Below are 56,040 nucleotides of genomic sequence, written 5' to 3'. Positions count from 1 at the left end.
CACCCTTGTCTTCAGCTTGCGGAGTCTGCTGCTTTTCCTCGGGCCGGGTCTGCTTCTCGGCTTCCGCCTTCGCCGTCTCTTCGGCCGCGGCCTTGCGGTGCGCGTCTTCCGCGGCCTTCGTCTCGCTCTGGCGGGCGGCCTCCTCGGCCGAGTCCTGCTGGTGCTCGGCCTGCTGGAGGATGCGGGCGCGCAGCGCTTCGCCGGCGTCCGCGGCGTTCTGCGCCAATGCGGAGCCGGAACCGTTCGCGGATTCGGACGCTTCCTGCGACGCGGCGGGGGCCGGGGATTCCTCTTCGACCACTCCGAGCAGTTTTCCGGCCATCTCCGGCAGTTCCTTCAGATCCGGTACGTCCGGCACGGATATCGGCGGCGCCGGGCGATCCTGGGCAGTCGCCATACCGCCCGCGCCGACCGCTGCGATGACGCCCACGCCGAGTACGGCGCCACTGCGGGCCATCGAACCGCCGCGCTGTTTCGCGACCCGGTGCCGGCCGCGCGCGGCAGGCGCCGAGTCCTCGCCGGGGTTCCATTCCCCGGGGCCGGCGGCGGGCGCACGTTCGTACGAAGCGTACGGGTCATGAGGGTCGTGCGGAGCATACGGAGGGTGCGAACTGCCGTCCGGGAACGGGCTGTTGGACGCCACCGGGGCGCACTCCTTTCCTTCCTGCTCGCCTACCGGGTTAGCTGACGGGTTCGGAGGAGGAAGGTCCCCTACGGGCCGGCTGCCGCCGGCCCGATTCACCCCAAGGGTTGTGGTTCCCCGGTTCCCTGAAGTTGCTGGTCGCGCAGGGTGTAGCCAGACGTGCGGGATTCGGCGAAGGCGCACGGTGCCGCCTCTTGCGGCGGTTTGACGACCGCGCTGCGTTATCGAACGTTAATAGACACGGCAGCCGATTTCCAAGCCGAAAGCGTGAATTCACGGGGCTCTTGGGCAGGTTTTGCCATGTGGTGGGCGTGCCGCTCAGAACAAGATCGATTACGCACGGTGCGGATGCCCGCGGCGGATCGCCAACAGGGCCATGTCGTCCGCCGTCTCACCGCCCGTGTGGCACGCGACGTCCTCGGTCAGGGCGTCCAGGAGCGCGTCCGGGCTGCGGAACTGGCGGCCGCTCAGGCGGCGCCCGGCGTCGTAGAAGGTGCCGTCCGCGTCACGCGCCTCCGTCACTCCGTCCGTGAAGAGCAGGAGCGTCGTCCCCTGCGGGAACTCCCACTCCTGGACGTGGTCCGGCCAGGCGCCGACGTCCCCCAGGCCGAGGGGCAGCGCCGCCGGGCCGCGGTGCGCCTCGGTGATGCGGCCCGCGGAGTGGAGCAGGAGCGGGGGCGGGTGACCGCGGTTGACCAGGCGGAGGAACGGGGCGCCGGGCGGCACTTCGGCCAGGACGGCGGTCGTGAAGCCCTCGCTCTGGTCGAGGTTGGCGCGCCGTGCGCCCTCTCTCTGCAACGCACGCTCCAGGCGCGCCGCGAGCCCTTCGAGCGTGCGCTCCTGCTCGGCCGCCTCGCGGAAGGCGCCGATGAGGACGGCGACGGCCTCGACCGCGCCGAGGCCCTTGCCGCGGACGTCGCCGACGATCAGGCGGACGCCGTGCGGGGTGTCCTGCACCGCGTAGAGGTCGCCGCCGATGCGGGCGTCGGCGTGCGCGGCCACGTAGCGCGCGGCGACGCGCAGGCCGCCGATGCGGGCCGGGGGCGTGGGAAGGACGGCGCGCTGGGCCGCCTCCGCGATGCCGCGCGCGGAGGCGAGGCGGCGGTCGCTGCGGCGGACGACGTGGTTGATGCCGAGGGCGAGGACGCAGACCGTCACGACGGTGACGACCTCGGTGATGCGCTCGCCGACGCCGATGGTGGTGCGGACCACGGCCAGGCCGAGGGTGGCGGCGCTCGCCACGGCGGCCGTGACGAGCGTGAGGCGGCGGGAGAGGAGGGCCGCTGCGACGAGCGGGGCTGCGGCGAAGAAGGGAGCGGAGGTGTAGTTGGGGGGTGTGAGGTAGTCGAAGACGAGGCCGCCCACGATGAGGACGGCGGGGAGGCTGCGGGCCGCGCGGCGGGTGCCGGTGCCGTCCCGGCGGGTTTCGCCGTTTGTGGCGGGTGCCGTCCCTCGGATCACGTGCCCAGCGTTGCGCCGGGCACGGGGCCTGGCGAGTCGGGGTGCGCCGAGTGGGGTCCCCGCCGGGCCCGCTGCGCGGGGCGCTCCGCGGGGCGGTGGGGTGCGGGCGATTCGGCACCGCCGGACCGCGCCGCAGGGGCTCGGCGCCGTTGCGGCAGGGATGAGGAGGCATGCTGCCTCTTCGCTGCGCGGCGTTGAGCGCGGGGCGGAAGGGCGCCCGCGCCTCTGCCCGCCGCCGCGGCGGGAGCCGGGCGCGCAGCGCCCCTCGTCAGGATGCCGACGGGCGGCGGTTCGTACCGCCATTGCCGCCATTGCCGGCGGCGCCGCCGCGACGCGGGCGGCGGGAGCGCTCAGGGTTGCCACCCTCCGTCCGCGTGCGCGTACTCGGCTGGCCGCCGCCCGAGCGCTCGGCACCACCGGTGCCGGCACCGGCACCGCCGCGCCCGCGGCCTCGCGAACCGCGCCCGCTGCGCGAACCGCCGGAGGCGGCCCGCGGCGGAGTCGCGGCGACCGGCGGCGCAATGACGACCGGCACCCCGCTCGGCTCACGGGCCCCCGTGATGCGGGCCAGCTCCGGGTCCTCCGCGTGGACGCGTGCCACGTTCGGCGTGATCTTCGCCGTCGCCATCATCCGGGTCATCTCGCGCCGCTGCTCAGGCAGCACCAGCGTGACAACCGTCCCCGACTCGCCCGCGCGGGCGGTACGGCCACCGCGGTGCAGGTAGTCCTTGTGGTCGACCGGCGGATCGATGTTGACGACCAGGTCCAGGCCGTCGATGTGGATGCCCCGCGCCGCGACGTTGGTCGCGACAAGCGCCGTCACCTGGTCCGTACGGAACTGCTCCAGCACCCGGTTCCGCTGCGGCTGGCTCTTGCCGCCGTGCAGGGCAGCGGCCCGGACGCCCTCCGAGAGCAGCCGCTTGACCAGGCGGTCCGCGCCGCGCTTGGTGTCCACGAACATGATCACGCGGCCCTCGCGCGCCGCGATCCGGGTGACCGCCGCCTTCTTGGAGCTGTCGTCCATGAGGTGGAACAGGTGGTGGTCCATCGTGACGACCGCGCCGACGGATGCGTCCACGGAGTGCGTCACCGGGTCCGTCAGGAAGCGGCGCACGAGGCGGTCGACGTTGCGGTCGAGGGTCGCGGAGAACAGCATGCGCTGGCCCTGCGGGTCCACCTGGTCGAGCAGCCGGGTGACCTGGGGAAGGAAGCCCATGTCGGCCATCTGGTCGGCCTCGTCCAGGACCGTGATCGTCACGTCGCCGAGCGCGCAGTCGCCGCGCTGGATGAGGTCCGCGAGCCGGCCCGGCGTCGCGACCAGCACCTCCGCACCGCGCGCGAGGGCCTGGGCCTGGCGGCCGATCGACATGCCGCCGACGACCGTGGTCATCCGCAGGTTGACGGCGGTCGCGTACGGGGTGAGCGAGTCGGTGACCTGCTGCGCCAGCTCACGGGTGGGGACGAGGACCAGCGCCAGGGGGCGCCCGGCCACGGCGCGGCGGCCGGCGGTGCGGGCGAGCAGGGCCAGGCCGAAGGCGAGGGTCTTGCCGGAGCCCGTACGTCCGCGGCCAAGGACGTCACGGCCGCTCAGCGAGTTGGGCAGGGTCGCGGCCTGGATGGGGAAGGGCTCGGTGACGCCTTCCCGGGTGAGCGTGCTGAGCAGGGCCTTCGGCATGTCGAGCGCGGCGAAGGAGTCGACGGCGGGGAGCGCCGGCGTGGTGCTGACCGGGGTCTCGAACTCGCCCTGGAGCGGCGCAGCGGGCTTGCGGCGCGCAGGGCGGCCGCCCTGCTGATCACCGCTGCCGCTGCCCTGACGGGACGAGCGGGACGGGCGGGAATCACGCGACGGACGGGACGACGACGGGCGTGCGGAACGAGTCATTCGGGGACCTTCCCTGAAGAGGGGTGGCACGCCCGAAACGGAGACGAAACGGAGACTCTCATGCATCGCGACGATCGCGCATCGCGTGAGCCTGGGCGCGCTGATACTGGGCGACAAAAGGGCCCGCACCCAGTGGTGCAGGCCCTTTTGCGTTGTGCTTCATGCGTGCTGCGATGTCGCCTCACGCAGTGCCGGAGTGAACCGGCAGAGGTCGTCAGATGTTGACGATGTTCTCCGCCTGCAGGCCCTTCTGGCCCTGCGCGACGTCGAAGGAAACCTTCTGACCCTCGAGCAGCTCACGGAAGCCGGAGGAGGCGATGTTCGAGTAGTGGGCGAAGACGTCCGGGCCGCCGCCGTCCTGCTCGATGAAGCCGAAGCCCTTTTCCGAGTTGAACCACTTCACGGTGCCAGTAGCCATGTCTATCTCCTTTAATGGGGTGGGCCCCACACCGGAATAGACCGGCAGAAACAAAAATGCGCCATCGGCTACAGAACCGAGGCGCACACGAGTTCATGGGTACCACAATTGCAACTAGACCGATCGTAGCACAGGCGTGCAGGGCGGCGACTCCCCCCTTTCAGGCCACGCCGCCCCCGGCCTCCCCTCGCTCCCCCTATAACTCGACGCCCTGCGCGCGGGCGTGCCGGTCCGCGGCCACCTCCGCCTCGGCCTCGTCGAGATACACCTCACACACCAGGCGTCCGTCCGCGGTCATGTTGTGCTCCAGCTCCCACAGGCTGACCTCGCCCCCGCCCTCCAGCAGGAACGCGTGCTCGTAGAAGCGGCACCAGGGGGTGTCGCGGCCCGCGCCGCGCCGCCGCGGCTTGGTGATCAGCGCGATGTGATGGCCGAGCGCCCCCTGGAGCAGCTCGCGCACCACCTCGCCGGGGCCGTCCGCGTTCTCCGCGCGGCGCAGCAGGCGCCGGGCGTGGTCGGGCGAGGCCTCGGAGACGTACTCCTTGCGCGGCCGCGTCGGGCCCATCGCCATCAGAAGCTCCTCCGCCAGCCAGGCCGGCAGCTCCTCGTCCTCGCTGCCCGGGCCGATGCCGCCGCCGATGCGCTCGTGCACCCGGCACTCGGCGCGGTCCAGCGCGTCCTCGCGCGCGTACAGCTCGTAGAGGAAGCGCTCCTGCGGCCCGGTGTCGTGCTCCAACTCGTACAGCAGCAGGCTGCTGCCGTCCGCGAGCAGGAAGATGTGCCGGTAGGTGTTGCAACGCAGCGGACGGCGCTCGTCGTTGCGCTGGCGGTAGGAGCGCAGTTCGGCCTGGTGCATCAGGGCGGTGCGCAGCCGCTCCAGCACCGGCTCGCCGATCTCGAAGCCGTTCTGGGCCCGCCGCAGCAGCTCCGCGACCTGCTGGGCGGGCGTCCGCTCGCCCGCCTCCGCCCCGCCGGGGCACACGGCCTCGTCCCGGTGCTCCCCCTCGCCCCCGCCCGCTCGTGTCGTCGCCATGCCTCTCGACCTCCCGGCCTTCGTCCGGCCCGCCTCACCCCACCCCGCGCACTTACCGTAGCGGCGCGAACACGGCCCGGGGGCCGGGTTTTCAGCAACTGGCGCCACGGCGGCGGCCGGACGGGCCCGCCGGGCCGTTCAACTGCGGTGTGCCGCCCGCCACTCCGTGGCCCCCTCCGGTGGCCGCTGGTACAACCGGCACATGACGACGACCACGAACAGCGGTGGCCCCGCCGGCACCGAGGGCTTCGGCTTCGGCGGCCTGCACCATGTCCAGATCTCGATACCGCCGGGCGCCGAGGCGCTGTGCCGGGCGTTCTGGGGCGACGTGCTGGGGATGACCGAGCTGCAGAAGCCCGAGGTGCTGGCGGCCCGGGGCGGCTGCTGGTTCCGGGGCGGCGGCGTGGAGGTGCACCTGGGCGTGGAACAGGACTTCCACCCGGCGCAGAAGGCCCACCCCGGCATCCTCGTCCACGCGCTGCACCGGCTGGCCGAGCGTCTGGAGGAGCACGGGCACGAGGTGACGTGGGACGAGAACTTCCCCGGGTTCGACCGCTTCCACGCCTTCGACAAGCTCGGCAACAGGCTGGAGTTCATGGAGCGGCGCCCCGCCGCCTGAGCGGCCGGCAGGGCGCCGGTGGAAACGGTGACAGGGGCTTCAGGCGTGAAGCCGTTCGACGGGTTTGTGCGTGTGCGCCTCGATGTCCATCGCGGCGCTGTGCAGCAGCTGGTGGCAGAGAGCGGACAGCGCGCGGGCGGAGGCCAGTTCGTCGCCGATGGCGGGGACGTTCTCGTCGCCCGGATTGCAGCGGGCCGTCCCCTCGCCGACCAACGGCTCGGAGCCACGGCCCTCGAGCCGCGCCTCGGCGTTCACCATGCTGTCGTGCTCATGGATGCTGATCTGAACGTTCCAGGTCTTCGTGCCGGTCATGGGAGAGCCCTCCTTCACGCAGCACAGACACACTGTTCCACTCACCACGCTGCCACGCTCCGGCGCCACCCGCACCCCGGGCGCGGGCTGCGGCCGCCGGGGCCCAGGAACGCCACGAGGCCCAGGCCGGATGTACTCCGACCTGGGCCTCAGCGGTAGGCCGTGTGGGACTCGAACCCACAACCAATGGATTAAAAGTCCCGAGGAGATCGTCCAGGAGGACGAGCCGTAATCCAGCTCAGCGACTCCGGCGCAGGTCAGCACGGGTGTGGCGTCCGGCTGAGACAGGCTCGTCCGAGCCTGTCCAAGGGCGTCCGTGCACGCACCGCTCACGCATTGCTCACGCACTTTGTGAGGGCTGACCTGCGCCTTTGCGCCAGTCGGACCCGCCCGCAACGGGACTGGGAGCCACGTTGCTCCTTCTGTGAAGGAGATGGACAACGACACAGGTCCATGATCGGCAGCGCGCGCATGGGAGGCCGCTATTCCGTAGTGCCGCGACAGAGGCCCTCGACGCGGAACCACAGGCCCGGGGCGTAGACCGCGTGGATGACGGCTTCCTCTCCTCTTGCGACCCGCAGGATTCTCAGGATGCCGCCGGGAAGTACGTCGTACTGGTAACTGATCTCGGCGTTGCCCTCGACGGTGTCGTCGTAGGAGATGTCCGCCGTCCGATCGTTCGCGTATTCCTTCGGTGGGCGATTTTCCACCAGTTTGATGAAGACGCTCATGGGCCAACGGTACGGTCCTTTCGCGAGCTTCGCCCTCCGGGATGAGAAGGTCGCGGCACCCACCGTGTGGGACTCTCCTCATGTGCGGGGCAGCCCGGCCGGGTGCGGAGCTTCCTCCACGCGGAGCCCACGCCGATCAGGTCGAGTCGGCGATTCACTGGTGCCCTCAGGTCGCTGACCTGGGGGCATGTGCGGGGGCGTGCACGGACTGTCAGGCTTCGTCGTCCTGCGGGTGGTCGGCCGCCACGCTCCGGCTGGTCGCCAGCCAGGATCGCGCGGGCTCAGCTGGACGCGTGGTGTCGACGGTGAGGTGGAGCCGGGTACCGCCTTCGTGGCCGGCCGGATAGCTGCGTTGCTCAGTGGAATCGAAGCAGCGCCGGAGGACTTCCACGACGCGGCGGGCGGTCTCGGGGGACGCGGCGGTGATGCGAATGTCGGCGCGCCCTGCCGGCGGCACCGGCTCCGCTGGCATGGGGGTGGTGCGTGCGGACGTCATGGTCACTTCCTCCGGCCGGAGAAAAGGCGGAGTCGCCTGCGGTCCCCGTGCGGTTGCTCGTGGCGGTTTCGGGCGCAAAGAGGCCCGGCGGGGCCGATGGCCGACCGCGGGCGGTTCCGGCTCCCGCTGTCGTGCCACGGCAGGGCGCCGCCGCAGCGGAAGTCCGCGATCCTTTCGTCGTGCTGGGCGTTGAGCCGGTGGATCAGGAGAGCTCCCACCGCGATCACGATGAGGACCACGGCCGGAGTGACAGTGGTCTCCACGGTCCCCATATCCCTTGGGCGGAGCGCGGAGGCCCGGTCGGGTGCCCGGCCGGTGGCGGCGCGGTCCCGCCCTCCGTCTCCCACTCCTCTTCGCGGTCCCGTGACTGCGTCGCGTCGTCGGCCGCTCGTTCGTCCTCCATCAGCCGGCTCGCGGTGAGGAGGCTTCCGGGGGTGGTCGCGGCGGACATCAGCCGGGCGGCCGCGGCCGGCCCGGTCTCCGGCGGGATGATCAGCAGGTCCAGGCGGTCCGCGGAGTAGGAGAACAGCAGGAGCTTGTGCGGGTCCTGCTCATTGGTGAACCAGCCCACGTGCACCGTGTGCCCCTTGACGGAAACCTTGCGCGGGATCACGGGCCAGAAGGCCGGATTCACCGTGACGCGGGTGACCCGCCCCCAGGAATGGTCCAGCCTCTCCGCCAGTGCGGGGAGCTCACGGGCCAGGTCGCGAGAGCGGGGCCACCAGGCCCCATCCAGCAGGCCCGACGCCGTCCCCGGCGTCAGGGACAGGCGAGCGGGCGGCGAAGGGGCACGCTCAGCAGCGGTCGCAGAGCCGGTGGTCACGATCATGATGCGGACCTGTCCCCGGGCTCGTCGTCGACTGCCCGGCGTTGTGACTCGCCGGGAACGACACCCGCGTGGAGGCCGGTGTACGAAGTGTTCCCAGTCTCTCCACCCTACTCCGGTAGGCGACCTGCAGACCTTGCGCGACCAGGCAATTTTCGGGAGCGCAGGCGCGCGCGGGTCGAGTGGGCGAGCCCGCCACCAGCCTGCGGAGTACGGTGGGACTACTGCGAGCGGCTCGCCCGGTGACTGCGACGCACCCCGGACGACGAACGAAGACGCCGAACCCTCGGAGGCAGGCGAGCAGGCCATGGCCGATTCCGACACTCCACGCCTCCCCGGACTTCTGCCGGACGCGATCCACCATGCCGTGAAACCCGGGACGGCCCTCCTGCGGCTGGAGACGACACGGGAGCGCGGGGGAATCCTGGACGGCGCGTGGTGGCCGCGCTCCCGTGACATCGGTGCCGAGCTTCCCAGCCTGATCACCGCCCTGACCGAGCACGTCGGCCCCATCACGCGCGTCGGCCTGGACGCGAGCGCCTGGGAAGAGCTCCCGACCCGGCTGATCATCGAGGACCGGGTCGTGCGCATCGATTCCTTCCCGGTCGGTGACGACACGGTCCTCATCACCCGGGGCGAGAACGACCACTTCGCTCTGCTGGTGGTCCCGCCCGACGCCACGCCCGACGCGGCACGCGCCGCGATGGCCAGAGCCGTGCGGGCCGACAACGTCACCCGGGCCGAACAGATCCTCATCGACACCGGCAGCACCCCGCGGACCTGAACGTCGAGGCGACGGCTCGGGTCAGCCGAGGAAGGACAGCCGGACCTGGCGGTCGGGGCCGCCCTGGTCGGTGGTCACCACAACGACGGACTGCGAGGTCCCCAGCTCCAGCTCACCACCGATCACGGGCAGCGTGGCGTGCGGCGGCACCAGAGCCGGGAGCATGTGATCACGGCCGGGGCCCGAACCGCCGTGACGGTCCCGCCAACGGTCGTCCGCGGGAAGAACCTCGCGGAGGGCCGCCAACAGGTCGTTGTCGCTACCCGCGCCGGTCTCGATGACCGCCAGACCAGACGTCGCGTGCGGGGTGAAGACGTTCAGCAGCCCATCTCGCCCGTGAGCGACCTCCCGGAGGAACGCGGTGCACGCGTTCGTCAGGTCGTGCATGGTCTCGGCGGAGCCTGTTGTCACGTCGACAATGCGGGTGGTGAAGGTGCCGGTCATGGTTCACCAGTACCCGCTGTTCGGGAGCAGCGTTGACGGCTGGACGGGTTGTTCCGCGGGGACTCCGGCCGCCCGAACAGCCCCACTGCCCGACAAACCTCAAAAGCAGCCCGATCAGCCCTGTGCGTGACGTGGGGCCGGAACGGGTTGCGCGGTGAGGCCCATCCCTCGCAGGTACACCGTGCCGCCAGCTGACGGCTCGTAGCTCTCCAGCTTCTGCGCCTGCCACGGCCCGGAGCGGGCCGCCACAGTTCTGGAGAAGGGTCCTGGGGCGGCCGTGCCCCCTACCGTTGGACGCCCGACGAGTGGTGGGCCGATCCCCGGCGGTCGCTCGATGTACTCGCCGGAGTCCCCGGCGGGCGGACGACGGTCCGCGACCGCTGGGCGGCGGCTGCCTCAGCCCAATGCCCGGAACTGCTGGCTGCTAGGAGGGATGATGTCCAGGCTCGGGGTTGACGCGGCCACCAGCAGGCACGCGGCAGCCGGGGAGAGGCCGGGCCGGATGAGCTCCACCAGCTCGGGGGGCATCAGATCGATCAGTTCGCCGCCGTGCAGCGGTGACGAGGCGAACGTGGTCAGCCCGGCGGCGCGGGCCTGGACGAGCGGGCCCCAGCCGCCGAGGGACTGGCGGATCGGGCGGTCCATGATCAGGCTGACCGTCCAGGACGGCAACGCCCCCTCCACCGCGTACATGGGAACCCTCTCCGCCGACGGGCAGTGCCTGACCTTCTCCGACGTCGACCTGGCCATCCCCACTGGTGGCGCGCACCCGGCCAGGTGTGTCTGCGTGAGCACCGGCGATGACACCCCCTGGGCCCCACCAGCGGGGAGTTCTCCGTCGGCGGCCAGACCTCGCCGTCCACGACCATCGAGGTCATCTGAAGAACGAGCGGCCTCGCGTCTCCTGGTGACCGGGGACGCGAGCCCGGTGAAGGACCGCAACAGGTGGCTGCGCGCCCACGTGCGGGAATGTCGTTCAGCTCGTCAGTGCGTACCCGAGTCCCTGGTAGACCCATCCGGCGTCGGTCCAGCGGCGGGCGTCGAGGGTGCCGCGTGCGTCCACCAGTCGGTACTGGGCTGGCTTGGCGATGAGGAGTTCGGGGTCGGCGTCGGCGTACTGCGGCCAGTGGGTCAGGTGCAGCAGAACGTCAGCGCCGTCCAGAACCCGCTCGAAGTCGTCGACGCATTCCAGCTCGGGGGCTTGGCGGCGGACTGTGGGCAGGGCCCTGGGGTCGTGGATGGCGACCGAGGCCCCAGCGGCGTGAAGGTCAGCGGCCACGGCGAGGGCGGGCGAGTCGCGGACGTCGTCGGTGCCGGGCTTGAAGGCGGCTCCCCACAGGGCGACCCGGCGACCGGCGAGGCTGCCGTCGCACGCCTGACGGGCGAGGGCGACGACACGGCGCCGGCGCCGGATGTTGATGGCGTCGATCTGGTGCAGGAAGCCGACTTCGGGCACCCCGAGTTGCCTGCCACGCGCGATGAGGGCCCGGATGTCCTTGGGGATGCAGGAGCCGCCGAACCCGAGGCCGGAGTCGAGCATCGCGCTGCCGATGCGGGGGTCGTGGGCGAGGGACTCGGCGAGGGTGTGGATGTCAGCGCCGGATGCCTCGCACAGGGCCGCCATCGCGTTGATGAAGGAGACCTTCGTGGCGAGGAAGGCGTTCGCAGCCGACTTGGCCAGTTCCGCAGTAGCCAGGTCCGCGACGACCAGGGGCACCCCGGCCTCGGTCCACGGTGCCCAGACCCTCCGAAGCGTCGCTTCTGCCTGCCCCGCGCACGTGGGGAGGCCGACGATAATCCGGGTGGGGCGGGCGGCGTCTTCGAGCGAGGTGGACTCGCGCAGGAAGTCCGGCGACCACGCCACCGTCACCTGGGCGCCGTCGGGGGCGTGGTCGGCGGCTAGCCGACCCATGCGGGCTGCGGTGCCGACGGGGACGGAGGACTTGCCGACGATCAGACAGCGGCCCGAGGCGCGGGAGGCAAGCGAGGTGATGGCGGACTCGATCGCCGAGAGGTCTGCGCCGAGCCCGCCGTCCTGCTGCGGGGTAGGCACGCACACGAAGTGCACGTCCGCGAACGCGGCGGCCTCCTCGTACGAGCCGGTGAACCTGAGCAGGCCCGAGGCGTGATGCTCGGCGACCGCTTCCCCGAGCCCTCGTTCGTCGAACGGCGCGAGGCCCTGGCTCAGGCGTCCGAGAACTGCGGGTGAGACTTCGACGCCGAGCACCTCGTGCCCGATGGCCGCGAGGGAGCAGGCGTAGGGGGCGCCGAGGCGCCCACAGCCGATCACAGTGACTTTCACGGGCTTGACCTCCGTCTTTGTGTGGCTGTGCTCGTTGGTGGTTGTGTGGCGGGCCACGACATCGCCGAGAGAAAGGCGCTTGCAGTGCGGATGACCGTCATTGGGTGCGGGCACCTGGGAGCCACGCACGCCGCCGCTATGGCCGAGATCGGACACGACGTCATCGGGGTCGATATCGACCCGGACAAGATCGAGACCCTCAACTCGGGCCGGGCCTGGTTCCGTGAACCCGAACTCGATGACCTGCTCGCCCGGCACGTCGGCGGGCGACTGCGGTTCACCACCGACATCCGGGCTGCGGCCGAGCACGATGAGGTGCACTTCATCGGTGTCGGGACGCCGGACCTTCCCGACGGCAGCGGCTACGACCTCTCGCAGGTCTTCGCCGCCGTCGAAGCCCTCGCCCCACACCTGACCGGCCGGTGCCTGATCGTCGGCAAATCCACCGTGTCGGTTGGCACCACGGCGGCCGTCCGGAAGCTGGTGCACCGTCTGGCTCCGGCCGGTGAGGCCGTCGAAGTCGCTTGGTCGCCGGAGTTCTTGCGCGAGGGTCACGCGGTCGCCGACACGCTCCGGCCGGACCGGATCGTGGCCGGTGTCTCCTCCCCCTGGGCGGAGAAAACCATCCGGGAGGCGTTCGCCCCGATCGTGGACGCCGGTTCCCCGCTGATCGTCACGGACCCGGAGACGTGCGAACTCGTCAAGGGGGCCGCCAACGCCTACCTCGCCACCCGCATCTCGTTCATCAACGCGATGGCGAACCTGTGCGAGGCCACCGGGGCGGATGCGGCCGTGGTCGCCCAGGCCATCGGCTACGACACCCGCATCGGACACCGGGCCATGAGCCCTGGTCTCGGATACGGGGGCGGCTGCCTGCCGAAGGACGTGCGGGCCTTCACCGCCCGTGCCGAAGAACTCGGCGTGGGCGACTCGTTCGCGTTCCTGCGGGGCGTGGACGCCATCAACCGCGACCGCCGGTCGCGCACCGTCGAACGGGTACGGGCGGTGGTCGGCGGGGAGCTGACGGGCAAGAGGGTCACCGTGTGGGGAGCGGCGTTCAAGCCGGGAACCGACGACATCCGCGACTCCCCGGCCCTCGATGTCGCCGACCGCTTGCACGATGCCGGAGCGGTCGTGACGGTCTTCGACCCGATGGCCAACGCCAACGCCCGTGCCGGACACCCCGACCTGGCGTATGCGGGGAGCGCCATCGAGGCCGCCCGGGACGCGGCCGTGGTGCTGCTGGCCACCGAGTGGCCACAGTTCGCCGACGCCGACCCCGAAGCCGTCGGCCAGGCCGTGGCCGACCGCGTCCTGATCGACGCGCGCAGCACCATCGACACCGACCGGTGGGCGATGGCCGGCTGGACCGTTCACCGCCTGGGCAAGGGCTGACCGGTGCCGGGTGTCCCGCGCCTCGTGGGCACGGGACACCCCTGCTTCAGCCACGGCGGCCGGTGATCAGCGCGGCTGTCGCCGTGTACTCGAACCGGCCAGACGGCTCGGCCGCGATCAGCACTTCGCGTAACGCGTCCTCGAAGGCGCGCCGCTGGTCGCCGAGCACTACCGGGGAGGAGTAGGCGTAGGTCAGCTGGGCGCCGATCAGTTCCTCGGTGCTGTACGACACCAGGTGCTCGGCCCGTGTGACGGTGATCTGGTGGAAGGCCGAGCGCCTCAGCACGCTCTCGTGGTCTCCCTCGGGTACCCGGTAGGACTCACGTGGGCCGGCTGCCGGGGCGGTGCCGACGAACCGGGCTCGCACCTGGCCGATGAGCTCGTGCCACCACGGCCGTGGGGCACCGGCGGCGTGCGAGCACAGCAGGGCGACGAACCCGCCCGGTGCCGTCACCTCGTCCAGTTGCCGCAGGACCTGTTCGCGGTCCATCCAGTGGAAGGCATCGGCGGCCACCGCCCCGGAGACCCCACGTACTCCGGGGAGGCAGGCCACGTTCTCCGCGGTGGCCTGGCGCCAGTCGGTGCCGGACAGCCCGCGTTCCTTCTCCTCCGCGCGGGCGGCGTCCAGCATCTCCGGGCTCGGGTCGAGGGCGATGACGTCGACGCCGCGTACGGCCAGGTCCAAGGAGACGGGGCCGGGGCCGCACCCCAGGTCGAGCATCCGGGGGGCCGCCGTGTGCTCGTGGGCCATGGACGCGATCAGGTCCAGCAGGACCGGCGGGTGCGGGCGCCGGTAGCGGACGTACCAGGACGCCGTGGTGGAGAAGATCTCCGAGGGCTTTCGGTACGGGGTGGGGTGGTCGGTCGTTTCGGTCATGGGAAGTGCACCTCCGATGGTCGGTGGTGTGCTGAGCGGCAAGGGCGCCGACAGCGTGGCCGTCGGCGGGCCGCGGTGGTCACTCCTGCGTGAGGTCCAGGAGCGAGATCCCGGAAGGCAGATGCGGGGCCTTGCCGGCGTGCTCCTGGCAGGTCATCAGGCCCAGGCACGCGACGGTGGCGGCGATGCCGAGGCCGTAGACCCAGGCCGCGATGGTCCCGACGAGATCGACGGGCTTGCGGAGCCGTCGACGGGGGTGGTGCTGTGCGTGGTGGCTCACAGGCGCGAGTCCTTCCAGGCATGCGTGATCGGCCCGACACTGAACGTGTGGCCTAGGCCGTAAGGATGCTCGGCCTAGGCCACTCAACGCAAGACCAAGGAGTGGCCTAGTACACTCAACTGACCTAGGCCACACCACACTTGGGAGCCGCCACCGTGAACAACGTTCCGGAATCCGCAAACCCGACCGAGGCCCAGCACCCCTACATGCGCCTCGCGGCCGAGTTCCGCCGCCGTATCCTCGACGGCGAACTCCCCGAAGGCACCAAGCTCCCCAACCACCGCGCCCTCGCTGCCGAACACGACGTTGCCGTCGCCACGCTGCAAAAAGCCCTCGGACAGCTCCAGGTCGAGGGCTACATCCGCACCAGTCAGCGCGGCACCTACATCGCCAACGCGCCCAAGGCCGGGTCCTCCGGCTACGACCGGATCACGCGCGTCCTGCGGACCGGCAGCGTCCTGGGCGACGGCGAGACCGTCATTGTCACCGAAGCCCACCTCATCGTCCCGCCCCTGTACGTCGCCGACATCTTCGACCTCGACGAAGGCGACCAGGTCGTACGCCGCCAGTGGCACACCGGCCGGGGCCAGCAGCGGCTCATGCTCGCGGTCACCTGGTACCCGGCCGAGTTCGCCGTCCTGGTGCCCGACCTGCTGTCCACCGCCGCGGGCAAGGCCCCGGGCCTGCTGCCGCGCATCATCGAAGCCACCGGCCGGCGCCCCGTCGAAGGCCGTGACGACATGCACGCCCGGGACGCCGAGCCCCGCGAGGCCGATTTCCTCGGTCTGAAGACCGGCACGCCGATACTCGCCGGAGCCCACCGCCTGTGGGACGACCAAGGGATCATCGAGTACGGCGAATGGTGCCTGCCGTACCGCCACGTCATCGGCTACGAGTACCGGTTCGACGCCGCCCCCGACCAGAGGTGAGCGATGGTCCGAGCGCCGGTGATGTGTTGAAGCCGATGCACGGATGAAGGCGCATACAGCGAGGCAGCAGCACGGACGGCATGTGGGTTCGCTCACACCACACGGGTGACGAAGTTGGCCCAGGCCGACGGGTGGCGGGCCGAAAACTGTCGCATATAGGAAAACTGTCAGACGGACCTTTATTTTGCCGTTTGGGAGGGCAGCCCACCGGTTCTGCGGCACTGATTCGGACCCAACAATGTCAGTGGTCCGTGCTATTCGCGCGCGTGCGCGCGCAGTCGCGACCGGTCGCGAAGCGATGCACTGGCTGGGGGGACGTGGGGGGACGCTGCTCTTCCATGTCTCCTCTCCCTTTCTTTCCCCACCTTTTTCAGAACAGAGAAGACAGGGGGATAGAGCGTCCCCGCGTACCCCTCCAACGGAGCCGAGCGGGCCAGAGCCTCCACATTCCCTGCTCCCCCGCCTTCTGGGGCGTCTCGTGCCAGCGGGTGACTGTCCCCTGAGCGTCCCCCTCTTGACCGTGATCGTCCCCCGGGTACACCTGCGCCCCGGGAGCCGTTCGCTTCCCGGGGCGGGGGTCGACCGCTACGCCGCCTACGTCTCAGCGGTGATCGTGTACTTCCTGCCGTTCTTGTTGCTCTTGGAGCGTGTGATGTAGATGCCGCGCTGTCGCAGCGACGGCGCCGCGGTGTTGAGGCACGCGCTCAGCGATGCTGCTGTGCGCGGGAAGGGTTCTCCTGGGCGCACACGCTCGGAGAGGAAACCGTGCAAGTCGGTCATGGTTCCAGACCAGCCTTCGCGCGGAAACGACGGTCCGAGGGCCCAGGTACACAGCGCGACGATGGCCGGATCGCCGTCGAGGACCGCGTCCACGAGGTCCCTTTGGGCTCCGTCGTACGTGCTGGTGCCCGACCAGCCGGTCACCCTGTCGAGTGCGTACAAGATCTCGTAGAAGTCGGCCATGCGGGGGCGGTGGGTGAGATCGGCAGCGGCCTGGGGCAGCTCGGCCCAGACGAGGGCGGCCAGGTCCAGCATCGCCCCGAGGATCTCGGGGTGCGCCCGCTCGTACCCGCCCCACAGGTCCGTGATGGTCCGCCGCTTGGTGATGGGCCTGAGTTCGAGCGGCATCATGCGCTCGGAGAGGTCCGATTTCAGTGCGCCCACGTCGATGCCGGTGAGCAGGATGGGGCGCTCGAAGGCCAGCACGCTGACGTCGTTGTCGCTGTAGAGCGCGCGGCTGACGTCCGCGCTGCCGGTGACCACCCGGCTCAGGAATTCGGAGAGCTTGAGCGGGATGCTCAAAAGGTTGTCGAACGGCAGGGTCCAGCCGGCCGTTGCCGTGACGCTGAGGTCCCTGTCGTTCGTCGGTGCCTGGCGCAGCGGGGTGCGGGGGCCGTCGAGCAGACCGACGAGCATGCGGCCGGAAGTGGTCTTGCCAGTGCCTTGCTCGCCCGTGAGGTAGGCGATCGGCCGGGGAATGCTCGGCCGCAGGGCGGCGAGCAGCCAAGCGACGGCCAGGGGCAGGGTCTTCTCGGTGAACGGCAGCAGTTCGGCGAAAGCCTCCATACCCGCTCGCCATCCGCCCGTAGGGCTTACTGGGAGAGGCAGTCGGCCCACGAGCTTGGTGCGTCGCCACACAGGACCGGTCGAGGGGTCGGGGTAGGTGAGGGTCCACTCGCCGGGGGCAATGCGGACCGACTGACCGTCGGCCCGGCCGAGGTCGAGCCAGGTCACGTTGGGATCGTCGGGGTCGGGCGCGACGCGCAGCCAGAGCTGGGATTCGGGTGCGTCACAGGCCAGCGCGTCGAGTGCGGCGATGGCGTCAGCCAGGGCGCTCTGCGACGGAGGGTGGTTGTAGGTGGTGAGGTAATCACGGATCAGGTGCTGGCGCAGGCTGCCGGAGGCGCTGTGGGCCTTGGCACGCAGCGGGACGGCGATGGCGGGACCGTTCTCCGGGACGGCGTAGGGTTCGCCGTCGCTTTCGTTGCGGAAGTAGCGGAATCCGTTCTCGCCGATGAGGCGGAGCAGTTCGGCCTGCGGCGGCTGCCTGTGCCGACCCTGCGGCGCCCGGCTTTCCGCCTCGGCGTACGCGTCTCGTCCGCCGGGGATGGCAACGAGAGCCCGCGCTATGGCTGCCGCGTCGTACGGCTGGGACATCGTCATGCGGCGGCCCCCAGTGTGCGCGGCTGGCGGGCCCCGGCGGAGAGGCCGGAGCGGATGGCCGCCTGGGCTTCCTTCTCGGGCAGGCCCGCATGGTGGGCAGCGTCGAGCAGCGCATCGGTGACCTGGGCTCGGTCGAGGCCGGCCGGGGTGATCAGGGTGCCCAGGCTGAACGCGGCCCGGTTCAGGGTGTCGTTGCGCGTGCCGGAGGCCGCCTCTGCGACTGCGCGCAGCTCGTCACGTACGGCAGCAGCCACATAGCCGCTGCCCACGCTGCGGCGCGTACGCCAGGGCAGCACGACGCGCGGCCGCTCCGGGCGCACACGGTGTCCGGTGCGGTCGAGGTCTCGGGCGAGCCACACGGGCAGTTCGGCGACCGTCCGGCAGTCGCCTTGCAGCGTGTACCGGCCCGCTCGGGTGGCGGTGCCCGGTGCCACGGCGTACGACGAGCCGGCACGGACGTCGAGCTGCCAGCCGAGCGCGCCGACGAGCGGGCGCCACGTCGTGCCAGCGGGGGCGCGGAACCAGAGGTGCACGCCTCCCGAGGGGGTCCGCACCGTGAAGGTGGGTGTTCCCTCGGGATAGCGGGCGCGGCGCGCTTCGCAGAGCAGGGCGAGGACGTCGCGGCCGTCGTGGATGCTGCCGGGGGCGAGGTCGTCGGGCAGGTCGACTCCGGGGAGCAGTTCGGCGGGATTCTCGGGCGGCTGTCCGTCGTGGCAGTCGATGTCGAGGATGACCAGGCCGGAGGGTCCGGCCGCGATACCGACTCCGGCGGCAGGCATGCGGGCCCACCAGGCGGTGATGCGTTCGGGGTCGGCTGTGGCGGCCAGGACGCCATGGCAGGGGCGGCCGACCTCGATGCATTCGCATCCGTGGCCGTCGTGCTGGACGTAGCGCGGGTTGGGGCGCTCCTTGGTTCCCGAGGAGCATCGGGCGCAGCCGCGCATCGGCACCTTCGTGCCCGGCGAGAGAGGGATCACATGCCAGCCCTGTGCCGCTGCCCACAGGGCGACGCGGCGCGGGTCGGGGGCGGTCGTCGTGCTCAAGCGGCTGCCTCCCCGTCGGCGGGCGACTGCCCGGGGAAGCAGGCGATGGTGGGCGTACCGGAGCGGTGGGTACGCTCGGTCACAGAGGTCTCCTTACCGGCGGCACGGGGCGGGCTTGGTCGTTCGCACCCCGTGCCGCCGCGTTGTTCATGCAGCAGCGGGGACGGAGGCTTCGAGGGCCCCAGCGGATGCGCCAACATCCGCGCGGGGCCCGCCCTCGTCTTCGGGGGCGACACCGAGCACCTCCAGCAGCTCGGCGGTCACGACGCGCAGAGTCCGCCCCAGGCGCAGAGTGCGCACCGGCAGTTCATCGCGCTTGGCCAGGGCGTACGTGGTGCTGCGTCTCAGGCCGAGGGCACGGCCGGCCGTCTCAAGATCAATGGCCGCGGGCAGTGCCAGCAGCTCAGCACGGGTCAGTCCGGGGCTCGTCATGCAGCCGGCTCCCTGCTGTCCCGAGACGCGAGGGCGCGAAGGACCCGCGCGTACCGAAGGGCTGCTTCTCCGCGTGGGGCTCGCTTGCCCTGCTCCCAGCGCCACACGGTCGAGGGGTCGACCTCGCAGAGTTCGGCGATCTCGGAAAGGGTCAGGCGGGCTTCGGTGCGGGCCTGGCGCGCCGAGCCGGACATGGCGGCGTCGCGGACCCACACGAGTTGAAGGACATCGGTTCGGACCATGGTCAGACTGTAGTCGAAAGCTTGCCGGATGGCGATGTTTCACGCTTGATAGGCAATGTTTAGGACCACCTCCCCGAGGGCTCACTCACCCCTTAGCAAACGGTTGGTCCTGACCTTTCACGCTTGATATTCCATACCTTTCACGCTTGATACCTCCACCGCGATCACCGACACCTCCACACTCGCTTGCAGTCGCGACGCATTTCACGACCCGCCACTCCACGCCGTAACCTTGCCGCTTCTTTGCCGATGAGGCAGGATGTAGCCATGCATCCATACGACACCCCCGAGGGGTGGGACTATCTAGCCGTGCCGGGCTGGCCGTACGACCGGTTCCAGGGCAATCCACCGATCGTGGACATCGGCGACAACTTCAAGGTGCCCAGCCACTTCACGGGGATCGCGACCGAGAAGCGCAGCGGCATGACCATCGCTCTGTGCTTTCATGCGGCCCCCGGACGGGGCATGAACCTGGTCGCTGTCATGGGCGCGGATGAGCTCACGTTCCCGCTGGAACTCGCCGTGAAGACCGGGTCGGTCCTCAAGTGGAAGTACGTCGCGGCCATGCAACTGGTCGACGATGAGGCTGCGGTCGATGCCGCCGGGGGATGGAAGCGGTCCGAGGAGCAGCAGGCTCTGACGACGGCACAACGCAAGGAACGGGCACGGGAGCTGCTGGCGCCGTTGCTGGACCAGATGCCCGGGCCGCCCCCGGCGCAGGGTCCGGGAGGACGGCGCAATCTGACTCCGGAGCATCTGGCGACGGTGGCCGAGGTCTACCGCACGGCACATGAACAGGGCCAGCCGCCCACGAAGACCGTCGCCGACCACTTCGACATCTCGCACTCCACGGCCGCCAAGTGGGTCGGCGCAGCGCGCAAGCAGGGGCTACTGGGGCAGGTCCGGAAGGGCTCCAGAGGATCGAACGAGGGGGATGAAGGGTGAAGGGTTCGACGTACCGGCGGTGCCACTGCCGCGACCCGGAGACGGGGAAGTCGCTCGGTGCCTCTTGCCCGAAGCTGAAGCAGAAGCGGCACGGTACGTACTCCCTCCGGCAGGAACTGCCGGCGCGGCCGGACGGCAAGAGACGCTCGTTCGCCCGGGGCGGCTACGACACCAAGACCGAGGCCCAGGCCGACCTCGACAAGGTGCGCGCCCTCCTCGCCCTCCCCGACACCGACGACGCCGAGGGGCAGCACCGAATAGCCGAGTTGCTGGAGAAGGTGGCGGCCGACAAGGCGCCGCTGCCCGACCTCGAAGAGACCCGGCGCAAGTTCCGCACCGGGCAGTCCCTCACCGCACACATCACCGTCGGCGAGTGGCTTGACGAGTGGCTGGCCTCGAAGAAGATCCGGAAGACGACAGCCAACGGGTACACGTCGCACATCCGTGTGCACCTCAAGCCGCGCATCGGGCATCTCAGGCTCGACCGGCTGAACGTCGGCCACCTGGTGGAGATGTTCGACGGGATCACAGACGACAACGAGGTGATCGCCGCAGAGAACCGGGCCCGGCGTGAGCAGGTCGCGCGCTGCAAGCACGGCCGGCCGGGCGCCCCGAAGGCAGCCGACCGCGCGAGATTGACCGAGGAGCGCGCCAAGCTGGCCGAGATGAAGCCGTTCCGGAAGCTGACAGGAGCGGCCACCCGGCAGCGCATCCGGTCAACGCTGCGGGCCGCCCTGAACGCTGCTATCGCGCAGCAACTCATCACCTTCAACCCGGCCGAGCATGTCGAACTGGAGTCCGGCAAGCGGCCCAAGGCGCTGCTGTGGACCGAGGAGCGGGTACAGCGGTGGCTTGCGACGGGCGAGAAGCCGAGTCCCGTCATGGTGTGGACCCCGGCACAGGTCGGCGCCTTCCTGGACGAAGCCGAGAAGGACCGGCTGTACGCCTTCTTCCACCTGGTCGCCCACCGCGGTCTGCGACGCGGCGAAGGCGTCGGGCAGGACTGGGAGAACGTGGACCTCGACGGTGCCAGTCTGACGGTGGCCAAGGAGCTCGTACAGGACGGCTGGACGCCCTACGAGTCCGATCCGAAGACGGACGGCAGCGCGGGCACGATCGCCCTCTCCAGCGGCGTTGTGGCCGTTCTGAGGGCCCATCGGGTGCAGCAGGCGAAAGAACGTCTCAAGTGGGGCGCGGCATGGGTCGACACGGGCAAGGTCTTCACGGAGGAGGACGGTTCCTGGCTGCACCCCGAGAAGGTGTCCGAGGCGTTCCGGCGCATCTCCAAGGCGGCCGGACTGCCACCGATCAACCTTCGTGATCTGCGCCATGTAGCCGCGACTCTGATCCATGGAGGTGGCGGAGACATCCACACCATCAAGGAGACCCTGCGGCAGTCCTCGATCAAGCTCACCTCGGACACGTACACGAGCCTGCTCCCCGAGGTCGATCGGGAGGTGGCCGAGGCTGCCGAGCGGCTGGTCCCCCGGGCACGCCCGGCAACGGCTGGAGACACCGCCGCTCACGCATCGCTCACGCAGAAGCCGGAGAATACGGCTTCGCCCCGGCTGGAGAAGCCCAGCCGGGGCGAAAAGATGCAGGTCACAGGTGGTGCTGTGACCTCATCGGGTAGTAGGCCGTGTGGGACTCGAACCCACAACCAATGGATTAAAAGTCCACTGCTCTGCCAATTGAGCTAACGGCCCGCACCCGCAGCATAGCCCGGCCGACCGCCGGAGCCCGAGTCGTTATGGCCCATGCAGTTGCGCGGACGGCCGAAAGACGAGGGCCCGTACGGCATCGGCGTGCCGTACGGGCCCTCAGATCAGTTGCGGGGATCAGCCGTTGCGCTTCCAGCGCGGCTTGTCGGCGCGGCGGTCGAAGCCGGCACCGCGGTGGTCGTCACGACGGCCGTAGGGGCGGTCGCCGCCACCGGAACGGTGGCCGCCGGAGGGGCGGTCGTCGCGACGGTCGCGGTTGAACGGACGGTCGCTGCCGCCGGAGCGGAAGCCACCGGACGGACGGTCGTCACGGCGGAAGCCACCGGAGGGACGGTCGTCGCGACGGAAGCCGCCACGGTCGTCACGGCGGTCGTCACGGCGGTCGTCACGACGCTCCTCGCGGCGGAAGCCGCCCGAGGGACGGTCGTCACGGCGGAAGCCACCGGAGGGACGGTCGTCGCGACGGAAGCCGCCACGGTCGTCACGGCGGTCGTCACGACGCTCCTCGCGGCGGAAGCCACCGGAGGGACGGTCGTCACGGCGGAAGCCACCGCGGTCGTCACGGCGGTCGTCACGACGCTCGTCACGGCGGAAGCCGCCCGAGGGACGGTCGTCACGGCGGTCGTCGCGACGGAAGCCGCCGCGGTCCTCGCGACGGTCGTCACGACGCTCGTCACGACGCTCGTCGCGGCGGAAACCGCCCGACCGGCGCTCGAAGTTGCCCCGCTCGTCGCGGCGCTCGAAGGACGACTGCTGGCGCGGCTCCGGGACGGCAGCGGCGGCCTCCTCCTTGGCGGCCTCGGCTGCGGCCTCCTCGGCCGCGGCGGCGACAGCGGCCTCCGGGTCCTCGCCACGCTCGCGGGCGGCGCGGGCCAGCAGGCGGTCGGCCTCCTCGCGGAGCTCCGTGGCGCGGCGCTGGGCGCGCTCCAGCTCGCGGTTGAGGTTGGCGAGCTCGCGCTCGGCCTGCTTGGCGGCGTTGGCCGCGGAGTCGGCCTGGACCTCGGTGAGGGAACGGGCGCCGGTGATCTCGGCGACCTCCGGGTCGAAGACGCCGGCACCGCCGACGATGTGGCGCGAGGCGTCGACGCCCGCGTCCTCCATCAGGCGGAAGATCTGGCGGCGCTGGTGCGGCAGGGACAGCGAGACGACCGTGCCGGACTGGCCGGCGCGGGCCGTACGGCCGGAGCGGTGCAGGTAGTCCTTGTGGTCGCCCGCGGGGTCGACGTTGAGGACCAGGTCGATGCCGTCGACGTGGATGCCGCGGGCGGCGACGTCGGTGGCGACCAGGCAGTTGACGCGGCCGCCCTTGAAGTCCTCCAGGACGCGGGTACGCGCACCCTGGGTCATACCGCCGTGCAGCGCGTCCGCGCGCACACCGGCGTCGAGCAGCTGCTCGGCGACGCGGTCGGCGCCCATCTGGGTGCGGACGAAGATGATGGTGCGGCCCTTGCGGGCGGCGATGGCGGCGGTGACCGGCGCCTTGTCCTTCGGCTTCACGACGAGGACGTGGTGGGTCATGGTGGTGACGGCACCGGCCGACGGGTCGACCTCGTGCGTGACCGGGTCGACCAGGTAGCGCTTGACCAGCGTGTCGATCTCGTTCTCCAGCGTCGCGGAGAACAGCAGGCGCTGGCCGCCGCTCGGCACCTGGTCGAGGATCTCGGTGACCTCGGGCAGGAAGCCCATGTCGGCCATCTGGTCGGCCTCGTCGAGGACGGCGACCTGGACCTTGTCGAGCGAGGCGGCGCCGCGGTCGATGATGTCGCGCAGGCGGCCCGGGGTGGCGACGAGGATGTCGACGCCGCGCTCCAGGGCGTAGATCTGGTTGCCCATGGACGTACCGCCGCAGACGACCTTCATCTTCAGGCCGAGCACGTCGCCGTACGGCTGGAGGGCGTCGGCGACCTGCATCGCCAGCTCACGGGTCGGAGTGAGGATCAGGCCGCGCGGGCGCTTCTTCTCGGTGCGGCCGTCGGCCAGGGTCGACAGCAGCGGCAGGCCGAAGGAGAGCGTCTTGCCGGAGCCGGTGCGGCCGCGGCCCAGGATGTCCTTGCCGGCCAGGGCGTCCGGGATGGTCGCGGCCTGGATCGGGAAGGGCGTGGTGACACCGTTCTGCGCGAGCTTGCGGACGACGGCGTCGTCCAGGCCCAGGTCGGCGAAGGTGATGGTGGGCTCAGCGGCCTCGGTGGCCTCGTCGGCCTCGGCAGCAACCTCGAGCTCGTCGAGAACGATCTCGTCCTCGGCGGCGGGCATGATGGTCTGGTCAGTGGAAATGGACATGCGAAATGCGAAACCTTCCGGAGTTTCGGCACGCGCCCAAGCTCCGTGTCGGCTTTCGCAAACGACCGCCTCAATGCGGTCAGCCACGGCAAGGTAAGGAACGCGCCACACGGCGCGCTTCTGTGCAGGCGCCGGGCAAATGGGATCAAACGATCTACCACCATACGCACCTCATGCCGTCCTGCGCAAGCCGCCTGCTCATGGCCTGCGCCACAGTCCCGCCCGCCGGCCGCTACGAGGCCGGCCCGGCCTGCGGGCCCGGCTGCGGGGACGGCGGGGCCGACGACTGCGGCGGCGGGGACACCGGCGAGGACGGCGAGCCGGCCGGCGGCGTGGGCGGCCGGTCCGGCGGCGGGGTCGGGCGGCCGGGAGCCGTCTGACCGCCGGCCGGCTTCGACGGCGCGGGCTTGCCCGGGCGCACGGCGGGCGGCGACACGCCGGGGGTCGCGGACGCCTCGGCCGACGGCGAGGCGGACCGGCCGCCCTTGGCCGAGGGGCTGCCGCTCGCGCCCCTGAGCGCCTTGGCGTCCGTACGGCCCGGCCGGTCGCCCGGCAGCCGCACCGCGCCGTCCGCCTGCGGACCCGACTCGCGCTGCTTGTCCGTGCCCGAGGGCGCGGGGCGGCCCGGGTCGCTCACACTCATGCAACCGCCGAGCGCCATGGCCGTGACGGCCACGGCCGCGATGCGGGTGAGTGCCGAGTGCGCTGAAGGTACGCGCATGGGGGACCGCCTTAGGGTCGCGGGGGACAGGCGACCTGCCCAACTGGCCCCGCCCCGCCCAGGACACGCGCGGCCCACCGCGGCACGATCCGAACAAGCCGGCGACCGGCGCCCCTCGCCCGGGCCCGTCACCCGGACCCCTCACCCGTAGCCGAGTGCGTGCAGCCGTTCGTCGTCGATCCCGAAGTGGTGGGCGATCTCGTGAACGACCGTCACCTCCGCCTCGTGGACCACCTCTTCCCGCGTGGCGCACATCCGCAGGGTCGGGCCCCGGTAGATCGTGATGCGGTCCGGGAGCACGCCCGCGTACCACTCGCCGCGCTCGGTCAGCGGCGTCCCCTCGTAGAGCCCGAGGAGTTCCGGGTCCGCGGCGGGGGGCTCGTCCTCGACGAACACCGCGACGTTGTCCATGAGCCGCGTCAGCTCCTGCGGGATCCGGTCCAGGGCCTCGGCGACCAGTTCCTCGAAGTCCTCGCGCGTCATCTCCAGCACGCCCGCCATTGTCCGGCACGAAGGCCCCCGATGCCCGGACCCGGCGGCTGCCGGAGGCCGCCGGAGCTCGTCCCGGGAGCCCGGAGGCAAACCGTTTTGGCGTTAGGTCCCTGCATCCCATATGCTTCTCACGTCCCCGAGGCGCTGCGAAGCGACAAGGTGGGCCGACCGCCCTCATCGTCTAGTGGCCCAGGACGCCGCCCTTTCAAGGCGGTAGCACGGGTTCGAATCCCGTTGGGGGCACGCAAGATCCTGTGCGAGACTTGTTCTCGCACACGCTTGGTCCTGTGGAGCAGTTTGGAGTGCTCGCCACCCTGTCAAGGTGGAGGCCGCGGGTTCAAATCCCGTCAGGACCGCTGTGATCCCTCGTGGATCGCGTGGCTGGGTAGCTCAGTTGGTACGAGCGTCCGCCTGAAAAGCGGAAGGTCGCCGGTTCGACCCCGGCCCCAGCCACCAGCAGCCCCCCATCTCCGGATGGGGGGCTGAGTTGTTTTCCGGCCCGCAGTCGGTCGACTGCGGGCCGTCCGTAGCTGGTCGCGCAGTTCCCCGCGCCCCTTCGGGGCGCACCCCAGGGAAATCGGTTCGCCCCTGCGCGGCGCACGGTGCGATCCTGGATCCCGTATGTCTACGCAGCCTGCCCTCGCCCCCTTCGCCGACCTCTCCGGCCGCCTGCCCGAGCTGACGCTCCGCGATCAGCAGCGGCTCGGGCGCCGGCTCGACGGTGCGCGCCGTATCCGCAAGCCCGAGGCCCGTGCGGCCGTGCTGGCCGAGATCGCCGAGGGCATCGCGGAGGCCGAACTGCGCGTCGAGGGCCGCCGCGCGGCCGTCCCGGCCATCACGTATCCCGAGCAGCTTCCGGTCAGCCAGAAGAAGGACGAGATCCTGGCGGCCGTCCGCGACCACCAGGTGGTGATCGTCGCGGGCGAGACGGGCTCCGGCAAGACCACCCAGATCCCCAAGATCTGTCTGGAGCTGGGCCGCGGCGTCAAGGGCCTCATCGGGCACACCCAGCCGCGCCGGATCGCGGCCCGCACGGTCGCCGAGCGGGTGGCCGAGGAGCTGCGCACCCCGCTGGGCGAGGCGGTCGGCTGGAAGGTCCGCTTCACGGACCAGGTCGGCGACGACACGCTCGTCAAGCTGATGACGGACGGCATCCTGCTCGCCGAGATCCAGACGGACCGCGAGCTGCGCCAGTACGACACGATCATCATCGACGAGGCGCACGAGCGCAGCCTCAACATCGACTTCCTGATGGGCTACCTCGCCCAGCTGCTGCCGCGCCGCCCCGACCTCAAGGTCGTCATCACCTCGGCCACCATCGACCCCGAGCGCTTCTCCCGGCACTTCGGCGACGCGCCGATCGTCGAGGTCAGCGGCCGCACGTATCCAGTGGAGGTGCGCTACCGGCCGCTGCTGGAGCAGGGCTCGGAGGACGCCGACCGCGATCAGATCACCGCGATCTGCGAGGCCGTGGACGAGCTGCAGGCCGAGGGCGACGGTGACATCCTGGTCTTCCTCTCCGGCGAGCGGGAGATCCGGGACACGGCGGACGCGCTGGAGAAGAAGAAGCTCCGCTTCACCGAGATCCTTCCGCTCTACGCGCGGCTGTCCCACGCCGAGCAGCACCGGGTCTTCCAGCGGCACACCGGGCGCAGGATCGTTCTCGCCACGAACGTCGCGGAGACGTCCCTGACCGTCCCGGGCATCCGTTACGTCATCGACCCCGGCTTCGCCCGCATCTCCCGCTACAGCCACCGCACCAAGGTCCAGCGCCTGCCGATCGAGCCGGTCAGCCAGGCCAGCGCCAACCAGCGCAAGGGCCGCTGCGGCCGGACGAGCGACGGCATCTGCATCCGGCTGTACGCGGAGGACGACTTCCTCTCCCGGCCGGAGTTCACGGACGCGGAGATCCTGCGGACGAACCTGGCGTCCGTCATCCTGCAGATGACCGCGGCGGGCCTGGGCGACATCGAGAAGTTCCCCTTCATCGACGCGCCGGACCGCCGCAACATCAAGGACGGCGTGGCCCTGCTGCAGGAGCTGGGCGCGGTCGACCCGGAGCAGAAGGAGCCGAAGAAACGGCTCACCCCGCTCGGGCGCAAGCTCGCGCAGCTCCCGGTGGACCCCAGGCTGGCCCGGATGGTCCTGGAGGCCGACCGCAACGGCTGTGTGCGCGAGGTCATGGTGATCGCGGCCGCGCTGTCCATCCAGGACCCGCGCGAACGGCCCTCGGACAAGCAGCAGCAGGCCGACCAGCAGCACGCACGCTTCAAGGACGAGACGAGCGACTTCCTCGCCTTCCTCAACCTCTGGCGCTACGTGCGCGAGCAGCAGAAGGCCCTGTCGTCCTCGGCCTTCCGCCGCATGTGCAAGTCGGAGTACCTGAACTACCTGCGGATACGCGAGTGGCAGGACATCTACTCGCAGCTGCGCACGGTCGCCAAGCAGATGGGGATCCACCTCGCCGAGGAGGACGCGGCGCCGGAACGCATCCACCAGTCGCTGCTGGCCGGTCTGCTGTCGCATCTTGGCCTGAAGGACACCGAGAAGAACGAGTATCTGGGCGCCCGCAGCGCCAAGTTCGCCGTGTTCCCCGGCTCGGCGCTCTTCCGGAAGCCGCCGCGCTGGATCATGTCGGCGGAACTGGTGGAGACCTCCCGCCTCTGGGCGCGCGTCAATGCCCGTATCGAGCCGGACTGGATCGAGCCGCTCGCCCAGCACCTCGTCAAGCGCACCTACAGCGAGCCGCACTGGGAGCAGAAGCAGGCCGCCGTGATGGCCTACGAGCGCGTGACGCTCTACGGCGTGCCGATCGTGACCGAGCGGAAGGTCAATTACGGGCGGATCGACCCGGAGACCAGCCGGGATCTGTTCATCCGCAATGCGCTCGTCGAGGGCGACTGGCGGACGCACCATCAGTTCTTCCACGACAACCGGAAACTCCTCGGCGAGGTCGAGGAGTTGGAGCACCGGGCACGGCGTCGCGACATCCTCGTGGACGACGAGACGCTTTTCGACTTCTACGACCAGCGGCTGCCCGAACACGTCGTCTCCGGCGCGCACTTCGACTCCTGGTGGAAGCACAAGCACCGCGAGGAACCGGAGTTGCTCAATTTCGAGCACTCCATGCTCATCAACGAGAACGCCGAAGCGGTCACCAAGGACGACTATCCGGACTCGTGGCGCCAGGGCGCCCTGAAGTTCCGGGTGACCTATCAGTTCGAGCCCGGGGCGGACGCGGACGGCGTGACCGTCCACATTCCGCTCCAGGTGCTCAACCAGGTCTCGGCCGAGGGCTTCGACTGGCAGATCCCCGGACTGCGCGAGGACCTGGTGACGGAGCTGATCCGCTCGCTGCCCAAGCCGATCCGGCGGAACTGCGTCCCGGCGCCGAACTTCGCCGCCCGGTTCCTCGACGGCGCCGTCCCGCTGCAGGGGCCGCTGACGACCGCCCTGGCACGCGACCTGCACCGGATGACGGGCGTGCGGATGGAGGCCGAGGACTTCGACCCGGCCCGGGTCCCGGACCACCTGAAGATCACGTTCCGGGTCGTGGACGAGCGGCGCCGGAAGATCGCCGAGGACAAGGACCTGGAAGCCCTGCGGCTCCGGCTCAAGCCGAAGACGCAGGCCGCGATCAACAAGGCCTTCGAGCAGTCCACCGGCAAGCGCACCGCCGGGCCGGCCGGCGGCACGGGCACCGCGGGGCCGGAGCAGCGGTCGGGGCTCACGCAGTGGAGCATCGGCACCCTGCCCCGCACCTTCGAGACCCGGCGCGCGGGCCAGCCCGTCAAGGCCTATCCGGCCCTGGTCGACGAGGGCTCGTCGGTGGCGGTGCGGCTGTTCGACACCGAGAGCGAGCAGCGCGAGGCGATGTGGCGCGGCAACCGCCGGCTGATCCTGCTCAACCTGCCGTCGAACCCGGCCAAGTTCGTCCAGGACAAGCTCGGCAACCAGCAGAAGCTCGCCCTCGCCCGCAATCCGCACGGCTCCATCCCGGCGCTGTTCGACGACTGCGTCTCGGCCGCGGCCGACAAGCTGATCGCCGTGCACGGCGGCCCTGCCTGGGACGAGGAGTCCTTCCGCAAGCTCTTCGACGCCGTGCGCGCCGACATCATGGACGCCACGCTGGACACCGTCCGCAGGGTCCAGGAGGTGCTGGCCGCCTGGCAGGCCTGCGAGCGCCGCCTGAAGGCGACGACGAGCCCGACCCTGCTCCCGTCCCTGACGGACGTCAAGGAGCAGCTGGCCGCGCTGATCAAGCCCGGCTTCGTGACGGCCCACGGCGTCCGCCGGCTGCCCGACCTCATGCGCTACCTGGTGGCGGTCGACCGGCGGCTGACCCAGCTGCCCACCAACGCCGAGCGGGACCGCACGCGGATGGCCAAGGTGAAGGAGATGCAGGACGAGCACGCCTGGCTGCTGGAGCAGTTCCCCAAGGGCCGCCCGGTGCCGCAGGAGGCGCTCGACATCCGCTGGATGATCGAGGAGCTGCGGGTGAGCTACTTCGCGCACGCCCTCGGCACCGCGCACCCCGTGTCCGACAAGCGGATCGTGAAGGCGATCGACGCGCTGGTGCCGTAGCGCTCCGCTGGGGGGGGCGGTTCTTCGGGTGCGGGTCCGCTGCGGTTGCTCGCGCAGTTCCCCGCGCCCCTTCGGGGCGCGTGCCCCAGATCACTCGCCGTCCGGCGTGATCGGGTTCGACCGCACCCCCTGACCTGCTGTAGAGTCATCCACGCAACGCCGCGAGAGCGGAAAGTGCAGCAAGGTCCTGTGGAGCAGTTTGGAGTGCTCGCCACCCTGTCAAGGTGGAGGCCGCGGGTTCAAATCCCGTCAGGACCGCATTGAGGTGAAGCCCGCTCCCCACATCGGGGGCGGGCTTCACTGCTGTCCGCCCGGACGCCCTGGACACAGCAAATCCCGTCAGGACCGGATCAGTTGAAGGCCCGGATCCATCGGATCCGGGCCTTTTCGTATGTGGGCTTGCACCTTGACCTTGACTGGGACACGTGCCAGGCGTACCCAGTCAGTGGGAGGTGCTGCCCCCATGCCGATGACCACCCGCCCCGACGCCGCGCGGCACGAGACGCGGGCGTTGCTGCGCGCCCACCTCGCTGCCGCGTCGGGCTACCGCCATCTGACCAGACACTGCCCGGTCTGTCACCGCCTCCTGCGGCTCGCTCAGGAGGCGGCCGACCCCGCACGGGAACAGGGCACCCCCTGACGGCCAACGGCAGCCGCTCCCGCGGCAGTCGGGCCTCAATACCGCAGCAGCACGGCGCATTCAAGAAACCTGCGCTGTGATGGGAGTCACGTAAAGAGTTCCCACGGATGGGGAACTCACGCCCTCCGGGCGGCCGGTCAATTTAATATGTGCAATTGCACTGCCCACCGAGGAGCCGTACGTACGACGGCAAGGTGACGGCATAAAAAGATCGCGCTGGGCCCGGCGGAGCCCAGCGCGATCGACGACTCGCCCAAGTCGGTGGGCAGGGAACCTGTTGGGGCAGGTGCCCTCGTCGTTTTGCTGCTTGGTGAAGCGTGGTGCCTGAGTGGGCGGCGTCCGGGTTGGGGGCCCCGGTCAACACCCGGTCATTTCAGTTGTTCAGGCCTCGCTGCGCTGCTGCGGAATGCCCGCCAGCAGGGCGCGGACCTCCGCTTCGCGGTAGCGCCGGTGTCCTCCGAGCGTGCGGATGGACGTGAGCTTGCCTGCCTTGGCCCAACGGGTGACCGTCTTGGGGTCCACGCGGAACATCGTGGCAACCTCAGCCGGGGTCAGCAGCGGCTCGGCATCAGGGGTGCGAGCGGTCATGAGCGGCCTCCTCGGGAGAACCGAACCATCACGTCGGTTCTTTCCTCTAAATTCTGCACCTTGACCCGCGTTGCCCGAAATGGCGGACGCGGGCCGAGTCGGTTATAGGACGAACGGCTTGTCCTCGGCACTACAACTACACCATCTGTCCAGCCACGTCGGCCAAACCGATGGAATTGCCCTCTCAGGTGTTCAACCTCGACGGAAGCCGACCGACCGTGCCATAGCGGACAGTCACGCCACCGTGACGATCAGTCACAGCGGGATCAGGGGTCACCAGACCCGCCAAGGAGTGCAATACCGATCTATCCGCCCTTAGTTGGACGGAAGGAGCCCTTCCCGGACTCCTTGTCCTATTTTGCCACGGCGATGGGCGATGGGCGCAAGACCTGACGAAAGTGCGTTAGGTCACGGTTGCCGCAATGGCCCGGATCGGGACCTAGGTCCTGGAGACACCCTGCCAGACCCGCCGCCCCGATCCCGTTCAGTTGGCGAACTGGCGGTCCCGTACGGCCCGCCAACGCTCCGTCAGCCGCTCGTACGCCTCTCCCGCCCGCACCCCGTCTCCGGCCCGCAGCGCCGCCAGGCCCTCCTCGGTGTCCGCGGCGGAGCGGTCCTCGGCGAGCCGTGCCTCCGGAACCATATGCACCAGCCCGCCGTAGTCCAGCTCGACCAGCGAGCGCGGATGGAATTCCTCCAGCCACCGCCCCACATCTACCAGGCCGTCGATGAGCGGTCCCTCCTCGATGGCGTCCCGGAGCGTGCGCAACCCCCGGGCGACCCGGCGCCTGGCCTGGACCATGGGGGTCCGGTAGCGGAACACGACCTCCTCGCCGCCCGGCTCGCCCTTGCCGTACTCCCGCTCCTCGCCGGAGAAGAGGACGAACCAGCGCAGCGGCACCTGCCACGTCGCGGTGCGGATCCACGGACGGGCGTCCGGGTTGCGCTCCTGCCAGCGCTCGTAGTCCGCCTGCGCCTGGCGGCGGACCACCGGGGGCAGCGCCGCGTCCAGCACCGGGGCCGGCAGCCGCGCCGCGAGCTCCTCCAGCGCCAGCCAGCCGCGCAGCCGGGTGCGCCAGGGGCAGACGCAGACGACGCCGTCCACGACCGCGACGAAGGCGTCCCCGCTCTCGTGCACCGGGACCGGGACGGGCGGGGTGGGCAGCAAATCGGCCAGCGAGCGCCGCAGTTCGTCCTGGGCGGAGGGCAGGCCCGGCCGGCGGGCGTAACGGGCCCAGTGCGAGCGCTCGGGCTCGGGGAAGGCGCCCAGCGGCTCGTAGACCCGCAGGTATGCCGCGTACGGGACGGTCACCGACGACGCCAGGCCCACGCTCGCTCCCTCAAGCCGCTGGAGAAGGGGGAGTTGACGGGCACCCTCCCCATACGGTCCAAATCGTCCCACGGCGCCGGACCACGGGAGGGTGATCCTCGGCACGGGACCCGTCCTGCGGCTTTCCAGGCCCTACCCTCGTGCCAACCGGCCCTCCGCCACCCCGAGGAGGGCGACCAACGCGACATATGGAGTCACCACCGTGACTGACGTACGTCCCTCCTCCGGCGCCGCCGACGGCGTCCTGCACAGCCTGTTCACGTCCGACCAGGGCGGCCATGAGCAGGTCGTGCTCTGCCAGGACCGTGAGACCGGCCTCAAGGCCGTCATCGCCCTCCACTCCACCGCCCTGGGCCCCGCCCTCGGTGGCACCCGCTTCTACCCGTACGCCTCCGAGGAGGAGGCGGTGCGGGACGCGCTGAACCTGTCGCGCGGCATGTCGTACAAGAACGCCATGGCAGGGCTGGAGCACGGCGGCGGAAAGGCCGTGATCATCGGCGATCCCGAACTGATCAAGACCGAACAGCTGCTGCTCGCCTACGGCCGCTTCGTGGCCTCCCTCGGCGGCCGTTACGTCACCGCCTGCGACGTCGGCACCTACGTCCAGGACATGGACGTCGTGGCCCGCACGAACCGCTGGACCACCGGCCGCTCCCCCGAGAACGGCGGCTGCGGCGACTCGTCCGTGCTGACCGCCTTCGGCGTCTTCCAGGGCATGCGGGCCGCCGCGCAGACCCAGTGGGGCGAGCCCACGCTGCGGGGCCGCCGGGTCGGCATCGCCGGCGTCGGCAAGGTCGGCCATCACTTGGTCGAGCACTTGATCACGGACGGCGCGGAGGTCGTGGTCACCGACGTCAGAGCGGACGCGGTCGCACGCATCACCGCCCGCCACCCGCAGATCACGGCTGTCGCGGACGCGGAGGCGCTGGTCCGCACGCCGCTCGACGTCTACGCCCCCTGCGCCCTGGGCGGCGCGCTCGACGACGCCACCGTGGCCGCCCTGACCGCCACCGTGGTCTGCGGCGCCGCCAACAACCAGCTCGCCCATCCGGGCGTCGAGAAGGACCTCGCCGACCGCGGGATCCTCTACGCGCCGGACTACGTGGTGAACGCCGGCGGCGTGATCCAGGTCGCCGACGAGCTGCACGGCTTCGATTTCGACCGCGCCAAGGCCAAGGCGACCACGATTTTCGACACAACCCTGGCGATATTCGACCGCGCCAAGGCCGACGGCATCCCGCCGGCCGCCGCGGCGGACCGGCTCGCCGAGCAGCGCATGGCCGAGGCCCGCGCCTCCGTTCCCCGCCAGGCCGCCGCCCGTTAGCCCGATCGGGTGCACGGTCCCCGCACAGGGGTCCCCACAGAAGGCCGTCGGGAGGTGTGAAAGGAGAGATCCCTCTCACCTCTCGGCGGGTCGGCGCCCAGGACACGTTAAAATCGCAGCTGACCAGCGGGGACAGGGCGCCTCGCCGGTTGTGCTGCGTGGCACGTCATGCGGGCGACGTACCGTATGGCCGCGGAAGCAGGTACCGTTGAAGCCCTACAGGCCGGACACCTAACCCAGGGGTCCGCTCTGACTCATGAACGTGAACGCGTGTCAAGACTCTGGGGCCGTCGAGCCCCGTCAATGAGGGGGTCGAGCCATGGGGCGCGGCCGGGCCAAGGCCAAGCAGACAAAGGTCGCCCGCCAGCTGAAGTACAACAGCGGCGGGACGGACCTCTCGCGTCTGGCCAATGAGCTGGGCGCAACGCAGCCGTCGACGAAGCAGCCGCCGCAGAGCGAGCCGCTCGAAGACGAGCTGGACGACGACCCGTACGCGCAGTACGCGGCGCGTTACAACGAGGACGAGGACGAGGACGAGGACGAGCACAGCGCTTCGTCCGACCAGTCTGCTTACCGTCGCCGCGCTTGACGCGCTGACATCTTCACCGACCCGGTCCGGGCTTTCGCCCGGACCGGGTTGTGTGCTGCCTGCACGTGCGGGTCCGCTGTGGCTGATCGCGCAGTTCCCCGCGCCCCTTCGGGGCGCGGTTCACTGTGATTCACCTCAGACCGCGTACTCACCCGTCAGGGTCACCGGCTCCGCGTGATCGGCACCGTCCACGATCTCGCCTGCCACCCACGCGTCCACGTCGCGGTCCGCGAAGGTGGCCAGGGCCACGTCCACCGACTCCTGCGGGACGACGGCGATCATGCCGACGCCCATGTTCAGGGTCTTCTCCAGCTCCAGCCGCTCGACCCCGCCGAGCCTGCCGACCAGGTCGAAGACCGCACCCGGGGTCCACGTCGACCGGTCGACGGTCGCGTGCAGGCCGTCCGGGATCACCCGGGCCAGGTTGTTGGCGAGTCCGCCGCCGGTGATGTGCGAGAAGGCGTGCACCTCGGCCGTCCGGGTGAGGGCCAGGCAGTCGAGCGAGTAGATCCGGGTCGGCTCCAGCAGCTCCTCGCCGAGGGTGCGGCCGAACTCCGGGACCTCCCGGTCCAGCTCCCAGCCGGCCCGGTCGAAGAGCACATGGCGGACCAGTGAGTACCCGTTCGAGTGAAGTCCGGAGGAGGCCATCGCGATGACGGCGTCACCCTCGCGGATGCGCTCGGCGCCCAGCAGCCGGTCCGCCTCGACCACGCCGGTGCCCGCGCCGGCCACGTCGAACTCGTCCGGTCCCAGCAAGCCCGGGTGCTCGGCGGTCTCGCCGCCGACCAGGGCGCAGCCCGCGAGGACGCAGCCCTCGGCGATGCCCTTGACGATCGAGGCGACCCGGTCCGGGTGGACCTTGCCGACGCAGATGTAGTCGGTCATGAACAGCGGCTCGGCGCCGCAGACGACCAGGTCGTCCACGACCATGCCGACCAGGTCGTGACCGATGGTGTCGTAGACGCCCATGCGCCGGGCGATGTCGACCTTGGTCCCCACGCCGTCGGTGGCGGAGGCGAGCAGCGGGCGCTCGTACCCCTTGAGGGCGGAGGCGTCGAAGAGGCCGGCGAAGCCGCCGAGGCCGCCGACGACCTCGGGGCGGGTGGCCTTCTTCACCCACTGCTTCATCAGTTCGACGGCGCGGTCGCCCGCCTCGATGTCGACGCCCGCGCTTGCGTAGCTGGCACCGGTGCCCGCGTGCGAAGCACGCCCAACAGACTCAGCAGACATGACGTTGAGATCTTTCGTGTCGTTCGTTACTGCGGGGCTACGGAGTGCTACGGGCGGCGCAGCGCGTCGGCCGCGTCGTGGCCGCCGGCCAGCTCGGTCTCCAGGAGGTGCTTGCCGAGCCGCTCGGGGTCGGGCAGCTCCATGGGGTACTCGCCGTCGAAGCAGGCGCGGCAGAGGTTCGGCTTGGCGATCGTCGTCGCCTCGACCATGCCGTCCAGGGAGATGTAGGCCAACGAGTCCGCACCCAGCGACTTGCCGATCTCCTCCACGGTCATGCCGTTGGCGATCAGCTCGGCGCGGGTGGCGAAGTCGATGCCGAAGAAGCACGGCCACTTGATCGGCGGGGACGAGATCCGGATGTGGACCTCGGCCGCACCGGCCTCGCGGAGCATCCGGACCAGCGCGCGCTGGGTGTTGCCGCGGACGATCGAGTCGTCGACGACCACCAGGCGCTTGCCCCGGATGACCTCCTTGAGCGGGTTGAGCTTGAGGCGGATGCCGAGCTGGCGGATGGTCTGCGAGGGCTGGATGAAGGTCCGGCCGACGTAGCTGTTCTTCACCAGGCCCGAGCCGTACGGGATGCCGCTCGCCTCGGCGTAGCCCACGGCGGCCGGGGTGCCGGACTCCGGGGTCGCTATCACCAGGTCGGCGTCGGCCGGGGCCTCGGCGGCGAGCCGGCGGCCCATCTCCACGCGGGAGAGGTACACGTTCCGGCCGGCGATGTCGGTGTCGGGACGGGCGAGGTAGACGTACTCGAAGACACAGCCCTTGGGGCGGGCCTCCGCGAAGCGGCTGCTGCGCACGCCGTTCTCGTCGATGGCGACGAGCTCGCCGGGCTCGACCTCGCGCACGAAGCTCGCGCCCACGATGTCCAGGGCGGCCGTCTCGGAGGCCACCACCCAGCCGCGCTCCAGGCGGCCGAGGACCAGCGGGCGGATGCCCTGCGGGTCACGCGCGGCGTACAGCGTGTGCTCGTCCATGAAGACGAGGGAGAAGGCGCCCTTGACGTCGGGCAGCACCTTGGCGGCCGCCTGCTCGACGGTCAGCGGCTTGCCGTCGTCGTCGGTCTGGCCCGCGAGCAGGGCCGTGACCAGGTCGGTGTCGTTGGTCGCGGCCACCTGGGTGGCGCGGCCGTTCTCCCGCGGGAGGGCGGCGACCATCTCGGCGAGCTCGGCCGTGTTGACCAGGTTGCCGTTGTGGCCGAGCGCAATGGAGCCGTTCGCCGTGGCCCGGAAAGTGGGCTGGGCGTTCTCCCACACCGAGGCTCCGGTGGTGGAGTAGCGGGCGTGACCGACCGCGATATGGCCCTGGAGGGAGCCGAGGGAGGTTTCGTCGAAGACCTGGGAAACCAGTCCCATGTCCTTGAAAACGAGGATCTGGGAGCCGTTGCTCACCGCGATGCCCGCGGACTCCTGTCCACGGTGCTGCAGCGCATACAGCCCGAAATAGGTGAGTTTTGCGACCGCTTCCCCCGGAGCCCAGACACCGAAGACGCCACATGCGTCCTGGGGGCCCTTTTCGCCGGGGAGCAGGTCGTGGTTGAGTCGTCCGTCACCACGAGGCACATCTCGAGTCTATGGCAGGGACGAGGTTCATCCGAACCGGGGACGGGCGGGAATTCTCACACCACGCTGAGCCACGCGGTGCGCACAGCGCATCACCGGCAGCGCCATGTCCTCAGCCCAGCAGGGGCAGTTGTGCGGAGATGTCGGCCCGTTCGCCACTCGCAGTGACGGATGCGGCGGCCACGGCTTCCGGCCAGGCGACACGCCCCGCGGCGAGGCGGATCCAGGTCAGGGGATCGGTCTCCACGACGTTGGGCGGGGTACCGCGGGTGTGCCGGGGGCCCTCGATGCACTGGATCACCGCAAAGGGCGGGACACGGACCTCCACGGAGCCGCCGGGGGCCCTGGCGGCCAGGGTGTCGGCGAACAGGCGGGCGGTGGCGGCCAGCGCCTGGCGGTCGAACGGGATCTCCGCGCCCAGGGCATCGGCCAGATCGTCGGTGTGGACGACGAGTTCGGCACAGCGCGTGACCAGGAAGTCGTCGAGCCGCATGGCACCGGAACGGACCGCGAGGAGGCGGTCCGCGGGCGCGACGGAGGTCAGTTCGGCGAACCGGGCGGCAATGCCGTCGAGGAGGTCGAGCGGCTTCGCTTCCGCAGCCGTTTTACGGGCCACTTCATCGGCGTGCGCAGCCAGGGCGGCCGTTGCCGCGGGCCACTCCACCGGGGTCATCTCCCGGGCCGGCGCGGCGGGGGCTTCGAGGGTGCGGTTGACGACGCCGACGGTGAGGGGGATGTGGGCGACCAGCTCGCGCACCGTCCACCCTTTGAGGCGGGTGGGCAACCGGAGTTCGGGCTCGGTGAGCCCGCTCACCACGGTCCGCACGTGTTGCAGCTGTGCGGTGATGGCTGCCGCCAGCTTGGCGGCGTCGTACTTGCGGGCACGCTGAGTTGGAGGCATGGGCCTCAGCGTAGGGGCCGCCTCCGACAATCCCCGGCTGCCGTGCCGGGACGGGGAGTTGCGCGTTCGACTGCGGGCGCGTCGTGGCTGATCGCGCAGTTCCCCGCGCCCCTTGCGGGGCGCGGGGGGCGACTACGCCAGCAGTGCCGGGATCGTCGCCTCGTGCGCCTCGCGCAGCTCCGCCAGCGGGATGGCGAACTCGCCCTGGACGTCCACGGAATCGCCGTCCACCACGCCGATCCGCACCGCCGGCAGGCCCCTCGCCCCGCACATGTCCGTGAAGCGGAGCTCCTCGCTGCGCGGGACCGAGACGACGGCGCGGCCCGCCGACTCGGAGAAGAGGAGGACGAACGGGTCCAGGTCGTCCGGGACGACCAGGCGGGCGCCCCGCCCGCCGCGCAGGCAGGACTCCGTCACGGCCTGGATCAGACCGCCGTCCGACAGGTCGTGCGCCGCGTCGATCATGCCGTCGCGCGAAGCCGAGATCAGGATCTCGGCGAGCAGCTTCTCGCGTGCCAGGTCCACCTTCGGCGGCAGGCCGCCCAGGTGGTCGTGGATCACCTGCGACCAGGCCGAACCGCCCAGTTCCTCGCGGGTGTCGCCCAGCAGATAGAGGAGCTGCCCCTCCTCGCGGAAGGCCATCGGCGTACGGCGGTTGACGTCGTCGATGACGCCGAGCACCGCGACCACCGGGGTGGGGTGGATGGCGGTGTCGCCGGTCTGGTTGTAGAGCGAGACGTTGCCGCCGGTCACCGGCGTGCCCAGCTCCAGGCAGCCGTCCGCCAGGCCGCGCGTGGCCTCGGCGAACTGCCACATCACCGCCGGGTCCTCGGGCGAGCCGAAGTTGAGGCAGTTGGAGATGGCCAGCGGCCGGGCGCCGGTCGCGGCGACGTTGCGGTACGACTCCGCGAGCGCGAGCTGCGCACCCGCGTACGGGTCGAGCTTGGCGTAGCGGCCGTTGCCGTCCGTGGCGACGGCGACACCGAGGTTCGTCTCCTCGTCGATGCGGACCATGCCGGAGTCCTCCGGCTGCGCCAGCACCGTGTTGCCCTGCACGAAGCGGTCGTACTGGTCGGTGACCCAGGACTTGGAGGCCTGGTTCGGGGAGGAGATCACCTGGACGACCTGCCGGCGCAGGTCCTCCGCGGTCGCCGGCCGCGGCAGCTTCGCCGCGTCGTCCGCCTGGAGTGCGTCCTGCCAGCCGGGGCGGGCGTACGGGCGCTCGTACACCGGGCCCTCGTGGGCGACGGTGCGCGGCGGGACGTCGACGATCTGCTCGCCGTGCCAGAAGATCTCCAGCCGCTCGCCGTCGGTGACTTCACCGATGACGGTGGCGATGACGTCCCACTTCTCGCAGATCTCCAGGAAGCGGTCGACCTTGCCGGGCTCGACGATCGCGCACATGCGTTCCTGCGACTCGCTCATGAGGATCTCCTCGGGCGAGAGGGTCGCATCGCGCAGCGGCACGTGGTCCAGTTCGACGCGCATGCCGCCCGAACCGGCGCTGGCCAGCTCGCTGGTGGCGCAGGACAGGCCGGCGCCGCCGAGGTCCTGGATGCCCTCGACCAGGTGCTCGCGGAAGAGCTCCAGGGTGCACTCGATGAGGAGCTTCTCCTGGAAGGGGTCGCCGACCTGGACGGCGGGGCGATTGGCGGAGACCCCGTCGGGACTATCTGCGTCGAAGGTCTCCGAGGCGAGGACGGACACGCCGCCGATGCCGTCGCCGCCCGTGCGGGCGCCGTAGAGGATGACCTTGTTGCCGGTTCCGGAGGCCTTCGCGAGGTGGATGTCCTCGTGCTTCATCACGCCCACGCACAGGGCATTGACCAGGGGGTTGCCCTGGTAGCAGGAGTCGAAGACGACCTCGCCGCCGATGTTGGGCAGGCCCAGGCAGTTGCCGTAGCCACCGATGCCCGCAACGACGCCGGGCAGCACCCGCTTGGTGTCGGGGTGGTCGGCGGCGCCGAAGCGCAGCGGGTCCATCACGGCGACCGGGCGGGCGCCCATGGCGAGGATGTCGCGGACGATGCCGCCCACGCCGGTGGCCGCGCCCTGGTAGGGCTCGATGTAGGAGGGGTGGTTGTGCGACTCGACCTTGAAGGTGACCGCGTAGCCCTGGCCGACGTCGACGACGCCCGCGTTCTCGCCGATGCCGACGAGGAGGGCGTCGTTCTCGGGGGCCTTCTCGCCGAACTGGCGCAGGTGCACCTTGCTCGACTTGTACGAGCAGTGCTCGGACCACATCACGGAGTACATCGCGAGCTCGGCGCCGGTCGGGCGGCGGCCGAGGATCGCGCGGATGCGCTCGTACTCGTCCTGCTTCAGGCCGAGTTCGGCCCAGGGCTGGGCGGTGTCGGGGCTCTCGGCGGCGTGCTTGACGGTGTCCAGGGTCATGACGCGTTGACCAGCTTCTTGAGGAGCGAGGTGAAGAAACCGAGGCCGTCCGTGCGGCCGGTGCCGATCAGCGGCTCGACGGCGTGCTCGGGGTGCGGCATCAGGCCGACGACGTTGCCGGCCGCGTTGGTGATGCCGGCGATGTCGCGGAGCGAACCGTTCGGGTTGCCGTCGAGGTACCGGAAGGCCACCCGGCCCTCGGCCTCCAGCTCGTCGAGGGTGCGCTCGTCGGCGACGTAGCGGCCGTCGATGTTCTTCAGCGGGACGGAGATCTCCTGACCCGCCGCGTAGTCGGCGGTCCAGGCCGTGTCCGCGTTCTCCACCCGCAGCTTCTGGTCACGGCAGATGAAGTGCAGGTGGTTGTTGCGCAGCATCGCGCCCGGCAGCAGGTGCGTCTCGGTGAGCACCTGGAAGCCGTTGCAGATGCCGAGGACGGGCATGCCCGCCTTCGCCTGGTCGATGACGGACCCCATCACGGGCGAGAAGCGCGAGATGGCGCCCGCTCGCAGGTAGTCGCCGTAGGAGAAACCGCCCGGCAGGACCACGGCGTCGACCTGCTTGAGGTCCTTGTCGCGGTGCCACAGCGGCACGGGCTCAAGGCCGGCGATCCGGACGGCGCGCTGGGTGTCGCGGTCGTCGAGAGTGCCGGGGAAGGTGATGACTCCTACGCGTGCCGTCACGAGTCGACCCGCACGGTGAAGTCCTCGATCACGGTGTTCGCGAGAAACGTTTCCGCCATCTCGCGGATACGGGCGAGGGCGGCGTCGTCGACCGGACCCTCCACCTCGAGTTCAAAGCGCTTGCCCTGACGGACGTCGGCGATCCCCTCGAAGCCCAGGCGTGGCAGTGCGCGCTGCACCGCCTGCCCCTGCGGGTCGAGGATCTCCGGCTTGAGCATGACGTCGACTACGACGCGTGCCACTGGCACTCCCGGTGTGTGGTGCGTGAGCTGAAGCGGTGAGGCCCACAGTACCGCCCCGAAAAATCTACGCGCATAGATATGCTGGAACCGCCCGGCGTGTTTTCGCGTCACCACCGATGACGCCCGGGAAAAAATTCCGGAAAAATGCCGGGCGAACACCCGGTTCCCATTGCACCGGGCGGCCCGGACGGAATTAACTGGGCTTCACCCTGCAATGCCCTTTGCTGTACAAATGAATATGTATTGGCCGAGAACACGTCGGCAATCCATAGAAACCCCTGCATCGCCGCAGGTCACCGCGGCGATACCGGCCGAAAGGACCGATTTCCGTGGCGCAGCGCGTAGTGGTCACCCTCTCCGACGACATCGATGGCGGGGAAGCCGCGGAGACCGTCGCCTTCGGGCTCGACGGCAAGTCGTACGAGATCGACCTGAACACAGCCAATGCGAAGAAACTGCGAAAGCTGCTCGCGCCTTACGTGGCGGTCGGCCGCAAGAAGTCGCGGTCGGGGCGTGTCTACCACCGCACGGCCGTCTCCCCGGACCCGGCGGCGGTGCGCGCCTGGGCCCGCTCGCACGGCATGGACGTGCCGCCCCGCGGACGCATCCCCAAGAAGGTCTACGAGGCGTTCAACGCGGGGGCCTGACGGCCCCCCGCCGCCGCGTCCCCGCCCCGCTCCTGCCCGGCCGGCCCCGGCCGGGCACCGATTTGCCAAGCACCCCCAGTGATCAGCTAGAGTCTGGATCAACGCCGAGGGGCAAGTCCGGGAAACCGGGCGGCACTTCGGAGGTCACGCGGGTGTAGCTCAGTAGTAGAGCGCCCCCTTTCCAAGGGGGAGGCGCAGTGTGCGATTCCTGTCACCCGCTCTGACCGTTCACCGGCCGCATCCGCGGCCGCGCTGGACGGACGCGCGGGTGTAGCTCAGTAGTAGAGCGCCCTCTTTCCAAGAGGGAGGCGCAGTGTGCGATTCCTGTCACCCGCTCTGACCGTTCACCGGCCGCATCCGCGGCCGCGTCGGACGGACATGCGGGTGTAGCTCAGTAGTAGAGCGCCCCCTTTCCAAGGGGGAGGCGCAGTGTGCGATTCCTGTCACCCGCTCTCATCGCTTACCGACCACTCCCCGGAGTCCGGTACAGTGGTGTTCGCGCCGCCCAGTGAGAGCTGGTCGGAAGCATGCGGACGTAGCTCAGTTGGTAGAGCACCACCTTGCCAAGGTGGATGTCGCGAGTTCGAGTCTCGTCGTCCGCTCAGAGAACGAAGGCCCCGGTCATTGCGACCGGGGCCTTCGTCGTGTTCCCGGGAGCCGGCGGATGACATTCGTCATCCCAAGTCGTGACAGCTCGCACTGCCTCCCGCCCGGATCCGCCGGAAGGCTTGGGGACATGAACCACGGGGACAGTGTGATCACGGCCTCAGGGCTGCGGCGGCGCTACGGGCCGGCCGGGGACAAGGGGTACGAGGCGGTACGGGACGTCTCCTTCGACGTCCGGCGCGGGGAGCTCTTCGCGCTGCTGGGGACGAACGGTGCGGGCAAGACCTCCACCGTCGAGCTGCTGGAGGGCCTCGCCCGGCCGACGGGCGGCTCGGCGCGGGTGCTCGGCCACGATCCGTACGCCGAACGCAGGGTCGTGCGGCCGCGGATCGGGATGATGCTGCAGGACGGCGGCTTCCCGGCCGAGCTGACGGCCGCCGAGACGGTGACGATGTGGGCGGGCTGCACGAGCGGCGCCCGGCCCGTCGACGAGGCGCTCGGCCTCGTCCGGCTCGGCGGGCGGCGCGACGTGCGCGTCAAGCAGCTCTCGGGCGGCGAGCGGCGGCGGCTGGACCTCGCGCTGGCCCTGCTCGGGCGGCCCGAGGTGCTCTTCCTCGACGAGCCCACCACCGGGCTGGACCCGGAGGCCCGGCACACCACCTGGGAACTGGTCCGGCAGCTGCGCGCGGAGGGCACCACGATCCTGCTCACCACGCACTACCTGGAGGAGGCCGAGGCCCTCGCCGACCAGCTGGCGATCATGCACCGGGGGCACATCGTGGCCTCCGGGACGCCGGGCGAGGTGATCGGCGCGTACCCGGCGCGGATCCGCTTCGCGATGCCGGACGGCTGGTTCGTCGGCGATCTGCCGCCGCTGGCCGAGCTGGGGGTGCTCCGGCACGAGGAGACGGACGGACGGGTGGAGCTGCAGACCCGGGAGCTGCAGCGGACGCTGACCGGGCTGCTGGTGTGGGCCCGGGACAAGGACGTCGAGCTGGAAGGGCTCGACGCACGGACCGCCTCGCTGGAAGAGGCGTTCCTGGCGATAGCAGGTACGGCGGCGGAGTCCGGGAGGGACGCGTGATGGCGGTGGGCACGACGGGTACGGGGGTCTCGACGAGCACGACGACCGTCGCGGGACGGGCGCTGGCGCTCGGCCGGGCGGAGATGAAGCTGCTGGGACGCAACCGGGTGGCGCTGTACACGGCGCTGGTGATGCCGGTCCTCATGATCTACATGCTGCGGTCGGCGACGAAGAACGCGGACCTGAGCGGGACGGGGCTGTCCCTGACCGAGGTGACGATGACGGGCGCCTTCGGCTACGTCCTGCTCTTCGTCGTCCACACCAGCCTCATCACCGTCTACACCGCGCGCCGCCAGGAGCTCGTGCTCAAGCGGCTGCGGACGGGCGAGGCGGGGGATGCGGAGATCCTCGCGGGGACGGCGCTGCCCTCGGCGGCCATCGCCCTTGCACAGTGCGTGCTGTTGGTGGTGGCGGGTTCGGTGTGGCTGCACATGCGGGCACCGGCACGGCCCGAACTGCTGGTCGCGGGCATGCTGTTGGGGATCGTGCTGCTCGCGGCGCTGGCCGCCGTGTTCACCCGGTTCACCAAGAACTCGGAGAGCGCCCAGCTCACGGCGCTGCCGTTCGTCATGGTCTCGATGATCTTCTCCGGGATGTTCTGGCCGCTGGAGGCCATGCCCCACGGACTGGCGACGTTCTGCGAGGTGCTGCCCATGACGCCGGTCCTCCAACTGGTGCGCACCGGCTGGCTCGGCGGTGCGAGCACGGGCGAGGCGCTGGGGCACCTCGGGGCCGCGTTGGCCTGGACCGTGGTGGCCGTGTTTGCTGTACGCCGGTGGTTCCGCTGGGAACCGCGGCACTGAGCGAAGCAGCAGGGGGGACGGCTCGTGGTCGGGTGGGTGCGGAGGTTTCGCAGCCGGAGCAAGGTCGAGCAGATCGATCTCTACACGCGCACCGCGCTGTACGTGATCCCGTGGTTCTCCCTCCTCGTCGAGGCGGCCACCGTGGTGGCCATGGCCGACGGGCGCGGGTCCGCGGTGCTGGCCTGGTCACTGATCGCGGTGGCCGTCGCCCAGTGCGTCGTCGGCAAGCAGCTCCTGGGGCGCGCGCTCGACCGTTACCTCGGCAAGGAGGTTGCGCTGCGGGGACGGATGGCCTGCTCGCTGGTGCTCATGGCGGCGGCGCTCGGCATTCTCGTCTTCCTGCCGACCACGAGGACGCCGGACGGCACCCCGCAGATCGGGCTCACGATGATGATGTCCACCGCGCTGCCGCCGCTGGGGGCGTTCTGCCTGATCGCGCGCAAGCGCGTGTACGCCGCCGGCACGCTGGCGGGCTCGGCCGCCGTGGCCGTGATGTTCGCCGCGGGCGGCGCTCCGGTGCCGGCCGCGGTGGGCGACTCGGTGGTCGCCCTGTTCATCAGCGCATGGATCATCCTCGTGGCGCGGGTGTCCGGGTGGATGCTCGCCATCGTCTGGGAGGTCGACGCCGCCCGTGAGATCCAGGCCCGGCTCGCCGTGGCCGAGGAACGGCTGCGGTTCTCGCGGGACATGCACGACGTGATGGGCCGCAACCTCGCGGTGATCGCGCTCAAGAGCGAGCTCGCGGTGCAGCTCGGGCGGCGCGGTTCGCCTGCCGCGCTGGACCAGATGGCCGAGGTGCAGCGCATTGCGCAGGAGTCCCAGCGCGAGGTCCGCGAGGTCGTGCGCGGCTACCGGGAGGCCGATCTGCACACGGAACTGGAGGGCGCGCGCGGGGTGCTGAGCGCCGCCGGGATCGCGTGCCGCATCGACGGCCCGGACAGCGACCGGCTGCCGCCCGCCGTGCAGTCGGCCCTGGGGTGGGTGGTGCGCGAGGCGACCACCAACGTGCTGCGGCACGCGGAGGCGACGCGCTGTGCGGTGCGGCTGCGCGTGACGGACGCGGGGGCACGGGCGGTGCTGGTCATAGAGAACGACGGCGTCCGGGACGGGGGCCCGGCGCCGGCCGGAAAGGGAGGCTCGGGGATCGCGGGGCTCCGGGAGCGGCTGGCGGTGCTGGGGGGCACGCTGGTGGCCGGGCCCGGGGACCGGGGTACGTTCCGGCTGACGGCGGAGATCGGGGAGGGGACGGCCGCATGACCGAGGAGCGTCGGGAACCACTGCGCGTACTGCTCGCCGACGACGAGCACCTGATCCGCGGCGCCCTCGCCGCCCTGCTGGGGCTCGAGGACGATCTGCAGGTCGTCGCCGAGGCCGCCTCGGGTCCGGAGGCGCTCGCCATGGCGCGGGTGCACCGGCCCGATGTGGCGGTGCTGGATCTTCAGATGCCGGGTGCCGACGGTGTGACGGTGGCCACATCCCTGCGCGCCGAACTGCCCTCGTGCCGCTCGATGATCGTGACGAGTCACGGCCGCCCCGGACACCTCAAGCGGGCCCTGGAGGCGGGGGTGCGCGCGTTCGTCCCGAAGACCGTCTCGGCCCAGCGGCTCGCCGAGATCATCCGCACCGTGCACGCCGGAAACCGCTACGTGGACCCCGAGTTGGCGGCCGACGCGATCAGCGCGGGCGACTCGCCGCTGACCGCGCGCGAGGCCGAACTGCTGGAACTGGCCGAGGACGGGGCCCCCGTCGCGGAGATCGCGGAGCGGGCCTCGCTGACGCCGGGAACGGTCCGCAACTACCTCTCCTCGGCCGTCGCGAAGCTGGGTGCGGAGAACCGTCACGCGGCAGCGCGCACCGCACGCGCTCAGGGTTGGCTATAGTGGTTCTCGCACCGCACGGAAGAGCGGAGCGAAATGCGGACGTAGCTCAGTTGGTAGAGCACCACCTTGCCAAGGTGGATGTCGCGAGTTCGAGTCTCGTCGTCCGCTCGTAGAACGAAGGCCCCGGTCATGGCGACCGGGGCCTTCGTCGTTCCCCCGTGTTCCCCCGTACCGCCTCAGGCTTCTGGGAAGTGCAGGCGGAAGCGCGCTCCCCCGCCCTCGGCCCGTTCCGCCGTGAGCTCCGCCCCGTGGGCCCGGGCGATCTGCCGGGCCATGGCCAGACCCAGGCCGGAGCCGGGCAGGGCGCGGGCCTGGCGGGAGCGGTAGAAGCGGTCGAAGACGTACGGCAGGTCCTCCGCGGAGATGCCGGGGCCGTGGTCGCGAACGGTGAGGTCGGCGGCGCCGTCCGTACGGGCCAGGCGCACTTCCACCATCGCGCCGGCCGGGCTGAATTTGGCGGCGTTGTCGAGCAGGTTGGACAGCAGCCGGGCCAGCCGGGCCGGGACGCCGAGGACCGTGACCCCGGTCACGTCGACGGTGAAGACCGTGTGCGGCCAGTGGCCGCGGGCCTGGGCCACGCAGCGCTCGACGAGGCCGTCGAGGCGCACCTGCTCCACCAGCGGCTGCGGCTCCTCGTCGCGGGCCAGCTCGATCAGGTCGTTGACCATGCCCGTCACCTCGCGCATCTGACGGCCCAGGGCCTCGGCGGCACGGTCGCGCTGGGCGGCGGAGAGGCGGTCGGCGCGGGCCAGGAGTTCGGCGTTGGTACGCAGCGCGGTGAGCGGGGTGCGCAGCTCGTGGGAGGCGTCGGCGACGAGGCGGCGCTGGGCGGCGACCGCCTCCTCCAACTCGCCGAGCATGGTGTTGAAGCTGGTCGCGAGACGGGTGATCTCGTCCTGGCGGCGCGCCTCGTACGGGAGCAGCTCGATGCGGTGGGCGGGGTCGCGGGTGGCGGCGATGCGCTCGGCGGTGGCCGTGAGGCGGGTGACGGGGCGCAAGGAGGTCCGGGACGTGGCATAGCCGAGGCCCGCCGCGAGCAGGACACCTGCGCCACCGACCGCGCCGAGCAGCAGGCCCGCCTGCCGGACGCCCTGGTCGACGGTGTCGGAACGGACGGCCACCTGGAGGGCGAGGTGCCCCGGGAACTGCTGCGTGTACATGCGCAGGGCGCGGCCGTTGAGGCTGATGTTGCTGTAGTACGGGCCCAGGGTGCCGGCCGCGACGCGGCGGGTGGCGCCGGTCACGGGCAGCACCAGGCCGCTCTGGCCGGGGGCCGTGGGGTCGGCGGGCACGAGCTGGGCGCAGGCGGGTGCGGCCAGCCAGGAGCACTCGCCGTAGAGCGCGCCGTGGGCGTTGCTGCCGCGGTTCTGCTGGGTGATCAGGGAGGCCTGCTGCTTGAGCTGGAGGTCCAGCTGGCGGCCGAGCTCGTAGCGGATGACGACGTACGCGGCGGCCAGCACGCCGAGCGCGACGAGGGCGACGGCCGCGGAGGTGACCAGGGCCAGGCGGCCGCGGAGGCGGAGGCGTCTCACCGGTCGCCCGGCTCGCTGAGGCGGTAGCCGATGCCGTGCACGGTGTGGATCAGGCGGGGCGCGCCGCCCGTCTCCAGCTTGCGGCGCAGGTAACCGATGTAGACCGCGAGGGAGTTGGACTCCGGACCGAAGTCCGTTCCCCAGACCCGCTCCTGGATCACCTCGCGGGGCAGCACCTGTCCCGGGTGCCGCAGGAACACCTCCAGCAGGGCGAACTCGGTGCGGGTGAAGTCCAGTTCGGCGCTGCCGCGCACGCCGGTGCGGGTGACCGGGTCGACGCGGAGGTCCGCGAAGGCGAGGCCGGCGCCCTCGGCCTCGGGCGGCGCCTCCGGTGCCGCGCGGCGGAGGAGGGCCCGGAGGCGGGCCAGGAGCTCGTCCAGGGCGAAGGGTTTGACGAGGTAGTCGTCGGCCCCCGCGTCCAGGCCCGCGACCCGGTCGGAGACGGCGTCGCGGGCGGTGAGGACGAGCACGGGGGTGCGGTCGCCGAGCGAGCGGAGGCGGCGGCAGACGGCGAGGCCGTCGAGGACGGGCATGGCGAGGTCGAGGACGATGGCCGCCGGGGCCCTTTCGGCGATCGCCGAAAGGGCCTCGAGGCCGTCTGCTGCCGAGCGGACGTCGTAGCCCTCGACGGTGAGGCCGTCGACGACCGCTGCGCGGACGTCCGGGTCGTCGTCGACGACCAGGACGACTGGCGTCGTGGGCATACGGGCCTCCGTGATCGTGCGGGCACCGCCCACTCTGGCACGCCGTGTCTGAGAGCACTCTTATCCGGTGCGGGTGCACTGTGGTTGCTCGCGCAGTTCCCCGCGCCCCTGACGGGGCGCGGCACCGCAGGGCGCAGCCGGGTCCAAAGGTGACCGCACCTTTGAAACCGCCGCAACCCGCTTACCCCGCCAACCGGGCCGTCAGGCCCACCTGGTGCCCGTGAGGCGTTCGTACGCCTCCGCGTACTTGGCATGCGTGCGTTCCACGACCTCCGCCGGGAGCTCGGGCGGAGGGAGTTCGCCGTGGCGGTCCCAGCCGGATTCCGGGGACGTCAGCCAGTCGCGGACGAACTGCTTGTCGTAGGAGGGCTGCGCCCTCCCCGGCTGCCATTCCTCCGCCGGCCAGAAGCGGGAGGAGTCGGGGGTCAGGACCTCGTCCGCGAGGACCAGGTCCCGTCCCCCGAAGCCGAATTCGAACTTGGTGTCCGCGACGATGATGCCGCGGTCCCGGGCGATGTCCCGGGCGCGCCCGTAGACCGCGAGCGTCAGCTGCCGCAGCTGCGCCGCCGTCTCGGCTCCCACCCGGCGGGCGACCTCCTCGTACGGGACGTTCTCGTCGTGCTCGCCGACCTCCGCCTTGGTTGCGGGCGTGAAGATGGGGGACGGGAGTTCGGAGCCGTCCTCCAGGCCCTCGGGGAGGGCCAGCCCGCAGACCGTGCGGGTCTGGCGGTACTCGGCGAGGCCGGAGCCGGTCAGGTAGCCGCGGGCCACGCACTCGACCGGGAGCATGTCCAGGGAGCGGCAGACGAGCGTGCGGCCGGCCCAGTCCGCGGGGGCGCCGGCCGGGACGTCGGTGGAGATCACGTGGTTCGGGACGAGGTCCGTGAGGCGGTCGAACCACCACAGGGACAGCTGCGTGAGGATGCGGCCCTTGCCCGGGATCCCGGTGGGCAGCACCCAGTCGTACGCGGACATCCGGTCGCTGGCGACCATCACCAGATTGCCGTGCTCGTCGCGGTAGAGGTCACGGACCTTGCCCGTGTGCAGGTGCTGGAGCCCCGGCACCTCGACCGGTTCGGGCTTCTCGACGAATCCGGACACGCAATCCTCCTGGTGGTTTGTCCAAGCCCCTCGATTCTGCCGCATGGGCCCGGGCGGCGGCGGGGCGGGGATCAGCAGCGTTTGCAGATGCGGTCCAGGAGGTTGGCCGTGGCCCGCTGGACGCGGGCGTCCATGTGGCCGGGCCGGTCCAGGGCGGGGGACCAGGCGAAGGTGCCCGCGGCGAAGACCAGGGCGCCGCTCGGGGCCCGGTACAGCGAGGTCTCCTGGTGCCGTACGGCCCCCTCGCCGTCCTTGTAGGGCGAGTGCGCCAGGAGGATCCGGCGGGTGTGCTCGGGCAGGGCCGTCCGGGGGTAGTAGCGGTCGGCCTCGCCCGCGACGAGGCCGGGCAGCTCGTCGCCCTCGCCCGCGCCCGTGGCCTCCCACAGCCAGTGGTCGGCGTTGCGGACGACCAGGGGGGCGGGCTCCGGGACCCGGCCCGCGTACTGGATGCCGAGGAACTGCTGCTCAGGAGGAGAAACGTCCCTCCAGAGGGCCGAGCGCCCGGGCCCGCGGCGCTTGCGGCAGCTGAGCAGGTGGTCGGGGCCGGCCGGCGAGGGGGCGAGCTCGACCTGCCAGTACATGGTGTTGGCGGAGAGGAAGACCAGCGACGTGCCGGCGTCCCGCGCGGACTCCACGGCCTGCCGCATGGGCACCGACCAGTACTCGTCGTGGCCGGGGAAGACCATGCCCCGGTAGCGGGAGGGGTCGATGCGGCCCGCGTGCAGATCGCGGGTGTCGGCGTAGGCGAGGCCGTAGCCGTAGCGCTCGGCCCAGCGGATGAAGTCGTAGGCGTGGCCCACGTGCAGCGGCAGGCCGGCGCCCGCGAAGGGGCGGTCGAAGGAGACCGTGGTGGCCGCGCCCTCCTCGCCGAGCAGCCGGCCGTCCGCATCCCACGCGTGGTAGAGGCTGGCGCCCGTGCGGCCGTCCTCCGGGTAGAGGTTGTAGGCCTGCCAGGTGATGTCGGGCAGGACGAGCAGCAAGTCGGCGGGGGTGGCGTCGCGGATGAGGAAGGGGATGTGGCTGCGGTAGCCGTCGGCGGTGGTCAGGACGGCCACATGGGCGCCGGTGCTCCAGTAGCCGGGGATCTGCAGCCGCCAGGAGAGCCACCAGTGGTGGCAGGAGACCGTGCGCTCCGCCGTGAGCGGCGGCGGCTGGACGATGCCGGAGAGCCGGGGGCTGCTGCTGATCTTCGCTGCGCCGTCGCCCCCGTAGTGGCCGATGCGGTAGATGTCCACGCCGAACTGCTGCGGGGGGTCGACGGTGATGCGGAAGTCCACGGCCTCGCCGGGGGCGACGGTGCTCGCGGTGGCGAAGCCCTTGATCTGGCGGTGGACGTCGTCGGCCGTGCGGGGGCCGGGGCGGCGGGGCACGGGCACGCCCGGGCCGGCCCGGTCCGGGACCGGGTCCACGTACCAGGGGATGATCTGGCCGGTGTCGGCGAAGTAGTACTCGTCGCCGCGCAGCCAGGGCAGCGGGCCCTGGCCGAAGGGATCCGAGACGGCGTGCGCGAGCGCGCCGGACTCCCAGCGGCGGATCTGGTCCGTACCCATCTGCGCTCCCTCCCCTGTGCCCCCGTGGCGCCGGTTCCGTCCCGCCTCAGCCGTCCCAGCAGAGCACATGGACGGTCCGGCTCGTCACCGGTCGTCGCGAAATTCCCCGAAAGTGATGGTCCGAGCCCATACGCAGCGTCACATCGTCACATCAGCCAGGCCTGTTCGCCAGGGGTCAGACCAGCCGTACCGGCTTCTCCGACCGCACGCCGACCTCGCCGAGCCAGGCACGCAGCGGCTCGCCGTCCCCCTCCTCGACCAGACTCAGCACCGTACGGGCCAGGTCCGCGCGGCGGGCGCCGCCGACCAGCAGGGCCGGGCCGTCCAGCCAGTCCAGGCCGGGGACGGCGCCGGCGGTGTCCACGGCGGCGCAGCACACCATGGCCGTCACATGGTCGGTGAGCAGCTCGCGGCCGCTGCGCGGCGGCTGGAGCGGGAACAGCGGGGCCAGGCCGTCGCACCGGGGGTCGCCCGCGGGGGCGGCCGCGCCGGGGTACTCCGGGCGCTCCTCCAGGGCGGCCTCGCGGGCGACTTCGGCGCTCAGCCGCACCCCCAGCTCCTCGCCGAGCCCGCTGCCCGCCGGGCCGCTGAGGCGCTCCAGGACGCGGGCCACGGTGGGCGCCGCGGGGGTGGCGTCGGGGCCGGGGCCGGCCAGGGCGCCTGCGGCGCCGTAGGGGGCCAGGTCGTCGAGAACGTCGAGAACACGGTGCAGCCGGGCGGCCTCCAGCCGCCACTTGCGGTCCACGACCTCCTCCGGGTACTGGCTCCAGGCGACCGGGGACCAGCCGGGGCCGGGCTCCTGCGGACCGCCGTGGAAGAGCCGGGCGGCCAGCAGCGAGGCGGCCTCGTCGATGACGCCGGGCTCCTCCAGCAGATCGCATGCGGGCCGCTCGCCCAGCCGGGAGGCGAAGCCCTCCGCGAGCCGGTCGCGGCGGGAGAGCTCGGTGAGCGCGGAGACCACGCCCGCGTCCAGCCGGGAGGGCCAGCGGCCCATCCGCCAGGCGGGCAGGGCGACCCGGTTCAGCAGCCGGTCCCAGCCGGCGTAGGCGAGGCCGACCTGCTCCTGGGCGACGATGCGCAGCCCGTAGTCCACGGTCTGGGCGCGCTCGGAGGCGGCTGCGGCCACGCCGCGCTCCATCTCGGCGGCGTGGCCGCGGCAGGAGCGCAGCAGCAGCCGGGCGGCCCAGCCCACGAAGGCGAGGGCGGGCCGCCCGGCCGCGACCGCCACGGCGGCGTCCAGCCCGCGGACGAAACGGCGCGCGGCCGCTATGTCGGGGTGGGCGGAGGGGCCCGTGCCCGCCACCACGGGTGCGAGCAGGGCGCGCAGTTCGGCGACCCGCATCCACCACAGGAACGGGGAGCCGATCACCAGCACGGGGGCCGCGCAGGCCCGCCCGCGGGCCGGCAGGACGCCGCGCGCGGAGGCGTGCGCGGGATGCGTGCGGTCCTCCAGCCAGCTGTCGCAGTCGGGGGTGAGGGCTATCGCGGAGGGCGCCGGGACGTCCATCCGGTCGGCGAGGTCGCGGACCAGGCGGTAGAGGTCGGGGGCGGTCTCCTCGGGGATCGGGACGGTGGGGCTGAGGGCCGGTCTCGCCCGGGCGACCACGGCGGCCACGGCGGCCGCCAGCAGCAGCACGACGACGGCGAGGACGCCCACCGCCCCGCGGAGCGTCTCCCAGCCGGAGCCGTCCGGGATGTGGCCGGTGAGCCGGCCCGTGAGCAGCACGACCGCAGCCGCCGCGGGCAGCAGGGCGACGGCCAGCGCGGCGCTGCGCACGCGCAGCACGGCGAGGGCTCGGGTGCGCGCGGCGTGCGCGCCGGTTTCGGGAACTGCCACGGGACCTGATCACCCCCAGTTGCCGGTAGTGCTCCGCCGAGGTGTGCGGCGCGGGCGGGGCCCGTGCCGCAGTCCTTTGCCTGTCTCCCCCACTGTGGCACCGGCCTCCGACATCGCAATGCCGGTGGGCCAGTTGGGCCGCCCCGTCAGTCGGACGGCAGGCGGCCTCCGCCGACCCTAGATTGCGGGCACGGCATCCGTCAGCCGGTTGGGGGATCGGTCACCCGATCGAATGGCTTTGGCTAAAGCTTGTACGGCGCCAAGCACTCCGTGCGCAGTGGAGTGCGTCAGCTGCGGGCTCGCTGTGGCCGGTCGCGCAGTTCCCCGCGCCCCTTCGGGGCACGGCGCCGTCAGCTCCTGGCGGCCTGTTCCGCGATGTCCGTGCGGTGGTGCGAACCCTCCAGCCGGATCCGGGACACGGCCGCGTACGCCCGGTCCCGGGCGGTGGCCAGGTCGGCACCGGTCGCGGTCACGGACAGCACCCGGCCGCCCGCGCTGACCACGCGGCCCTCGGCGTCCCGGGCGGTGCCCGCATGGAGCACGTACGCCTCGTCCGTTTCTGCGGCCTCCGGCAGCCCCTCGATGACGTCGCCCGTGCGCGGGGTGCCCGGGTAGTTGTGCGAGGCGATCACGACGGTGACGGCCGCGCCGTCGCTCCAGCGCAGCGGGGGCACCTCGGCCAGGCCGCCCGTCGCGGCGGCCAGCAGCAGTCCGGCCGGCGGGGTCTTCAGACGGGCCAGCACGACCTGGGTCTCCGGGTCGCCGAAGCGCGCGTTGAACTCGATCACCCGCACCCCGCGCGAGGTGAGCGCCAGGCCCGCGTAGAGCAGCCCGGAGAAGGGCGTGCCCCGGCGGCGCAGTTCGTCCACGGTGGGCTGCAGCACGCTCTCCAGCACCTCGTCGACGAGCTTCGGCGACGCCCACGGCAGCGGCGAATAGGCGCCCATGCCACCGGTGTTGGGGCCCTCGTCCCCGTCGAGCGCGCGCTTGAAGTCCTGCGCGGGCTGCAGCGGGACGACCGTCTCGCCGTCCGTGAGCGCGAAGAGCGAGACCTCGGGCCCGTCCAGGAACTCCTCGATCACCACACGGTCGCAGCCCAGCGCATGCTCGCGCGCCGCCTCCAGGTCGGCCGTGACCACGACGCCCTTGCCCGCCGCGAGGCCGTCGTCCTTGACGACGTACGGGGCGCCGAAGGCGTCCAGGGCCTCGTCGACCTCCGCCGGGGTGGTGCACACGTAGCTGCGGGCCGTGGGGACGTTCGCGGCGGCCATCACGTCCTTGGCGAAGGCCTTCGAGCCCTCCAGCCGCGCCGCCTCGGCCGACGGGCCGAAGACGGGGAAGCCGCGCTCCCGGAGCGCGTCGGCCACGCCCGCCACCAGGGGGGCCTCCGGGCCGACCACCACGAGGTCCGCACCCAGTGCCGCGGCGAGCTCCGCCACGGCGGCGCCGTCGAGGGCGTCCACCGGGTGCAGCTCGGCGACGTCGGCGATCCCGGCGTTGCCGGGGGCGCAGTGCAGCGCGCTGACGTCGGGATCGAGGGAGAGAGCGCGGCACAGGGCATGTTCGCGGGCGCCGCCGCCGATGACGAGGACCTTCACAGGGGTCACCCTACGGCCTGCCCTGTCGATCACTACGACGCGGGCCCCGGGCCCGGCTCGTAGGAACCTCCGTGGGCCCTCCATGGAATCTCCGCCCCCTCTCCGGCCCACTCTTTCGAGTGAGGGTGCGAGCGCCCTATACCCGATTCCCCTGCACTTACGGACGGAAAAGGCCGGATCTTGCCTCCAACGCCAACCGTTCGGCGGTAGGAAGGAAACTGCGCACTGCTATGACGCCATGACGGCAAGACGACAAATCAAGGGAGAGCAGGGGTGAGCCAGCCTGAGATGCAGCCCGAGGGGCCTCCGCGGGAGCAGGGAGGCCAGGGAGGGCAGCACCGGGGCGACCTGCGCGGCCGGACCTTCCCCCAGGGGGACTGGGGCGAGCCCGCCGTGCGGCTCGACGAGCTCTACCGGTGGGTGGAGAGCGGCGCACTGTATCTGGCCGACTGGTACCTCGCCGACCGCGCCTGGAAGCGCCGCTGGGCCCGCGCGCTGCGGCTCGCGGCGGCCGTGTGCGCCGTGATCGGGGCCGCGCTGCCGGTGCTGGAGCTGACGAAGGCGCTGCGCGGGGGAACGGCCTGGGCGTTCCTCTTCCTGCTGGGCGCGGTGGCATGCGTGGCCTGCGACCGCTACTTCGGGCTGACGACGGGCTGGATGCGGGCCGTCGCGACGGCCCAGGCGGTGCAACGGCGCCTGGAGGCCCTGCAGTTCGACTGGGCATCGGAGTGCGTGCGCGAGGTCCTCGGTCCGACGGAGGGTACGGCCAGCGAGGCCGCCGAGCGGTGCCTGACCGTGCTGCGGCGCTTCTCGGAGGACGTGTCCGAGCTCGTACGGGCCGAGACGGCGGACTGGATGGTGGAGTTCCGGGCCGGGCCGGCGCCGCTGCTGACGCAGTCGCTGGTGGCGTGGTCGCCTCGCGGCGATGCCGGGGGGGCAATCGGGCGGTTCCCATTGCCCCCGGGGACGCGGCCGAACATGCCGCGGCAGCGGCCGCCGGAGTCGCCGCGGTAGGGGCTCATCTGCGGGTACGTCGTGGCTGGTCGCGCCCACGCGGCGGAGCCGCAAATCGAAACAGCCCCGCGCCCCGTACGGGGCGCACGCCCCCACAGCTGAAAACCATCAAAGACCCCAGACCCACGCTCCACCAAGCAGAAAAG

Annotated in this window: 50 protein-coding genes, 10 tRNA genes, 1 pseudogene and 1 riboswitch (1 of these 62 only partly in view); of the genes and pseudogenes, 25 read left to right on the top strand and 36 right to left on the bottom strand. The window is 71.3% G+C overall.

What is annotated here, in order from left to right:
• From ACWD4B_RS10015 to ACWD4B_RS09995, 5 genes are all read right to left on the bottom strand, one after another.
• Positions 1-643, bottom strand: partial view of a peptidoglycan DD-metalloendopeptidase family protein gene (locus ACWD4B_RS10015; RefSeq protein ID WP_451420292.1) — the 5' portion only. 455 nt of this gene lie to the left of the window's left edge; only the first 643 of its 1,098 coding nucleotides appear in the window; its start codon is at positions 641-643; its stop codon lies off the left edge, out of view.
• Positions 644-655: 12 nt separating this feature from the next.
• A riboswitch (cyclic di-AMP (ydaO/yuaA leader) is annotated at positions 656-823 on the bottom strand.
• A gap of 153 nt (positions 824-976) precedes the next feature.
• Complete coding sequence (locus ACWD4B_RS10010) at positions 977-2,101, bottom strand: PP2C family protein-serine/threonine phosphatase (protein WP_451420310.1); 1,125 nt, start codon at positions 2,099-2,101, stop codon at positions 977-979.
• 271 nt (positions 2,102-2,372) lie between these two features.
• Positions 2,373-3,986 (bottom strand): DEAD/DEAH box helicase, encoded by a 1,614-nt coding sequence (locus tag ACWD4B_RS10005; protein ID WP_451420291.1) that lies wholly within the window; start codon positions 3,984-3,986, stop codon positions 2,373-2,375.
• A gap of 214 nt (positions 3,987-4,200) precedes the next feature.
• Positions 4,201-4,404 carry a cold-shock protein gene (locus tag ACWD4B_RS10000; RefSeq protein WP_390781376.1) on the bottom strand — a complete coding sequence of 68 codons (204 nt, stop codon included), beginning with the start codon at positions 4,402-4,404 and terminating at the stop codon, positions 4,201-4,203.
• Between the two features lie 196 nt (positions 4,405-4,600).
• On the bottom strand, positions 4,601-5,437 hold the full coding sequence (locus ACWD4B_RS09995; protein WP_451420290.1) for a DUF6227 family protein: 837 nt from the start codon (positions 5,435-5,437) through the stop codon (positions 4,601-4,603).
• Positions 5,438-5,639: 202 nt separating this feature from the next.
• On the opposite strand from ACWD4B_RS09995, the gene ACWD4B_RS09990 reads away from it, so the two are divergent.
• Positions 5,640-6,056, top strand: a complete 417-nt coding sequence (locus tag ACWD4B_RS09990) for a glyoxalase (RefSeq protein WP_451420289.1) — start codon at positions 5,640-5,642, stop codon at positions 6,054-6,056.
• 39 nt (positions 6,057-6,095) lie between these two features.
• Here the strand turns inward: ACWD4B_RS09990 and ACWD4B_RS09985 are convergent, their stop codons facing one another.
• The 4 genes from ACWD4B_RS09985 to ACWD4B_RS09970 form a co-directional block, all read right to left on the bottom strand.
• Entirely contained in the window at positions 6,096-6,368 is a 273-nt protein-coding gene (locus ACWD4B_RS09985) for a DUF1876 domain-containing protein (protein WP_451420288.1), read from the bottom strand.
• Positions 6,369-6,850: 482 nt separating this feature from the next.
• Positions 6,851-7,099, bottom strand: coding sequence for a hypothetical protein (locus ACWD4B_RS09980; RefSeq protein WP_390781371.1), 249 nt, complete (start codon positions 7,097-7,099; stop codon positions 6,851-6,853).
• Between the two features lie 211 nt (positions 7,100-7,310).
• Positions 7,311-7,595: a hypothetical protein gene (locus ACWD4B_RS09975; protein WP_190076246.1), complete on the bottom strand. Its 285-nt coding sequence runs from the start codon at positions 7,593-7,595 to the stop codon at positions 7,311-7,313.
• A gap of 223 nt (positions 7,596-7,818) precedes the next feature.
• Positions 7,819-8,424, bottom strand: a complete 606-nt coding sequence (locus ACWD4B_RS09970) for a DUF5994 family protein (RefSeq protein ID WP_390781370.1) — start codon at positions 8,422-8,424, stop codon at positions 7,819-7,821.
• Positions 8,425-8,728: 304 nt separating this feature from the next.
• Between ACWD4B_RS09970 and ACWD4B_RS09965 the strand changes: the two genes are divergently transcribed.
• A complete protein-coding gene (locus ACWD4B_RS09965) occupies positions 8,729-9,205 on the top strand; it encodes a DUF5994 family protein (RefSeq protein WP_171086204.1) in 477 nt (158 codons plus the stop codon).
• Between the two features lie 21 nt (positions 9,206-9,226).
• Here the strand turns inward: ACWD4B_RS09965 and ACWD4B_RS09960 are convergent, their stop codons facing one another.
• The 3 genes from ACWD4B_RS09960 to ACWD4B_RS09950 form a co-directional block, all read right to left on the bottom strand.
• Positions 9,227-9,649 (bottom strand): YjbQ family protein, encoded by a 423-nt coding sequence (locus ACWD4B_RS09960; RefSeq protein ID WP_171086206.1) that lies wholly within the window; start codon positions 9,647-9,649, stop codon positions 9,227-9,229.
• Between the two features lie 396 nt (positions 9,650-10,045).
• The gene (locus ACWD4B_RS09955) at positions 10,046-10,342 is read right to left on the bottom strand and encodes an aldo-keto reductase family protein (protein WP_190108330.1); all 297 of its coding nucleotides are present in this window, start codon (positions 10,340-10,342) and stop codon (positions 10,046-10,048) included.
• Positions 10,343-10,625: 283 nt separating this feature from the next.
• A complete protein-coding gene (locus ACWD4B_RS09950) occupies positions 10,626-11,951 on the bottom strand; it encodes a UDP-glucose dehydrogenase family protein (RefSeq protein ID WP_171086208.1) in 1,326 nt (441 codons plus the stop codon).
• 84 nt (positions 11,952-12,035) lie between these two features.
• Between ACWD4B_RS09950 and ACWD4B_RS09945 the strand changes: the two genes are divergently transcribed.
• A complete protein-coding gene (locus ACWD4B_RS09945) occupies positions 12,036-13,346 on the top strand; it encodes a UDP-glucose dehydrogenase family protein (RefSeq protein WP_391150570.1) in 1,311 nt (436 codons plus the stop codon).
• Between the two features lie 46 nt (positions 13,347-13,392).
• Here ACWD4B_RS09945 and ACWD4B_RS09940 read toward each other — a convergent pair whose 3' ends face one another.
• Positions 13,393-14,223, bottom strand: coding sequence for a class I SAM-dependent methyltransferase (locus ACWD4B_RS09940; RefSeq protein WP_171086212.1), 831 nt, complete (start codon positions 14,221-14,223; stop codon positions 13,393-13,395).
• A 79-nt stretch (positions 14,224-14,302) separates the two neighbouring features.
• Positions 14,303-14,503: a hypothetical protein gene (locus ACWD4B_RS09935; protein WP_451420287.1), complete on the bottom strand. Its 201-nt coding sequence runs from the start codon at positions 14,501-14,503 to the stop codon at positions 14,303-14,305.
• A 206-nt stretch (positions 14,504-14,709) separates the two neighbouring features.
• On the opposite strand from ACWD4B_RS09935, the gene ACWD4B_RS09930 reads away from it, so the two are divergent.
• Complete coding sequence (locus tag ACWD4B_RS09930) at positions 14,710-15,432, top strand: GntR family transcriptional regulator (protein ID WP_171086236.1); 723 nt, start codon at positions 14,710-14,712, stop codon at positions 15,430-15,432.
• Between the two features lie 594 nt (positions 15,433-16,026).
• On the opposite strand, the gene ACWD4B_RS09925 is transcribed toward ACWD4B_RS09930, so the two are convergent.
• From ACWD4B_RS09925 to ACWD4B_RS09910, 4 genes are all read right to left on the bottom strand, one after another.
• Positions 16,027-17,595 carry a hypothetical protein gene (locus ACWD4B_RS09925; protein WP_171086215.1) on the bottom strand — a complete coding sequence of 523 codons (1,569 nt, stop codon included), beginning with the start codon at positions 17,593-17,595 and terminating at the stop codon, positions 16,027-16,029.
• Positions 17,592-18,638, bottom strand: a complete 1,047-nt coding sequence (locus ACWD4B_RS09920) for a bifunctional DNA primase/polymerase (RefSeq protein ID WP_171086217.1) — start codon at positions 18,636-18,638, stop codon at positions 17,592-17,594. The genes ACWD4B_RS09925 and ACWD4B_RS09920 overlap by 4 nt, the downstream gene beginning before the upstream one ends.
• Before the next feature lie 147 nt (positions 18,639-18,785).
• On the bottom strand, positions 18,786-19,070 hold the full coding sequence (locus ACWD4B_RS09915) for an integrase (RefSeq protein ID WP_171086220.1): 285 nt from the start codon (positions 19,068-19,070) through the stop codon (positions 18,786-18,788).
• Positions 19,067-19,312: a helix-turn-helix domain-containing protein gene (locus ACWD4B_RS09910; RefSeq protein ID WP_171086221.1), complete on the bottom strand. Its 246-nt coding sequence runs from the start codon at positions 19,310-19,312 to the stop codon at positions 19,067-19,069. The genes ACWD4B_RS09915 and ACWD4B_RS09910 overlap by 4 nt, the downstream gene beginning before the upstream one ends.
• Positions 19,313-19,579: 267 nt before the next feature.
• On the opposite strand from ACWD4B_RS09910, the gene ACWD4B_RS09905 reads away from it, so the two are divergent.
• Together ACWD4B_RS09905 and ACWD4B_RS09900 are read left to right on the top strand one after the other, a co-directional pair.
• Positions 19,580-20,257: a hypothetical protein gene (locus tag ACWD4B_RS09905; RefSeq protein ID WP_171086222.1), complete on the top strand. Its 678-nt coding sequence runs from the start codon at positions 19,580-19,582 to the stop codon at positions 20,255-20,257.
• A pseudogene (locus ACWD4B_RS09900) lies at positions 20,254-21,753 on the top strand (site-specific integrase); the annotation flags it as partial. The gene ACWD4B_RS09905 and the pseudogene ACWD4B_RS09900, both read left to right, overlap by 4 nt.
• A 137-nt stretch (positions 21,754-21,890) precedes the next feature.
• On the opposite strand, the gene ACWD4B_RS09895 reads toward ACWD4B_RS09900, so the two are convergent.
• The 4 genes from ACWD4B_RS09895 to ACWD4B_RS09880 form a co-directional block, all read right to left on the bottom strand.
• Positions 21,891-21,963: transfer RNA gene (locus ACWD4B_RS09895), tRNA-Lys, on the bottom strand.
• A gap of 132 nt (positions 21,964-22,095) precedes the next feature.
• Entirely contained in the window at positions 22,096-24,258 is a 2,163-nt protein-coding gene (locus ACWD4B_RS09890; RefSeq protein ID WP_451420286.1) for a DEAD/DEAH box helicase, read from the bottom strand.
• A 232-nt stretch (positions 24,259-24,490) separates the two neighbouring features.
• Positions 24,491-24,979, bottom strand: a complete 489-nt coding sequence (locus ACWD4B_RS09885) for a hypothetical protein (RefSeq protein WP_336410128.1) — start codon at positions 24,977-24,979, stop codon at positions 24,491-24,493.
• Between the two features lie 141 nt (positions 24,980-25,120).
• On the bottom strand, positions 25,121-25,471 hold the full coding sequence (locus tag ACWD4B_RS09880) for a metallopeptidase family protein (protein WP_336410129.1): 351 nt from the start codon (positions 25,469-25,471) through the stop codon (positions 25,121-25,123).
• Between the two features lie 170 nt (positions 25,472-25,641).
• Here ACWD4B_RS09880 and ACWD4B_RS09875 point away from each other — a divergent pair.
• From ACWD4B_RS09875 to ACWD4B_RS09850, 6 genes are all read left to right on the top strand, one after another.
• A tRNA-Glu gene (locus tag ACWD4B_RS09875) sits at positions 25,642-25,714 on the top strand.
• 38 nt (positions 25,715-25,752) lie between these two features.
• A tRNA-Asp gene (locus tag ACWD4B_RS09870) sits at positions 25,753-25,827 on the top strand.
• A gap of 23 nt (positions 25,828-25,850) precedes the next feature.
• A tRNA-Phe gene (locus ACWD4B_RS09865) sits at positions 25,851-25,927 on the top strand.
• Between the two features lie 165 nt (positions 25,928-26,092).
• Positions 26,093-30,055 (top strand): ATP-dependent RNA helicase HrpA, encoded by a 3,963-nt coding sequence (gene hrpA, locus ACWD4B_RS09860; protein WP_451420285.1) that lies wholly within the window; start codon positions 26,093-26,095, stop codon positions 30,053-30,055.
• A gap of 183 nt (positions 30,056-30,238) precedes the next feature.
• A tRNA-Asp gene (locus ACWD4B_RS09855) sits at positions 30,239-30,313 on the top strand.
• A 205-nt stretch (positions 30,314-30,518) separates the two neighbouring features.
• On the top strand, positions 30,519-30,695 hold the full coding sequence (locus ACWD4B_RS09850; RefSeq protein WP_451420284.1) for a DUF6274 family protein: 177 nt from the start codon (positions 30,519-30,521) through the stop codon (positions 30,693-30,695).
• Positions 30,696-31,076: 381 nt separating this feature from the next.
• Here ACWD4B_RS09850 and bldC read toward each other — a convergent pair whose 3' ends face one another.
• Positions 31,077-31,283: a developmental transcriptional regulator BldC gene (gene bldC, locus ACWD4B_RS09845; protein ID WP_003949541.1), complete on the bottom strand. Its 207-nt coding sequence runs from the start codon at positions 31,281-31,283 to the stop codon at positions 31,077-31,079.
• A 484-nt stretch (positions 31,284-31,767) separates the two neighbouring features.
• The gene (locus tag ACWD4B_RS09840) at positions 31,768-32,613 is read right to left on the bottom strand and encodes a hypothetical protein (RefSeq protein WP_451420283.1); all 846 of its coding nucleotides are present in this window, start codon (positions 32,611-32,613) and stop codon (positions 31,768-31,770) included.
• A gap of 202 nt (positions 32,614-32,815) precedes the next feature.
• Here ACWD4B_RS09840 and ACWD4B_RS09835 point away from each other — a divergent pair, with 202 nt between their 5' ends.
• Together ACWD4B_RS09835 and ACWD4B_RS09830 are read left to right on the top strand one after the other, a co-directional pair.
• Entirely contained in the window at positions 32,816-33,937 is a 1,122-nt protein-coding gene (locus ACWD4B_RS09835; protein WP_451420282.1) for a Leu/Phe/Val dehydrogenase, read from the top strand.
• A gap of 319 nt (positions 33,938-34,256) precedes the next feature.
• Complete coding sequence (locus tag ACWD4B_RS09830) at positions 34,257-34,526, top strand: DUF3073 domain-containing protein (RefSeq protein ID WP_451420281.1); 270 nt, start codon at positions 34,257-34,259, stop codon at positions 34,524-34,526.
• Positions 34,527-34,661: 135 nt separating this feature from the next.
• Here ACWD4B_RS09830 and purM read toward each other — a convergent pair whose 3' ends face one another.
• The 6 genes from purM to purS form a co-directional block, all read right to left on the bottom strand.
• Positions 34,662-35,756 (bottom strand): phosphoribosylformylglycinamidine cyclo-ligase, encoded by a 1,095-nt coding sequence (gene purM, locus ACWD4B_RS09825; protein WP_451420280.1) that lies wholly within the window; start codon positions 35,754-35,756, stop codon positions 34,662-34,664.
• Positions 35,757-35,803: 47 nt separating this feature from the next.
• On the bottom strand, positions 35,804-37,321 hold the full coding sequence (purF, locus tag ACWD4B_RS09820) for an amidophosphoribosyltransferase (RefSeq protein WP_336410136.1): 1,518 nt from the start codon (positions 37,319-37,321) through the stop codon (positions 35,804-35,806).
• A gap of 112 nt (positions 37,322-37,433) precedes the next feature.
• Complete coding sequence (locus tag ACWD4B_RS09815) at positions 37,434-38,222, bottom strand: sterol carrier family protein (protein ID WP_451420279.1); 789 nt, start codon at positions 38,220-38,222, stop codon at positions 37,434-37,436.
• Positions 38,223-38,354: 132 nt separating this feature from the next.
• Complete coding sequence (gene purL / locus ACWD4B_RS09810; protein ID WP_451420278.1) at positions 38,355-40,616, bottom strand: phosphoribosylformylglycinamidine synthase subunit PurL; 2,262 nt, start codon at positions 40,614-40,616, stop codon at positions 38,355-38,357.
• Positions 40,613-41,296 carry a phosphoribosylformylglycinamidine synthase subunit PurQ gene (purQ, locus tag ACWD4B_RS09805; RefSeq protein WP_336410139.1) on the bottom strand — a complete coding sequence of 228 codons (684 nt, stop codon included), beginning with the start codon at positions 41,294-41,296 and terminating at the stop codon, positions 40,613-40,615. Before purQ ends, purL begins: the two co-directional genes overlap by 4 nt.
• Entirely contained in the window at positions 41,293-41,538 is a 246-nt protein-coding gene (purS, locus tag ACWD4B_RS09800; protein ID WP_052858499.1) for a phosphoribosylformylglycinamidine synthase subunit PurS, read from the bottom strand. The genes purQ and purS overlap by 4 nt, the downstream gene beginning before the upstream one ends.
• Before the next feature lie 329 nt (positions 41,539-41,867).
• Here purS and ACWD4B_RS09795 point away from each other — a divergent pair, with 329 nt between their 5' ends.
• The 10 genes from ACWD4B_RS09795 to ACWD4B_RS09750 all read left to right on the top strand — a co-directional run bounded on the left by ACWD4B_RS09795 (position 41,868) and on the right by ACWD4B_RS09750 (position 46,666).
• Positions 41,868-42,185 (top strand): histone-like nucleoid-structuring protein Lsr2, encoded by a 318-nt coding sequence (locus tag ACWD4B_RS09795; RefSeq protein ID WP_336410140.1) that lies wholly within the window; start codon positions 41,868-41,870, stop codon positions 42,183-42,185.
• A gap of 148 nt (positions 42,186-42,333) precedes the next feature.
• Positions 42,334-42,405: transfer RNA gene (locus ACWD4B_RS09790), tRNA-Gly, on the top strand.
• A 44-nt stretch (positions 42,406-42,449) separates the two neighbouring features.
• Positions 42,450-42,521, top strand: a tRNA-Gly gene (locus ACWD4B_RS09785).
• A gap of 44 nt (positions 42,522-42,565) precedes the next feature.
• Positions 42,566-42,637 (top strand) — tRNA-Gly (locus ACWD4B_RS09780).
• 77 nt (positions 42,638-42,714) lie between these two features.
• Positions 42,715-42,787 (top strand) — tRNA-Gly (locus ACWD4B_RS09775).
• 134 nt (positions 42,788-42,921) lie between these two features.
• Positions 42,922-43,875, top strand: a complete 954-nt coding sequence (locus ACWD4B_RS09770; RefSeq protein ID WP_451420277.1) for an ABC transporter ATP-binding protein — start codon at positions 42,922-42,924, stop codon at positions 43,873-43,875.
• Positions 43,875-44,678: an ABC transporter permease gene (locus tag ACWD4B_RS09765; protein WP_451420276.1), complete on the top strand. Its 804-nt coding sequence runs from the start codon at positions 43,875-43,877 to the stop codon at positions 44,676-44,678. Before ACWD4B_RS09770 ends, ACWD4B_RS09765 begins: the two co-directional genes overlap by 1 nt.
• A 24-nt stretch (positions 44,679-44,702) precedes the next feature.
• Positions 44,703-45,935, top strand: coding sequence for a sensor histidine kinase (locus ACWD4B_RS09760; protein WP_451420275.1), 1,233 nt, complete (start codon positions 44,703-44,705; stop codon positions 45,933-45,935).
• Complete coding sequence (locus ACWD4B_RS09755) at positions 45,932-46,558, top strand: response regulator (RefSeq protein ID WP_451420274.1); 627 nt, start codon at positions 45,932-45,934, stop codon at positions 46,556-46,558. Before ACWD4B_RS09760 ends, ACWD4B_RS09755 begins: the two co-directional genes overlap by 4 nt.
• 35 nt (positions 46,559-46,593) lie before the next feature.
• A tRNA-Gly gene (locus ACWD4B_RS09750) sits at positions 46,594-46,666 on the top strand.
• 68 nt (positions 46,667-46,734) lie between these two features.
• On the opposite strand, the gene ACWD4B_RS09745 is transcribed toward ACWD4B_RS09750, so the two are convergent.
• From ACWD4B_RS09745 to purD, 6 genes are all read right to left on the bottom strand, one after another.
• Complete coding sequence (locus ACWD4B_RS09745) at positions 46,735-48,090, bottom strand: sensor histidine kinase (RefSeq protein WP_451420273.1); 1,356 nt, start codon at positions 48,088-48,090, stop codon at positions 46,735-46,737.
• On the bottom strand, positions 48,087-48,794 hold the full coding sequence (locus tag ACWD4B_RS09740; protein WP_451420272.1) for a response regulator transcription factor: 708 nt from the start codon (positions 48,792-48,794) through the stop codon (positions 48,087-48,089). The genes ACWD4B_RS09745 and ACWD4B_RS09740 overlap by 4 nt, the downstream gene beginning before the upstream one ends.
• A gap of 201 nt (positions 48,795-48,995) precedes the next feature.
• The gene (locus ACWD4B_RS09735; protein WP_451420271.1) at positions 48,996-49,895 is read right to left on the bottom strand and encodes a phosphoribosylaminoimidazolesuccinocarboxamide synthase; all 900 of its coding nucleotides are present in this window, start codon (positions 49,893-49,895) and stop codon (positions 48,996-48,998) included.
• A 71-nt stretch (positions 49,896-49,966) separates the two neighbouring features.
• Positions 49,967-51,445, bottom strand: a complete 1,479-nt coding sequence (locus ACWD4B_RS09730; RefSeq protein ID WP_451420270.1) for a N,N-dimethylformamidase beta subunit family domain-containing protein — start codon at positions 51,443-51,445, stop codon at positions 49,967-49,969.
• A gap of 175 nt (positions 51,446-51,620) precedes the next feature.
• Positions 51,621-53,282 (bottom strand): hypothetical protein, encoded by a 1,662-nt coding sequence (locus ACWD4B_RS09725; protein ID WP_451420269.1) that lies wholly within the window; start codon positions 53,280-53,282, stop codon positions 51,621-51,623.
• A gap of 350 nt (positions 53,283-53,632) precedes the next feature.
• Complete coding sequence (purD, locus tag ACWD4B_RS09720) at positions 53,633-54,880, bottom strand: phosphoribosylamine--glycine ligase (protein WP_451420268.1); 1,248 nt, start codon at positions 54,878-54,880, stop codon at positions 53,633-53,635.
• A 273-nt stretch (positions 54,881-55,153) separates the two neighbouring features.
• Between purD and ACWD4B_RS09715 the strand changes: the two genes are divergently transcribed.
• Positions 55,154-55,894, top strand: a complete 741-nt coding sequence (locus tag ACWD4B_RS09715; protein ID WP_336410151.1) for an SLATT domain-containing protein — start codon at positions 55,154-55,156, stop codon at positions 55,892-55,894.
• Positions 55,895-56,040 lie beyond the last annotated feature (146 nt).

Source organism: Streptomyces sp. NPDC002536 (assembly GCF_053594995.1).
Note: the sequence above shows the minus strand (reverse complement) of the source record. Positions and strands in the feature narration are given on the sequence as shown.

Excerpts from the sequence above, each read along its gene's own strand:
- ACWD4B_RS10005 (WP_451420291.1), bottom strand. The coding sequence starts at position 3,986 with ATGACTCGTTCCGCACGCCCGTCGTCGTCCCGTCCGTCGCGTGATTCC.
- ACWD4B_RS09770 (WP_451420277.1), top strand. The coding sequence starts at position 42,922 with ATGAACCACGGGGACAGTGTGATCACGGCCTCAGGGCTGCGGCGGCGC.
- ACWD4B_RS09830 (WP_451420281.1), top strand. The coding sequence starts at position 34,257 with ATGGGGCGCGGCCGGGCCAAGGCCAAGCAGACAAAGGTCGCCCGCCAG.
- ACWD4B_RS09885 (WP_336410128.1), bottom strand. The coding sequence starts at position 24,979 with ATGCGCGTACCTTCAGCGCACTCGGCACTCACCCGCATCGCGGCCGTG.
- ACWD4B_RS09970 (WP_390781370.1), bottom strand. The coding sequence starts at position 8,424 with ATGATCGTGACCACCGGCTCTGCGACCGCTGCTGAGCGTGCCCCTTCG.
- purM (WP_451420280.1), bottom strand. The coding sequence starts at position 35,756 with ATGTCTGCTGAGTCTGTTGGGCGTGCTTCGCACGCGGGCACCGGTGCC.
- ACWD4B_RS09930 (WP_171086236.1), top strand. The coding sequence starts at position 14,710 with ATGCGCCTCGCGGCCGAGTTCCGCCGCCGTATCCTCGACGGCGAACTC.
- ACWD4B_RS09955 (WP_190108330.1), bottom strand. The coding sequence starts at position 10,342 with ATGTACGCGGTGGAGGGGGCGTTGCCGTCCTGGACGGTCAGCCTGATC.
- ACWD4B_RS09730 (WP_451420270.1), bottom strand. The coding sequence starts at position 51,445 with ATGGGTACGGACCAGATCCGCCGCTGGGAGTCCGGCGCGCTCGCGCAC.
- ACWD4B_RS09975 (WP_190076246.1), bottom strand. The coding sequence starts at position 7,595 with ATGACGTCCGCACGCACCACCCCCATGCCAGCGGAGCCGGTGCCGCCG.
- hrpA (WP_451420285.1), top strand. The coding sequence starts at position 26,093 with ATGTCTACGCAGCCTGCCCTCGCCCCCTTCGCCGACCTCTCCGGCCGC.
- ACWD4B_RS10000 (WP_390781376.1), bottom strand. The coding sequence starts at position 4,404 with ATGGCTACTGGCACCGTGAAGTGGTTCAACTCGGAAAAGGGCTTCGGC.
- ACWD4B_RS09995 (WP_451420290.1), bottom strand. The coding sequence starts at position 5,437 with ATGGCGACGACACGAGCGGGCGGGGGCGAGGGGGAGCACCGGGACGAG.
- ACWD4B_RS09905 (WP_171086222.1), top strand. The coding sequence starts at position 19,580 with ATGCATCCATACGACACCCCCGAGGGGTGGGACTATCTAGCCGTGCCG.
- ACWD4B_RS09910 (WP_171086221.1), bottom strand. The coding sequence starts at position 19,312 with ATGGTCCGAACCGATGTCCTTCAACTCGTGTGGGTCCGCGACGCCGCC.
- ACWD4B_RS09815 (WP_451420279.1), bottom strand. The coding sequence starts at position 38,222 with ATGCCTCCAACTCAGCGTGCCCGCAAGTACGACGCCGCCAAGCTGGCG.
- ACWD4B_RS09965 (WP_171086204.1), top strand. The coding sequence starts at position 8,729 with ATGGCCGATTCCGACACTCCACGCCTCCCCGGACTTCTGCCGGACGCG.
- ACWD4B_RS09765 (WP_451420276.1), top strand. The coding sequence starts at position 43,875 with ATGGCGGTGGGCACGACGGGTACGGGGGTCTCGACGAGCACGACGACC.
- ACWD4B_RS09980 (WP_390781371.1), bottom strand. The coding sequence starts at position 7,099 with ATGAGCGTCTTCATCAAACTGGTGGAAAATCGCCCACCGAAGGAATAC.
- ACWD4B_RS09755 (WP_451420274.1), top strand. The coding sequence starts at position 45,932 with ATGACCGAGGAGCGTCGGGAACCACTGCGCGTACTGCTCGCCGACGAC.
- ACWD4B_RS09850 (WP_451420284.1), top strand. The coding sequence starts at position 30,519 with ATGCCGATGACCACCCGCCCCGACGCCGCGCGGCACGAGACGCGGGCG.
- purL (WP_451420278.1), bottom strand. The coding sequence starts at position 40,616 with ATGACCCTGGACACCGTCAAGCACGCCGCCGAGAGCCCCGACACCGCC.
- ACWD4B_RS09890 (WP_451420286.1), bottom strand. The coding sequence starts at position 24,258 with ATGTCCATTTCCACTGACCAGACCATCATGCCCGCCGCCGAGGACGAG.
- bldC (WP_003949541.1), bottom strand. The coding sequence starts at position 31,283 with ATGACCGCTCGCACCCCTGATGCCGAGCCGCTGCTGACCCCGGCTGAG.
- ACWD4B_RS09940 (WP_171086212.1), bottom strand. The coding sequence starts at position 14,223 with ATGACCGAAACGACCGACCACCCCACCCCGTACCGAAAGCCCTCGGAG.
- ACWD4B_RS09915 (WP_171086220.1), bottom strand. The coding sequence starts at position 19,070 with ATGACGAGCCCCGGACTGACCCGTGCTGAGCTGCTGGCACTGCCCGCG.
- ACWD4B_RS09985 (WP_451420288.1), bottom strand. The coding sequence starts at position 6,368 with ATGACCGGCACGAAGACCTGGAACGTTCAGATCAGCATCCATGAGCAC.
- ACWD4B_RS09990 (WP_451420289.1), top strand. The coding sequence starts at position 5,640 with ATGACGACGACCACGAACAGCGGTGGCCCCGCCGGCACCGAGGGCTTC.
- ACWD4B_RS09960 (WP_171086206.1), bottom strand. The coding sequence starts at position 9,649 with ATGACCGGCACCTTCACCACCCGCATTGTCGACGTGACAACAGGCTCC.
- ACWD4B_RS09925 (WP_171086215.1), bottom strand. The coding sequence starts at position 17,595 with ATGACGATGTCCCAGCCGTACGACGCGGCAGCCATAGCGCGGGCTCTC.
- ACWD4B_RS09740 (WP_451420272.1), bottom strand. The coding sequence starts at position 48,794 with ATGCCCACGACGCCAGTCGTCCTGGTCGTCGACGACGACCCGGACGTC.